Here is a 57,671-nt window from a genome sequence, read left to right as displayed (position 1 = left end):
GCTTGCCGCCCGCCCAGTCGGGGTCGCCGGGGATCGGTCCGGCGTCGCTCCAGGTGGTCTCGGTGGCGCCGCTGCGCGTCCGCCCGACCGCGAGCTCGATCGCCTGGCGCATGGTGAGGCGCTCGCCAGGCAGCAGTCGCTCGGCCTCGTCGTCACGACAGACCACTCGATTGCGGAGCCCTTCGGCGAGCGGCCGGGCGATGCGCGCCGAGATCGGCGTCACGAGGTGGATCCAGAGCGAGGAGAGGCGAGGGGTGAGCACCGGCACCGGCACGATCCGGCGACGCGGCAGTCCGAGCGCTGCGGCGGTGAGCTGCAGGATCTCGCGGTAGGAGAGGACTTCGGGGCCGCCGATGTCGAGCGTGCGGCCGGCGGTCTCCGGAACGCCGAGGCAGTCGACGAGGTAGCGCAGCACGTCGCGCACCGCGATCGGTTGGCACTCGGTCTCCACCCAGCGCGGCGTCACCATCCAGGGCAGGCGCTCGACGAGATAGCGCAGCGTCTCGAAGGAGGCCGAGCCCGAGCCGATGATCATCGCGGCACGAAAGACGGTGACCGGCACCGGGCCGTCGGCGAGCACGGCTTCGACCTCGCGTCGCGAGGCGAGGTGCTCGGAGAGCCCGGTTCCGGTCTCGCCGAGCCCCCCGAGGTAGACGAGTCGCTCGACACCGGCGGCGGCCGCGGCGTCGCGAAAGGTGGCGGCGAGCTCGCGGTCGCGTGCCGCGTACTCGCCGCCGGCCACCAGCATCGAGTGGACGAGGTAGTAGGCGGCGCGGCAGCCCGCCAGGGCGGCCGCCAGGGCGGCGCGATCGCCGGCGTCGCCGGCGGCCAGCTCCAGCCGCGGGTGGGACGCCCAGTCGCGCGCCGCCAGCTTGCGCGGATCGCGCGCCAGGCAGCGCACGGTGAAACCGCGTTCGAGCAGTCGCGGCACCAGGCGACCGCCGAGATAGCCGGTGGCCCCGGTGACCAGCACGGGGCCGTCGTCGGGTCCGAGAGGGCGAGTCATGCGTGGCACTCTACGCCCTTCCCTCCGGAGCGAGCCTCGACCGCTCAGACGAGGTGCAGCGGCCGGGTGGGGGAGTCGCTCGGCCCCTCCGTCGCACCGGCTCGCGGACGGGCGTCGCGGCGCGGCGCGGCGCTGCCGCCGAAACCGAGGAGTGCCAGCACCTCGGCGCGCTGCTCCCGATCGTGCGACAGCTCGCCGCGATGGGCGATGGTGGTCATCACCGGCCACTCCTTGCGCACGCCGCGCATCTTCATGCACATGTGCTCGGCCTCGACGACGACGAGGACGCCCCGTGGTGCGAGATGCTCCATCAGCGCGTCCGCCACCTGGGCGGTGAAGCGCTCCTGGAGCTGCGGGCGTCGGGCGTACACCTCGACCGTCCGCGCGAGCTTCGAAAGGCCGACGACGCGTCGGCCGGACGGCAAGTAGGCGATGTGGGCGCGGCCGAAGACCGGCAGCAGGTGGTGCTCGCAGAAGCTCGAGAACTCGATGTCGCGCAGGCTCACCAGGTCGTCGGACTCGGCGGCGAAGGTGCGGGCGAGGTGACGACCGGGCTCGTCGCGCAACCCGGCGAAGAGCTCCGACCAGGAGCGAGCGACGCGCGCCGGCGTATCGAGGAGCCCTTCGCGTTCGGGGTCTTCGCCGATGGCGAGCAGCATCTCGCGGACGGCGCGCTCGAGACGCGGCTGGTCGACTGGCCCCAGCGGTCGCGGCAGGTCGACGAGCGGAGCGGTGGAGGCGAGCATGATCCCAGGTCCTTTCTCGTCGGCGGCGGGACGGATGGCTTCCGCCGCCGGCGTGTCCATGCCATCCTTCGCGCCGGCGGAGCGGTTTGGATGAGCCTGCCGCTCCTTCTCTGGGGAGTCCTTTCATGAGTCTCGCCATCGGCAATCGCCTGCCCGACGCGCGCCTGCACCGTCTCGGCCCGGAGGGTGTCCGGCCGTTCTCCTTCGCCGAGTACCTTGCCGGCCGCAAGGTGGTCCTGTTCGCAGTGCCGGGAGCGTTCACCTCGACCTGTTCGAGCGTCCACCTGCCGGGCTACGTGCGGCTCGCCGGCGAGCTGCGGGCGCGGGGCGTGGCGGCGATCGCCTGCCTGGCCGCCAACGACCCGTTCGTCATGGCCGCCTGGGCCGCAGCCCACGGCGCCGCCGAGACCATCGACATGCTCGCCGACGGCAACGGCGAGCTGCTCGCCGCGCTCGGTTGTGCCGCGGATCTCTCGGGCATCGGGCTCGGCAGGCGCTACCGGCGTTTCGCCGCCGTCGTCGACGACGGGGTCGTCCGTGCCCTCGAGATCGAGCCCGAACGTGGCGTCACCTGCTCGTCGGCGGCGTCGATCCTCACCTTGCTCGACAGTCCCGGCTAAGCCGGAAAACCTCAGTTCGCTTCTGCTGCGACGCCGCATCTGGCCGCCCCGCCAGGCCTCCTCGCGGTTCGCCGCCTGCGGCGTATCGTCCGGATACGCCTCGGCGTCGATCCGCTGTGGGGGCCCGTCAGGACAGCTATCTGCGCCGTCTCGCGACGAACCGACCTGAGGTTTCCCGGCTGAGTCGACTTCCCTCAGGTCCGCGCTCGCGCGCGGCGTTCGCCGAGCCAGGCGAGGACGAAGTAGAGCGCGACCAGCGCCCAGAGCGTCGAGAGCTCGGGGCGAACGGCGGCGAGGTCGGCGCCCATCTGCTCGACCCGTAGCAGCGCCGGGATCGCCGAGCTGCTCGGCAGCAGCAGGAAGAGCGCTCGGATCGCCGGGGGCACGGCCTCGCTCGGCCAGGCGAATCCCGCCAGGAAGATGGCGGGCAGCGAGGTGAAGAGCAGCAGTTGCATCGCCGATTCGCGCCGTCGGAAGAGGCGGCCCGCGGTGAGCGCGAGGAAGATCGCCGCGAGCAGGAACGGCAGCGCGAGCGCCGCGACGTCCCCTGCCGCGCCGCGCTCGGGAAAGTCGAAGAGGCGACGCGCCAGCCCGAAGTAGAGGGTGGCGTGGAGCGCGTAGAGCGCGAGATAGGCGAGGGCACGGCCGAGCACGGTGGTGGCGGGACCGGCCGCCGCGCGTCGCGGGGGACGGGGCGCCGCGTCTTCGGCGCGCGTTCCGGCGAGCATGCCGACGCCGATGAGCAGCGTCTGCTGGAGGATCAGCACCAGCACCGCCGGCACGATGTAGCTCGCGTACCCTTCGACCGGGTTGTAGAGCGAGCGCACGACGAGCGGTATCGGATCCCGCCTCGCCCGCGCCTCGCTCGCACCGCTGCCCCCGGCGGCGAAACGGCGGAGCTCGATCCGCGCCGAGAAGACACGGACACTCTCGGCCAGTCCGGTGAGCGCCTGGCGATAGACCAGGAAGGTGCTGGCGTCGGCGAAGAGACCGACGGTCGCCGGCTCGCCGCGGGCGATCGTGCGCGCGAAGTCGGCGGGGATCTCGAGGACGCCGCCGGCCTCGCCGGCGAGGACCATGGCTCGCGCGATCGCCGGATCGGTCGTGCGCCTCGCCACGGCGACGAGCTCGTGGGCGTCGACCGTCCGGGCGAGCGCCCGCGACGCCGGCGTGTCGTCGCGATCGAGAACGACGACCGGCACGTCGCGCAGCACCTCGGGCAGGTAGGGCTGCGGATAGAAGACGGCGTAGACGAGGATCGCCCCGACCAGGACGAGGAGTGCCCCGACGTCGCGCGCGACGGTGCGCGCCTCGTCCCAGGCGACGGCGAGCAGATCGCTCACGACCTGCCCCAGGCGGCCGGGTTGCGCGCCAGGCGGGCGAGCCGCGGCAGGGCGAGCCAGGGCGCGACGAGGGCGAAGCCGCCGAGCACCGCGAGCTCGGCGAACGAATCGGCGGGCGGAGCTCCGCGCATCGCCTGCTCGAGCAGCAAGCGCAGGTAGTGGGTCAGCGGCAGCGCGGCACCCCACACCTGGGCGAGCGGCGGCATCGCCATCGTCGGGAAGGTCAACCCCACGAAAGCGAAGGCCGGCGTGGCGACGAACGCCGCGGCGCTCGTCGCCAGCCGCAGGTTGCCGAAGAGCGCGGCCAGCAGGGCGCCGAGTCCGAGGTAGGCGAGGACGAAGAGCGCAGACGCGACGAGCAACAGGGTGGCGGATCCACGACGTGGGACGCCGAGTGGACCGAAGAGCCCGGCGAGCATCGCCGCGGCGATGCCCAGGTAGCCCGTGGCGTAGGGCAGGAGCTTGCCGAAGAGCGCCACGCCGATGCGCCCCTGGCCCGCGTCCAGCCACTCGCCGGCACTTCCTTCGCGCAGCTCGCTGCCGACCGCCTGCACGCCGGCGACCAGGACGAAGATCTGCAGCATCGTCGGCAGCAGGCCGACGAGCAGGTAGTGGAGATAGTCGAGGCCGGGATTGAACAGGGCGTGGCGCTCGCCGTGGACCGGCTCGAAGCGCTCCCGGGCGAGCGCCGCGCCGCTGCCACGCGCCTCGAGGGTGCGGATCTCGACGCCGGCCGAGAGCGTGCCGACCGCCTCGGTGAGGTCGCGCCGGATGAGCGACGCCGGCAGCAGCCACTGGGAGTTGGTGGCGAGCAGCACCGGCGAGGGGCCGCCGCGCAGCACGTTGCGCTCGAAGCCCGCCGGCACGGTGAAGACGGCGTACGCGCGCCCTTCGAGCAGCCGCCGCTCGGCGAGCGCCGCGTCGGCCGTGCGCTCGGCGAGCCGCACCGACGGGGTCGCGTCGGCGAAGCGGGCGAGTCGACGGGACAGGGGCGTGTCGTCGAGATCGACGAGCACCACCGGAAGGTCGCGGGGGACGCGCGCCGAGAAGACCGCCGCGAGCAGGGCGAACGAGGCGAGCGGCAGGACGACCACCAGCAAGGCGACGAGCGGACCGCGCCGGGCACGTGCGAGCTCGCGGACGAGGACGGCGACGAGGGCGCCCCTCAAGGGTCGCCTCCCTCCACGGCGGCGTGAGCGGTCGCCATCATGGGGCGGGTGCGGCGGTCAGCCGTGACCAGTCGACGAGCACGCTCATGCCGGGACGCAGTCCTTCGACCGGGGCGGTCGGACGGGCGCGCACCTCGAAGCCTTTGAGGTCGAACGCGCCCGACTCGCCGGTGGCTCGCCAGTTGGCGAAGCTCCCCTGGGGGGCGACGAAATCGACCTCGAGCTCGATCTCGCGACCGCCGAGCGCCGGGATCGTCGCCGCGAAGCGACGGCCCATCGGCAGCGCGGCGAGGCGGTCCTCGCGCAGGTTGAACGTCGCCCAGACGTCGTCGAGATCGATCAGGGTGGCCACCGGTGCGCCGGGACCGACGAGCTCGCCGGGCTGGACGACGACGACGGCGATCTCGCCGGAGCGCGGAGCCGTGAGCTCGCCCTCGCGCTCGTAGCTCGCCACCTCGGCGACGACCCCGCCTGCCTGCTCGACGAGCGCAGCCGCCGCTTGCCGATCTTCGCGGCGTGCCCCGGCGAGTGCGAGGTCGTAGCTGGCGCGGGCCGCCGCGACGGCATCGGCCGCCGCTTTCCAGGCGGCCTCGGCCTCGTCGCGTCGCTGGGTGGGGACGACCGCGTCGCGCTGCAGGCGGTCGAGCCGCTCGAAGGTCAGGCGAGTGAGCTCTTCGGCGCGGGTGGCGCGCTGCCAGAGCGCCTCGGCGGCGCGGATCTCCTCGCGCCTCGCGCCGCTCTCGGCCTTGCGGCTCTGCGCCTCCGCTGCCCGGCGGGCGGCCTCGGCCTGATCGCGCTTGGCGCCGAGCTCCGGCGTCGCGAGGCGAGCGACCAGCTCGCCGGCGGAGACATGCTGGCCTTCGCGGACCCGCATCTCCAGCACGCGGCCGGGGACCTTCGCGGTGACGCGCACTTCGGTGGCGTCGATCTCGCCTTGGACGCGGTCGAGCGCCGGACGCGAGAGCAGGTGGTAGAGCCCGGCGATGGCGGCAGCCACGGCGAGCAGCACGGCCAGCGCGACGACGGTTCGCCGCCAGGGGGAAGGTGCGGTCGGGGTCTCGGACATCACGGCTCCTCGGCCGGCAGGGCCGCGAGGCGTGCCGGCAGCTCGTCGCTCGTGCCGCAAGCCTCGAGCAGCTCGGCCAGAGCGACGGCCCAGTCGTTGGCGGCGGCGAGGCGGCCGACCTCGACGCGGGTCAGGGTATTGCGAGCGTCCACCACGTCGAGGGAGGTGGCGAACCCCTCGGCGAAGGCATGCTCGCGGGCACGCAGCGCCTCGGCGGCGAGCTCGCGCACGGCAGCGAGCGCGGCGTGTTGGGTGCGCGCCTTCTCGGCGTTGCGGTAGGCGCGCTCGGTCGAGAGCGCGATGTCGTCGCCGGCCTGGGTGGTGAGCGCCTCGACCCGCTCGCCGAGTCGTTCGGCGGCGGCGATCTTGTGTCGCCGCCGGCCGCCGTCGAAGAGCGTCCAGCGCGCCCCGAGTCCGACGGCCCAGGCCGGGTCGAGCAGCGTCAGGTCCGGTTCGTAGAGCTCGCGCACGCCGAAGGCGTAGAGCTCGGGGAGAAGCTCGCCGCGTGCCGCTGCGCGCGCCTGTCGAGCCAGCTCGCGCTGGGCGGCCAGGCGCGCGAGGGCGGGGTGCGCCTCCCGTGCCTGGGCGACGAACGACGCGAGCGGAGCGAGCTCGATCGGCCGCGGGAGCGAGGTCGCCGGATCGGCCGCGCCGGGCAGGGCGAGGAGGCGCTCCAGCGCGGATCGCGCCAGCTCCAGGTCTTGCCGGGCGTTCTCCAGATCGCGCGTCGCCTCCGCCACCGCCACGTCGGCGCGTAGTCGCTCGGCGCGCGCGATCTGCCCCTCTTCCTCGAGACGGCGGGCCTGGCGGGCGTGGTCGCGCAGTCCGGCGAGCTCCTCCTCGCGCAGGGCGAGGACGCGCGCGGCAAGGCGCACGCCGAAGTAGCGGCGTGCCAGGTCGGTCGACAACCGCCCTTCGGTGGAGCGGCGTTCGGCAGCGGCCTCGGCGCTCTCGGCGGCGGCGGCGCGCTGCGCCGCGGGGATCCTCCCGGCGGTGAAGAGCGGCCAGGTCAGGCGGACGTCGCCGCGCAGGAAGCTCTCGTCCTGGACGTCGAGGGTGAAGGGCGGGACGAGCGCCGCCGGTACCGCCGGATGCAGGGCGAGGATGACCTGGCGGATCGGGGCGAGATCGATGACGATCGGTTCGTCGATGCGGGTGAAGCGCGCGCCGACCTCGACGGTGGGCCAGGCGAGGCCGCGGGCGGCGAGCTCGCCTTCGGCCCGTCGCGCCTCCTCGGCTCGTGCGGCGGCGAGGCCGGGGCTCGTGGCGAGCAGCCGGGTACGGGCGGCTGTGAAGGTCAGCGGGTCGGCCGCTGCCGCCCTCGTCAGCAGGACGGCTGCGGCGAGGTGTGCGAGCGCGGCGCGGAAGGCAGGACGTGTCACGAGGTCACCTCGCGAAGGTGCCGGAGCGGCGTTCCAGGCCGACGACGCAAGGACGGACCGACCGGCCCACGGGGCCCGGAGCGGGCAGGTGAGAGGGATCTGGCGAAGCGGAACGGCGCTCGGAGGCGCCGGGAGAGGCTCATCGATCGGGCGGAAGGCGGGGGCCTTCCTGCGTTCATTATCGGCCTCGCCGCGCTTGCGGTCAAAGCGGGATGCCCGCCGACCGTGTAGCATTCCGGGCCTGGAAACCAGGAGAGTGTCCGCATGAATCAGCGACCGATCGCCGCCCGCCCCGCCGTCACCGCTCTCCTCGCCGCGAGCCTGCTCGCCGGCCTCGTGCTCCTCGCCGCCCCCGGTTCGCCGGCCGCCGCCCAGTCCTGCGTCGCCTGTGGCCCGCGGCCGTACATCTGCGACGTCGACATCTCGGCGCAACGCCCCGGCGACCGCGGCCGCGGCATGGACGCGCGTCGCGGACTCTCGCTCTCCGGCGACGAGACGATCGAGCTGCGCGCCGAAGGGATCGACCAGTTCGGCCGCCGCTATCCGTCCGAGCGCGGTCTCTTCGTGCTCGAGACCGGCCGCGATTGCCGGTCGGGTGCGGTGCGCATCGACGATTCGGGAGACGGTCGCTTCCGCATCTCCGCCGGTTCGGGTCGCGGCGGGTGCGAGCTCTGGCTGCGCGTTCCGGGCAATCAGAATCTCGAGTGGCGGATTCCGGTCGAGATCCGCTCCGCGGCCGCGGGCGGCTACGACCGCATGCAATCGGAGTACATCGGCCGCCGGCTCTATCTGGCGCTTCTCGGTCGCGACGCCGACCGCGACGGTCTGAGCTCGGCGGTGGCGGAGATCCAGCGCGGCCGCCTCTCCGATCTCGTCGAGGCGATGCTGCGTAGCTCCGAGTACGTCTCGCAGCGCGCCGGTCTTTCGGCGTCGCAGCGACTCGAGGACATCTATCAGGGTCTGCTCGGCCGGGTTCCCGACAGCGGCGGCGTGCGCCGGTACCTCGGCGAGGTGGAGCGCGGGCGAGTCGCCAGCGTGGTCATCGACATCGTGCGCTCGGAGGAGTTCGAGGGCCGGATGCAGCGCGGCGGGCGATGAGTCGACGAAGCTTCGGGTGGATCGCGCGTCTGGCGCTCGTCGCGTTGGTCGACCTCTCGGCGTTCGCTGCCACATCCCCGGCAGCCGAGCGCAAGGTCGGCCTGCAGATCGGCGTCGAGCCCGCGCCGCTCGCCTCGACATTCACGCCGGCGGCCTTCGCGGGTTGGCCGGCGAAGGATTCCGGAGATCCGCTCGCTGCCGCGCCCGCGGGGGTAAGGATCACCTTCGACGGCGCCACGCTCGCCGCCGAGCTGCTCCCGGCCGAGGCGCAGCTGCTGATTCTCCCCGTGCCCTCCTACAAGAAGCTCCTCGATGGCGAGGCGCGCGACGGCCTCAAGAACCACCTCGAGCACCTGGAGAACCTGCTCGCCGGCAGCGGCCGGGTTTCGGGCTATCTCGAGCCGGTTCCGCGCCCCGCGGCGCGGCTGCGCTTCCGCGCCCGCGTCGAGATGCTCGACTTTCGCGGCGGCCGCGCCATGCGCTTCGTCGGCGGCTACGCGCGGACCGCGAAGATGCCGGCGCAGCTCGCCTACACCGCGCAGGGCCTGACCAAGGACGGCCTCTTCCTGGTCACCCTCTTCTGGCCGGTCACCGCGCGCGGTTTCACCCCTGCCGCCGAACCCGGCGAGAGCGGCGTCGCCCTCGACGCCCTTCCCGCCGACGCCTTCGAGCCGCCGCTCGCTACGCTCGATGGGCTCGTTGGGAGTCTTCGGGTCGCTCGGTAGCGTGCCCGAGGGACCGGCGCGCCGGCCGAGTAGCCTGGAGAATGCGGTCTAGGAGACGCCCACGATTCGGAGACGGCGCAACAGCCAGTTGCCGTCGACTGGCTTCATTACGGCGCAGTAGTAGACCGCGCTGAGCCCACCGCGGAAGACTCTGACGTCGTAGCTTCGCTCGGCTTCGTTCGCCTTGGGGCAGGCGTCGTATCGAGCAGGACCGCCATCCGGTGTCCTGGCTGACCACGCATCGATGAACAGGTGTGCGATTCCGTCCAGACCCGCTTCTTCGAAGAACGCCTCCCGTTCTTCCGGGGGAAGTGTGAGGGTCGGCCCTTCGCGCCCGCGCCACTCTAAGGCTTGGTCTTGCCACACGATCATGGCGGTGTGGTCCGGGCGGCGCCGGTCGATCAGTTGGAAGAGCTGCGCAAAGAGCGCGAGCCGCGCCTTCTCTTCGTCCGTCTGGGGAGCGGACTTGCGAGCGTTCGGGGCCGGGTCGACACCGTCGGCGAGTCCGTCGCCGTCCGTATCTGGCCGCGCAGGATCCAGCCGGAGTCTCTTCTCGACGAGGTCCGTGAGGCCGTCGCCATCCTGGTCGACTTTCAGGTCCGCAAGTGCCACCGTGAGCAGAGCGGAGCCGAGCGCATTGCGAATGCTGACTTGCGTCGCCGACCCGGCCAGCGAGATTCGCGGATCATCGTGTCGACCCGTGCCGAGCCGCCCACCGGTGAACCACGGTCCCTCGGCTAGCTGCCCCCCCGCGTCCACGACTGCGAGCCAGAAGTTGTCGGACCCTCCAACCGAGCCGTCGCGATAAACGACGATGCGGCGGTCGCCTTCGATGGAAAGCACGGCGGCCCCGCTCGCGGCACGCCAGAGCCCCCAGGTTCGGAAGTCGGCCTTGCATTCAGCACAGCCCGGTGTCGCCACCAGAGCTGGTTCGGGTGCACCGATGAGCGGCAGGAGCGGGAGGGGTGACGCCGGCTCGAGTGCCGACCGCTGTGTGACCCCCTCGGAGAGGAGGGCGCGAGCCGCGGAGATCGCTGGCGGCGAACCGATCGAGACGAGCGCCATGTACGCCTCGGCACGCACCTCTAGATTCAAGTTGGTGTCGCGCAGGACGCGGGCGAGGGACGGAACCTCCGCCACGCCGCCCAGCGAGCTCAGCGCTCGAAGCACCATGATCGGCGCCTTGGACTCGGGCCAACCGATTTCCTCCAGCTCGAGCGACATCGAGCCGAGTATTCGGCCCAAGGCGGCGGCTGCATCTGAACAGTGCTTTTCCTCGAGGAACCCGGCGGCGGCGGTCAAGCCGGTCGAGTCGAGGCGAGGAAGGAGGGCGACGACGGCAGGGCAGGCAGCTGGACCGAGGAGATCGAGCTCCGCCCGAATCTGCCAGATGCTGTCCAGATCCGAACGCTTCGACGATGGACCACCGGGCGGCAGGAGGAGTCGCTCGACCTCGGATCTCAGCGAGCGAGTTTCGTTCTCTGGCTTGGCGAAGCGTGCGAGCTCGTAGGCGTGGACTCCCGAGGGTTCGAGAGCGAGGAGAAGGTCGCCCACGGCCTCGAGTCTCCGAAGCTCGGGCGGAAGCCCGAAGGCGAGCTGGATCAGCTCTCCGCTGCCAGCATCGAGGAGAGCGAGAAGTTGGCGACCTGCATCGCGCCGGACTGCGACCGCGAGCCTGGAACCGAAAGGCACAATCCTGAAAGGCTGCCCGGGTAGGTCCGCATGCCAGGCGTCTCGAGATGTCGTCAACTCTTTGCGATAGAGGACCCCAACCCTGGACCCCGAGCCGCCGGCGTCGCCCGCTTCGTCAGCTCGTGCCTCGAAGCTGTACTCCCACGGGAGTCCGGAGAGGTACCACCGCCGGTCGAGATGGGGTGGCTGGGGCGCTCCGAGAGCCCCAGTCGCGGGCTCGATCGAGCGCAAAGTATCCCCGCCGCACGCCTCCTGGAAGGTCGCTATCCAGAGTCGGTCGGCGACGCGGACGAACTCCGATACCGCTCGCTCCGTGAAGGTCCAGAGCGGGGAGAGAGTGTGCGCGTCGTACCCCTCGAAGCGCGTGGAGAGGCTGTCGGCAGCTTCGTTCATGGCCACCATAGCCACGCCGTTTGCAAGCGCCAGGTCGCTCTCTTCCGCGGGAAGCACGCGCGTAGCACTCACCTTCGCCTGCTCGAGGTCGATCGAGAACAGCGAGTCGTTCTTGCCGCTCTCGTTCACGACTGCGACCAGCGGAGGACCCGCCATCGCGCTTATGTAGCCGGGGAGCTCGACTTGGCCTCGAGGCTCGCCCGTGGACGCGTCGAAGAAGAGGAGCGAGCCCTCGCGGTTGACGACGATACGATTCCCGACCACGATGAGCTCCTCTCCCCAGGAGCTTTCTCCCGACAGGTGGCTCGTCCAACGCACGTCGCCGGTTTCGGCGTCGAGTGCGGTGACAGCCTCGTCGTTCACGACGAACAGGCTCCCCGCCGAGAGGGCCATGGCGTCGGCATCTCCGCGCAGACTCCATCGTTCGACCAAGGAGGGCAAGGCCCGCGGGTTCAGCGCCTCGCTGGCGGCGGTCACGGTGGCCGGAGCGAGGACTAGCGCGGCAGCTAGGCTTCGGAGGGCGCTTCTCATGGGCCGAGAATACGCCGCCCCGTGTTCCTGAGTCAGCGCAAGGGGAGAGGAGCGCCGGCCGACGAGGAGGAAGACTTCAACGGCCGGCGTGCGAAGGCGGCTCACTCACATCCGCTGAACGCGTCGACGTCCGAGCGGGCGGGCGAGAGGAGGCCGAGGGGGTTGGAGTAGCTCTTCACGGCTCCGTTCTCCGTGTCGGTGACCTTGACGGTGTATTCGACGTCGGTGGCGGCGGCGAGGAAGACCCAGTGGCGGGCGTTGACGCCGCAGCCGTCGAGGACTTTGACGAGCAATTCGAGGTTCTCCGGGCCGAAGAACCAGAAGAGACCGGAATCGGCGCGCAGCGGCACGGACTGCGCGCTGCCGAGCGGGCCGCCGGCGGTGGTTCGGAAGGTTGCCTGGACCAGAAAGCGCTGGTTGTCGAGGCAGAGGCTGGTCGGCGCGTCGATGCAGGTGCCGAAGGCGAGGTCGTCGAAGTGGACGTCGAGGCTACCGCCAGCTTCGTTCTTCATGATGTTCATCACGACGAGGGCCGACACCGTTCCCGCCGGGGCGGTCGCCGAGCCGAAAACGGGAACCCAGCTCCCGGGGGTGGAGACCAGAAGGGAGGGCCCGAACGTGCGGGAACCGGTGCAGTTGGCGCCCGTGTAGAAGGAGAAGAACAGGTCCCCTCGTCCGGTGCGATCTTGGCCGGTCGGGATCAGCTGGCGACCGCCGAGGTAGTAGGTGCGACCGGCGACAGCTGGTACACAACGAGCCACGCCAGTACCGGCTCCGGCACCGGCGCCGGAGAAGCGAAGGCGCGCAGACCCCGATTCGGGATCGTCCGCAGCGTCGAGCGGGCTCCACGACAGGACGCCGGGAGAAGCATCCCAGGCGGAGGTGTCGGTGTCGAAGTCTCCGTCGGGGATCAGGTTCTGGGCCAAGACAGGGGTGGTCGCGAACAGGCAGCCGAGCAGAAGAAGGGAATGGGGGATGGCTCGCTTCGACATCAGGTCCTCCCGATCCGGAGTGTGTTTCCTCGGGACCGGCGACGCCCGACCGGGTCGGGGTGGAGGGGGCAACGCCAGGTCTCGGACCTCGACCGAGCTCCGCTGCACGACGCCGCGAGCTCGAGTCGAGTCGCGCTCAGGATCGCCGGCGAGGCGCGCAAGAAGAATGGCCGGATGCGACAAAGCCCTGTCCCAACGCGACGATCGGCCCAGCGGGTCGCACCGATCGGGGCGCGAAGCCGTCTTCCTTCCCTCTGATGCGCGGGAGGGTCTTGGTGCCGCTGCCCGTCGCGAGAGGTTGGACGCGGATTCGACCGGCGCGGAGAAGGCCTACTTGCCGCGGCGGAGGGCGAGCAGGCCCGAAAGGATGAAGAGGGGGCCCCAGAGATAGGTCGGGCTGCCGAAGGCCGCGAGGATGGCGCCGGCGATCAGGCAGAAGCCGGCGTACATCGTGCCGCGCATGCCGGCGAACGGGTTTTCCGGCGGGCGCGAGGTGGCCTGTTCGAGGGCGCGCAGGCCGGCGGTGATGAGCATCGGGACCTTGACCAGGGTGTCGAGGAACTCCGGCGCGCCGCGCAGGCTCTCGCGCGCCAGGCGTAGCGGATTGAGCTGGTAGTAGAGGACGCCGTTGAGGTGCTTCTGCGAGTAGTCGGTCACGTCGAGCCCGGGCAGCATCAACTGGCCGACCGACTCGAAGGTGACGATCGCCTTCACCATCAGGATGAGCTCGACGGGGAAGTACATCTTGTAGCGGGCGCCCTTGGCGACCGACTCGAGGATCAGCTGGCCGACCGACGTCCCCTGGCTCGCCACCTGGCGGCGCCAGCGGCGGGAGACGTCGGCCACGTCGCGCAGGAACCCCTGGGGATCGCTGCCGCGGCCCGCTCGCGCGATGCCGGTCAGGTAGCGGGCGGCGCTCTCGGCGTCGCCGACGACGAGGCTGTAGTAGTAGTAGAGGAGGTTCCGTCGCAGCTCCTCCTCGAACCGGCCGACCATCCCGAGGTCGATGAAGCCGAGCCGCGGGCCGGGCAGGATCAACAGGTTGCCGGGGTGCAGGTCGGCGTGGAAGTAGCCGTCGCGATAGAGCATCCGGATGATCGCCGCCGCGCCGAGGTCGACCAGCTTCTCGCGGTCGGGCTCGGGGAGCGCCAGCGCCTCGGTGCTGTTGGGCTTGACCCCGCGCAGGTACTCCATGCACAAGACGGTCGGGCCGCTGTACTGGCGGAAGATGCGTGGAAAGACGATGTCGGGCTGGTCGGAGAAGTTCGCCGCGAAGATCTCGGCGTTGTCGGCCTCGAGCTCGAGGTCGAGCTCGCGCATCGTGTAGTAGCAGAACTCGTCGATCGCGCGCTTCGGCTGGAAGCGCGGGATCAACATCTCGAGCAGGCGACCGAGCGTGCGCAGCAGCGCGAGGTCGCGTTTGAGGATTTCGCGGATCCCCGGCTTGACGACCTTGAGGATCACGGCGTGCCCGTCGCGGGTGCCGGCGCGGTGGACCTGGCCGATCGACGCCGAGCCCATCGGCTTGGCCTCGACGTAGGCGAAGATCTCGAACGGGTCGCGACCGAGATCGCGCTCGACGAGCTCGAGGAAGCGCTTGTAGGGCACCGCCGGCAGGCGATCGAGCAGGTTGGCGAGCTCGGTGGTGACGCGGTCGGGGAGCAGGTCGCGGCGCATCGCCAGGACCTGGCCGAGTTTGATGTAGGTCGGGCCGAGGATCTCGAGCCGCTTGCGGAGCTGGACCGGGAAGGGCAGGTCGCGCAGCTTGCGGTCGACGAAGGGGCGGGTGAAGAAGTTGATGAAACGCAGCCAGCGGTAGCGCAGGCCGCGTTGCCGCGGCGGCGGCAGCGCTCGCAGGTAGGCGATCAGGCCGCCGCCGAGCAGGCCGAGCGCGTGACGGTAGGTGGTGAGGAGGCGCCGCAGGAGGCTCGGCGCCTTCGACTCGACGAGAACCTCGAACTCCTCCGCCAGCTCGGGCGGAGGCAGGGGGCTCTCGGAGGCTTCGGGCCGCGAGGCCGATTCGTTCAGCATGGGGGGCGGGGCCTCGGCGCAATGCTAGCGGAAAGCCCTTCCGCGGTCATCCGCGACGCCTCGCGCGGCCGCCGGCGGCGCGATTGATGGTAGTTTCGTTCCTCCGTGTTCGATCGCCTCGTCGAGATCCCCGTCGTCGAACGTCTGCTCGAGCTGCCGCTGCTCGGCAGCGTCACCTTCTGGCAATACCTGAGCCTCCCGCTGGTGGCGGCGGTGGTCGGCTATCTGACCAACTGGATCGCCATCAAGATGACCTTTCATCCGCTGACCTTCTGGGGGATCCCGCCCTACCTGGGCTGGCAGGGGATCATCCCGAAGAAGGCGGAGAAGATGGCCTCCACCTTCGTCAACACGACGATGTACCGGCTGGGCTCCCTCCCCGAGCTCTTCCAGGAGATGGAGCCGGAGGTCATCGCCCGGCACATCGAGAGCGTCCTCGCACCGCGCGTCGCCCACTACGCCGACGACGTGATGACCTCGAGCCACGGGAGACTCTGGGAGTCGGCCCCGCAGATGATGCGGCGCCAGGTCTATGCCGCCGTGCGCGAGCGCATGCCGGTCCTGGTGCGCGAGGTGATCGCCGACGTCGGCAACCACGTCGAGGACCTGCTCGACTTCGAGCACATGGTGGTGACGCGGCTGAAGACCGACAAGGCGCTGCTCAACCGGCTCTTCATCGACAGCGGCAAGGCCGAGTTCAAGCTGTTGATCGACTGCGGCTACTACTTCGGCTTCCTCTTCGGCCTGCTGCAGCTCCTCTGGTGGATCCTCTACCCGGCGGCGTGGACCCTCGCCGCGGCCGGCCTCGTTCACGGCTGGCTGACGAACTACCTGGCGCTCAACCTGGTCTTCCGGCCCCTCCACCCGGTCCAGGTCGGGCCGTGGAAGGTCCAGGGGCTCTTCCTCAAGCGCCAGAAGGAGGTGGCGGCGATCTGGTGCCACCTGGTGACGCGCGAGATCCTCACCATCCGCGCGCTGATGCGGTCGATGCTCACCGGACCGCGCTCCGACCGGGCGCAGGAGCTCATCCGCCGGCACCTCAAGCCGCTGGTCGACGAGGCGGTCGAGGCGGTCGGCCCGATGGCCAAGATCGCCGTCGGTGCCGACGGGGTCGAGCGGATCCACGAGAAGCTCGGCAACAAGGCGCTCGCCATCTCCGCTGATCCGTTCGAGGACGAGCGCTTCAACGAAGGGCGCGCCGAGGTGGTCGAACGGATGCTGCGCGAGCGGATGGAGCGGATGCCGCCGGAGGAGTTCCAGGATCTGCTGCGTCCCTGCTTCAAGGAGGACGAGGTGACGCTGCTCGCCCTCGGCTCGGTGGTCGGCTTCGTCGTCGGCGTGCTGCAACACGCCATCTTCTTCGCGCTGTGACCGCGCCTGCGGCGTTTCGCGCGCTCCGCCATCGCAACTACCGCCTCTTCTTCGCGGGACAGTTCTTCTCGCTCGTCGGCACCTGGATGCAGTCGGTGGCCCAGTCCTGGCTGGTCTATCGGCTGACCGGATCGGCGGTACTGCTCGGGCTGGTCGGCTTCGCCGGGCAGATTCCGGTCTTCCTGGTGGCGCCGCTCGGCGGCGCGATCGCCGATCGCCACCGCCGGCACCGCATCCTGCTGACGACCCAGAGCGCCTCGATGGTGCTCGCCTTCGTCCTGGCCGGGCTCACCCTCTCCGGGCGGATCGCCGTCTGGGAGGTCTTCGTCCTCGCCTCGTCGCTCGGCCTGGTCAACGCGTTCGACATCCCGGCGCGCCAGGCCTTCGTGCCCGAGATGGTCGGACGCGAGGATCTTGGCAACGCCATCGCGCTGAACTCGTCGATGTTCAACGGCGCCCGCATCGTCGGACCGGCGATCGCCGGGGTGTTGGTGGCGGCGGTGGGGGAGGGCTGGTGCTTCCTCGGCAACGCCGTGAGCTACCTCGCGGTGCTCGCCGGGCTGCTGGCGATGCGGCTGGCGCCGTCGTCGCTGCGTCCCCCGACGACCTCGGCTCTGGCGAGCGTGCTCGAAGGCTTCGCCTTCGTCGCGCGCACGCCGCCGATCCGTGCGCTCCTGCTGATGCTCGGCATGGTCAGCCTCACCGGCATGCCGTATGCCGTGCTGATGCCGGTCTTCGCCGACCGCGTGTTGCACGGCGGCCCCGGCACGCTCGGCTTGCTCATGTCCTCCTCGGGCGTCGGGGCGCTCGCCGGCGCCTTGACGCTGGCGGCGCGCCGCGGCATGAAGGGGCTGAGCCTCGGCCTGGCAATCGCCGCCGCGGGCTTCGGCGCCAGCCTGGTGCTCTTCTCGTTCTCGCGTGCGGTGCCGCTGTCGATGCTGCTGCTGGTCCCGGTGGGTTTCTCGATGATGACCGCGATGGCCTCGTCGAACACGCTGATCCAATCGATGGTGCCCGACGCGATGCGGGGACGGGTGATGGCGGTCTACTCGATGATGTTCATGGGCATGGCACCGTTCGGCGCGCTCGTCGCCGGCGCTGCCGCCGACCGCATCGGTGCGCCGCTCACGGTCACCGTCTGCGGCGTGCTCTGCATGACCTGGGCAGCGTTCTTCGCCAGCCGCCTGCCGCGCCTGCGGCCCGAGATGAAGGCGATGATCCTGGCCCGGCGCGCCGAAGGGGCGGCCGAGGACGCCCTCGCCGCCAGCCTCGAGGACGTGGGGACAGGCACGGAAGCCCGCTAGGCACGAGTTGGTGGCTGTCCCGCTTTCTCCTCCCGCGTCCTCCCGAACGAGAGCGAGGAAGCTGGGTGGGCGGGCGGCGCGAGGTTCCTGGGTTCTACCGGCCACCCCCCGCCCGGGTCCCTCACTCTCGTTCGGGACGACGCAGGGGGGAAGGTCAGGTCTTGAAGTGTTTGTCCCGGCTTCCCCTCAGGCGCAGATCCAGGTGCCGGTCTTGCCCTCGAGCGCGTCGTGCAGCCGGTCGATGTGGGTGATCAGCACGCGACTGCCGCCCCCTTCGACGAAGCGACAGGCGGCCTCGATCTTCGGCCCCATCGAGCCGGCGGGGAACTGCCCCTCGGCCAGGTAGCGCCGGGCGTCGCGCACCGACACGGTGGCGAGCTCGCGAGCCTCGGGGGTGCCGTAGTCGAGCATCACGCGCTCGACCCCGGTCAGGATGAAGAGCTCCGGGGCGCCGACGGCCAGCGCCAGCACCGCCGAGGCGAGGTCCTTGTCGACGACCCCTTCGACGCCGAGGAGCTCGCCCGAGGCGTCGCGCGCCACCGGGATGCCGCCGCCGCCAGCGCTGATCACCAGCGTGCCGCCTTCGAGCAGCGCCCGGATCTCGCGGCTCTCGACGATGCCGATCGGCTCGGGCGAGGGGACGACGCGGCGGAAGCCGCGACCCGGATCCTCCTTGATGCGCCAGCCGTGCTCGCGCCGCAGCGCCTCGACCTCGTCGGCGCGGTAGAACGGCCCGACGTACTTCGTCGGCTCGCCGAGCGCGGGGTCCTCGGCGCTGACCTCGACCATCGCCAGCAGGCAGCAGACGCCCCAGCGCAGGCCGCGCCGGCGCAGCTTGCTGCGCAGCACGCGCTCGATCATGTAGCCGAGGCCGCCCTGCAGGTCGGCGACCATGACGTCGAGCGGCAGCATCGGCGCCTTCCCGCGCGAACACTCGACGCGGATCATCTGGTTGCCGACCTGGGGTCCGTTGCCGTGGGTCAGCAAGACCTCGTAGCCGCGCTCGAGCAGCTCGACGACCGACTCGAGGCTCGTCTCGAGGTTGGCGTAGTCCTGCTCGACCGTCCCCTCCTCCCCGGGACGGGTGATGGCGTTGCCGCCGAGCGCGACCACCGCGCGGCGGGCGTGGGCGAGGCGAGGCATCCGGACCTCCCGACCGTCACTCCGCCGGAGCGAAGCGCCCCTGGAAGAAACGCAGGGTCGGCGGCTCGTAGACGAACTTCAACCCGCCGATCGAGTCGCGCCGCTGGTAGAGCCGGACGATGCCGTCGGCGACGGCGCGCAGGTGGTCGTCGGAGTAGACACGGCGCGGGATGGTCAGCCGCACCAGCTCGAGCGCCGGGCGGTAGTTCTCGCCGGTCTCGGCGTTGCGGCCCTTGGAGACGTTGCCGCGCTCCATCGCCCGCACCCCGGTCTCGACGTAGAGCTCGGCGGCGAGGCGCTGCGCCGGGTAGAGGTCCTGGTCGACGTGCGGCAGGAAGCGCTTGACGTCGAGGAAGACCGCGTGCGTGCCGGTCGGCTCGACCACCGGGACGCCGGCGGCCTTGAGCCAGGTAGCGAGGCGTGCCGTCTGCTCGACGCGCGAGCGGATGTAGCGGTCGTCGACCATCTCCTCGAGGCCGCGTGCCATCGCCGCGAGGTCGCCGGCGGGCAGTCCGCCGTCGTGCACGCCGCCCTCGTAGATCCGCAGCTTGGCCTCGGCGGCGCGCGCCCAGGCGGCGTTGTCCTTGAAGGCGAGCAGGCCGCCGATGTTGATCAGGTAGTCCTTCTTGCCGGAGACCGTGCAGCCGTCGCCGTAGAGCATCATCTCGCGCAGGATGTCGCGCACCTTCGTCTGGTGGAAGCGCGGGTCGTGCTTCTGGATGAGGTAGGCGTTCTCCACCGCGCGAGTGGCGTCGAACATCACCGGGATGCCGCGCGAGCTGCACCAGGCGTAGACGGCGCGCAGGTTGTCCATCGACACCGGCTGGCCGCCGGCGAGGTTCACCGAGTGTTCGAAGGAGATGTAGGCGATCGCCGCGGCGCCGTGCTCGGCCACCACCTTCTCGAGCTTGGCGAGGTCGATGTCGCCCTTCCACGGATAGGGGCTCTGCGGGTCGTGCGCCTCGTCGACGATCACGTCGACGAACCGGCCGCCGGCGAGCTCCTGGTGCACCTTGGTGGTGGTGAAGTACATGTTGCCGGGGACGATCTGCCCGGGCTGGATCAGCACCTCGGAGAGGATCTGCTCGGCGGCGCGACCCTGGTGGGTCGGCAGCGGGAACTGGTAGCCGTAGATCTCGCGCACCGCCTCGACGAAGCGGTGGTACGCCTCGCTGGTCGCCGGGGTGGGCAGCGCCGCGTCGTAGGCGGCCCACTGCGTGGTGCTCATCGCCGTCGTGCCGGAGTCGGTGAGCAGATCGATGGCGACGTCGGCCGAGCGCAGCAGGAAGGTGTTCCAGCCCGCCTCGCGGATCGCCCGTTCGCGCTGGCCGCGATCGGTGCGGGCGATCGGCTCGAGGGTGTGGACGAGGTAGGGCGCGCAGTCGAAGGCGAAGACCTCGAGGTCGGCGAAGATCGAGCGGAAGCGCAGCTGGTCGTGCCACTCGCCGCCGGCCTCGAGCTCGAGCGGCGGGACGCGATCGCGCTGGCGGAAGAGGTGGACGACGGCGTCGGCGACCTGGTCGAGCTGGTCGTTGGTCATCGCCAGGCGCGGGATCTGCACGGCGAGCAGCTGGTCGCGGCCGACGAGGCCGTTGACGAGCGCGCGCACGCCGGAGGTCTGGTAGAGGGCGCTGGCGAGCGCGTGCTGCTGGTGCTCGGAAAGCTGCGGCAGGAAGGCGTCGGCCCGCACGTAGGCGCCGTCGCAGCCGCGCTCGAGCGGGATGCCGGCCTCGCGCAGGCGAGCGGTGAAGCGCTCGGTCTGCATCATCGCCCACTGCACCTCGGTCTCGTCGGTCATCTCGGCGAGGCCGCGGGCGAGCACCTCCATCGTGCGCCCCGCCATGCCGCCGTAGGTGTGGAGCCCCTCGTAGACGACGACCTCGTTGGCGAAGCCCTCGTGATCGGCCGGGTTGTCGGTGGCCAGCAGGCCGCCGGTGTTGCAGCGGGGATCCTGGGCGCCGTCGATCATCACGATGTGGGCGCTCTTGGCGATCAGCTTGGTGAGCTCGGCGACGGTGCGGTCGGCCATCCCGGGCTCGTGGCGCTGGATGTACCAGGCGTTCTCGATCACCCGCGACAGGTCGAGCACCAGGCGCAGCCCGTGGCGGTCGGCGAGGGCGCGCACCGCCTTCAGGTTGGCGAGGCTGAACGGATGCTGGCCGTCGGCGAAGCACTGCGCGCCGATGAAGGCGGGACGGGAGGCGAGGATCACCTGCTCGAGCCGGGCGAGGTCGAAGTTCCCGGTGAAGACGGGCTCGGCATGATCCCGGGCGTCGTGGATCTCGATACCGCGCGGCGCATGCAGGTCGACGCGCCCGCGTGCGTTGCTGGCGAGCGAGGAGCCGGCGGGGCAGAGCGTCTTGAGCAGGAGCTTCACGGCGCCCAGCGTGTTGTGGGTGGGGCAGACGTAGGTGTGGCCGAGCACGCGGTTGACGACGTGCTCGAGCGTCTCGAAGTTGCGGGCCCCGGCGTAGGCCTCGTCGCCGATCAGCTGGCCGGAGAGCTGTTCCTGCGACATCGCGCCGGTGCCGTAGGAGACCATGTCGAAGGTCACCTGCGTCGGCGTCAGCTCGAAGGTGTTGAAACGCGCCGCGGCGAGATTCCGCTTGCGCTCCTCGAGCGTCGGGAAGGCGATCGGGCGGACGGTCTTGATCTTGTGCGGCTCGTGGATCGGCGTCGGGACGGACATGGCGAGGGCTCCTCGGGTTCTCGAGGAGTCTACGAGGGGTGATTCGACCGATTGAAGAAGATTCGTTAGGCTGAATGGCGAAAGCGACGCTGAAAGCGAAAGAGAATCGCGACCATGGCCTCAGAAACTACGAAGCCCCCCGACGAGATCTCCTGGCGCATCCTCCGCGAGCTGCAGCTCGACGGGCGGGTGAGCTTCACCGAGCTCGGGCGGCGGGTCGGCCTGTCGACCCCGGCGGTTGCCGAGCGGGTGCGCAACCTCGAAGCGGCGGGCGTCATCCGTGGCTATCGTGCCGAGATCGATCTGGCGAAAGTCGGCTTGCCGATGCTGGCGGTCGTGCGGATGAGCGCCGTCGGCGACGTCCTGACCCGGATGACGCAGCTTTCACGCGAGCTCCCCGAGGTGCTCGAATGTCACCGTGCGACCGGTGCCGACTCGTTCATCATGAAGGTCGCCGTCTCCTCGGTCGAGCACCTCGAGCGGCTGATCGACCGGCTGACGCCGTTTGGGACGACGTCGACGTCGATCGTGCTCTCGTCGCCCGTGACCGGGCGGATCGTGGAAGCGCCGATCGCCGAGGGCGGTGCCCGGAAGCCCGCGGCCGCGCGCCCGGTCACACGAGCCCCGCGATCGGCGCGCTGACTCGTCCCCCCGTCTTCCCGAGCGAGAGCGAGGGATCTGGGTGGGCGGGCGGCGCAAGGGTCCCGGGTTCCACCTGCCACCCACCGCCCGGGTCCCTCACTCTCGTTCGGGACGACGGGGGGCGGGCACGGCCGAGGGAGTCAGCGAGAGGCGTTGAGCGAGGTCAACCCGCCAGCGCCTCGTCGATCGTCGTGATGTCGACGAGCCCTCGCGCCCCGAAGACGGCCGGCAGGAAGCGCTCCGGCGGATGCACCCGCCGCAGCGCCGCGACCTTCTCGGTGCCGGCGCGGTAGCAGGGCAGGTACATCCGGCCCATCAGCGGGTGCTTCGCCCAGGGCCCGGAGAGCTTCTGGGCGCGTTCTTCCGACACCAGGAAGTCGCGGCGCAGGGCCGAGGCGACCTCGGGCTGCGGTCGGCCCTCCTGGTAGGTGAGCCAGGCGGCCTGGTTCTTCGCGTCGTCCTGCAGCAGACCGAGGAGGGTGCCGATCCGCAGGTCGTCGTCGGGCAGCGCGTCGATCTCCTCGACGCCGTAGGCCATCAGGATGGCGTTGTTGGCGATGCCCTCGGAGAGCGTCGCGCCCTGCGTGTTCATCGTCTGCACCGTCGCCTCGAAGCCGAGCTCGCCGCGGTGGTAGAGGTGCTGCAGCAGGGCGAAGGTGGTGACGTGTCCGGGGACGACCTCGTGCGACACGAGCTGGACGAACTCCGGCACCGAGATCTCGAGCGACGCGTTGATCTCGTAGGTCGCCTCGTAGAGCGGCGTGCCGTCGGCGGTGCGCGCCCGACCGAGGTAGTTCATCGAGCCGGAGAACCAGGCGTCGGCGATCGGCAGGAATTCGATGTTGGCGCGCGGCACGCCGTGCAGCCGCGCCGGCAGATGCGGTACCAGATGGCGAACGCAGAGCGCGTCGAGCTGGGCGATGAAGGCGTCGGCGAGTTGGCGGATCGACCCCTTCGGCACGCCGCGGGTGGCGCGCCACGCCTCGGCAGCGGCGAGCGGTTCGCCGTGGTAGCCGGCGCGGGAAAGCAGCGCTCGCAGGCTCTCGACCTTCTCGCCGGGCGCGGAGGGCGACGGCGGCACGCCGCACGAGGCCGCGACGGCGCGCTCGAACGGCACCGCTGCGCCGCGCCCGAGCTGTTCGAGGGCGAGGTCCCACATCACGCCGCAGGAGCGGGCGAGGTTGGCAAGGTAGCGACCGCGCAGGCCCGCCGTGGCGGCGGCGCCGCTCTCGATCGCCGAGAGCGCCTCCGGGAGGTCGACGACCGCCAGGTAGGCGTCGATCGCGGCCAGGTCGGGAGCGGCGGCGGTGACACCGCCCGTGGCGCGCACCGCAACGGCGGTCGGGTGCGTGTGCGCGGCGGGAAGCGGCTCGTTGGAGAACCAGGAGTCGGCGATGAAGCGGCCGGTGCCCGAGGGGTTGGTGACGTCGCCGCCCCACAGGGTGTCGAGGCCGAGGATGGCGGTGGCGACCGCCGCCTCGAGTCGATCGAGCCGATCATTTCGCTCGTTCATCTCACGCCTCCTTGCGGGTCTTGAGGGCGCCGAACCAGACGTAGAGGCAGAGCGCGAGGAAGAGCGCCGCCGAGATCGTCTGGGACACCGGGACGTTGTCGAACCAGGGCAGGTGGATCCACGACTCCTTGAAGGAGGGGATGAGCCGCATCGCCGCGCCGAAGACGCCGCCGAGGGCGCCGCCGGCCATCAACCCCGAGGCGATGATGACGCCGCGCTCGCGAATCGATCGTCCGGCCTCGCCGCCGGTGGCCTGGGAGCGCTTGTCGATCCGGTGGGCCAGGAAGCCGCCGACGAGCGCCGGTGTGTTGAGCTCGAGCGGCAGGTACATCCCCAGGGCGAAGACCAGTGCCGGGGCGCCGAGCATCTCCATCACCACGGCGATCATCGCCCCGGCGCCGAAGAGGATGTAAGCGATCGGCTGCTGGCTCATGAACCCCTCGACGAGCGCCTTCATGATCGCCGCCTGGGGCGAGGCGAGCACCGGTCGCAGGTCGCCCGGCGTGGCCTCGCCGAACTGGAAGGTCCGGGCGAGGAGCACGATCGTCCCGGCCGCGGCAACCGCCGAGATCAGGATGCCGAGGAACTTGACGCGCTGCTGCACCGCCGGCGTCGAGCCGAGCCAGTAGCCGGTCTTGAGGTCGGTGATCATCTGCCCGGAGACCGAGAGCGCCGTGCAGACCATGCCGGCGATCGCCATGACGAAGAACATGCCGGTCGTCCCCGAGAGGCCGAACTTCAACAGCACGACCGAGGAGACGATGATCGTCAGCATCGTCATGCCGGAGACCGGGTTGCGCGCCGTGGTGGCGATCGCGTTGGCGGCCACCGAGGTGAAGAAGAAGGAGAAGAGGAGGGTCAGCAGCAGGCCGACGGCGACCACCGTGAGACCGGCGCCGAGGCTGGTGAAGAAGACGCCGGCGGCGAGCGCCGAAGCCACCACGCCGCCGAGGATCACCAGGATCGGCAGGTCGCGGTCGGTGCGCTCGACGCCGCTGGCTTCGCCGTGCTTGAACGCCTTGGCCGCGATGCCGAACGACCCGACGACGATGCGCAGCGACTTGAGGATGCCGAAGATGCCGGCGGTGGCGATCGCCCCGACGCCGACGAAGCGCACGTAGCCGCGGAAGATCTGGTTGGCGTCCATGTCGGCGATCGGGATCACCGCCGGGTAGACCGCTTCGGGCAGGTGGCGACCGATCATCCAGATGAGCGGCACGAGCACGAAGTTCGAGAGCGCGCCGCCGGCGCAGAGGATCATCGACGAGCGCAGCCCCATCACGTAGCCGAGGCCGAGGATGAACGAGATGGCGTCGAAGTTGACGACCACCTTCGCCTTCTCGGAGAGCGACCGCATGAACGGCAGGAACTGGAAGTCGACGAACTCGTGCCAGACCTGGAAGGTGGTGACCAGGAAGTCGTAGATGCCGGAGATCGCCGTCGCCTGGAGGAGGAGCTTGGCCTGCGATCCCCCCTTCTCGCCGGTCACCAGCACTTCGGTGATCGCGGTGCCCTCGGGGAAGGGGAACTGGCCGTGGGTCTCGCGGACGAAGTAGCGCCGCAGGGGGATGAGGAAGAGCACGCCGAGGGCGCCGCCGGCCAGGCAGATGAAGGCGGTCTGTACCGGATGCGGATCGAGCTTCAGGATGTAGAGCGCCGGCAGCGTGAAGACGGCGCCGGCGACCATCGAACCGGAGACGCCGCCGATGCCGGTGATGATCACGTTCTCGAGCAGCGTCGAGCGCCGCGAGTACATGCGTGCGAGGCCGATCGCCAGGATCGAGATCGGGATCGCCGCCTCCATCACCTGGCCGACCTTGAGCCCCGAGTAGGCGGAGGCGATGGTGAAGAGGGCGCAGAGGAAGAGACCCCAGCCCACCGAGCGGGCCGTGGCCTCCTCCGTCACGACACCCGCCGGGACGATCGGCTGGTACACCTCGCCGGCAACGAGGGGGCGGTAGGCGTTCTCGGGCAGCGACTTGCTCTCGGGCGCTTCCATTCGACCTCCAGGAGAAAGGCGTCTCGCGGCGGCGGGCCAGGCGACGGCGCGAGTCTAGCTCGCGAGGCGCCTCGCAGCGCCCTCGGCTGGCGAATCGCGCGCCGAGGGAACGCCGAGCGAGAGCGTGCTCGGTTGATCTGGACAACTCGCCAGGAGGCGTCCTCTCTCCTCCTTGGTCGCAAGCGCAGCAGGGGAAGTCGCGTGCGAAACGGTGCGAAAAGACGAGCAGAAGAGTCTGGACACTGATGGCGACCGGGGGTAGGCTCCCACCCGATCTGGAAGTCAGGGTTTCTCCTACGGCCGCCCACCACGTGGCCGGGGAACCGTGAACACTGGCAGTCCGGACTTGGCTCGCGAGGTGCCGCTCCGCGATGTTCGAGTGCCGCCGACGACCGGAGGTTTGTTCCCTTCTCGGGTACCTCGCTGATCGCTCGTCTTGCGGAGCTCGCTCCGAGCCCCGTCTCTCCCCCCGCTGCGTCCCTTCCGACGTCCGTCGCCGTTCGGCTATCAAGGAGAGTGCCCGATGAATCGTCCATCCCCGCGCCGCTCCGTCTCGTACCTGACTCTCGCGATTCCCATTGCCCTGGCCCTGGCGCTGCTCGGAGGTGCCTCGGTTCAGGGACAGATTCTCCCGAATGAGGAGCCCATCGCTTCGGCGCAGCCAGAGCAGTCGCTGATGGAGAACCCGAACCCTCTCGGGCGCATCGAGAAGCCGGAACCCTCGCGATGGCGGTTGCCCGAGGTTGCCATCGCTTGTGCAGGTGGCGGCGGACCGTGGAGCTCCGCGTCCACGTGGTCGCCGAGCAGCGTCCCCACGAGCGCCGATAGCGTCACCGTGACGAGCGGCTGTTCGGTGACGATCGATTCCGCAGCGAGCGCGCTCAGCGTGACGGTCCAGTCGGGCGGCTTGCTCGAGTTCGATTCCACGACAGCGCGAACTCTCACCGTCGCCCAAACGGTCACGATAGATGTGGGCGGGACCTTTCAGACAGCGTCCACCGGAGCGATCACTTCTCATCAGCTGAGCATCGGCGGCGATCTCGTCAACAACGGTACGCTCGACTTCAGCACCAATGGGAACACCGCGGGAGCTGGAATTGCCTTCACCGGCGCCGGAAACAGCACCTTCGGCGGCGCGGGCGCCACGACGGACATTCGGGCGCTGACCATCAACAAAGGTACCTCCTTCGCCAACATCCTCGAGCTCAACCCCTCGACCTTCTCGGTCCAAGGGACGACTTCGGACGGAGCTCCGATGGCGTTCCTGACGCTGACCAATGGAACCTTCAAGGTCTCCGGCACCTTCACGCTTGCCGGACGCGTCTTCACCGCTACGGCCTACACCATTCCGACGACCGGTGGCATCTGGCTCAACAACCCGAACTTCACGGTGTCGGGCCAAACCGCCTCGCCGACCAACAACGGCTTGCTGCGGTTGAGCAATGGCACCTACAACGTCGGTACCGCGAGCGGCAACTCGATGGGCGCCGGCACCGGCGCGTTCTTCATCATCGAGGGCGGAACGCTGAACGTGGCCGGTCGGTTGAACAGCGGCAACACCTTCATCACCTACACCCAGTCGGGTGGAACGGTCAACGTGAGCACGGTCGGCAACGCGGCGACCACGCCATCGTTCGGATTCACGGGCGGAACCGGCGTGGTGACCAACTTCTCCGGGGGCGCGATCAACCTGGTCCAGGCGAGCACCAACGGGACGCCGGTCGACTACAACCAGAGCGGCACGATGAACTTCACCGGTGGCACGCTCAATGTAGGGACCGGTGCCACGACGACCAACTTCGTCTTCCGCATTCAGGGCCAGATGCCCAACGTGGTGATCAACAACACCACGAACAACAAGACCGCGAGTTTGAGCAATCAGGCCAATGTCTGGGGCAACCTTACGGTAAACCCGGGCACGACTCTGAATCTCGCGAACACGGCCCCGGTGAGTGCGAACACTCTCTTGATGATCGGCCCGTCGCTCATCAACAACGGCGCGATCGTGGTCAACACGAATAACACCGGAACCGTCAACTTCGCCGCCGGCCTGCAACAGGTCGGGGTGCCGTATGCCCAGACCTATCTGGGCAGCGGGACATTCGGCACAGCGGCCGTGCGCGTCGGGGCGTTTTCCGTCCAGAGCCCGTTGGGTGTCACGCTCGACCCGGGAGTGTCGAACCTCAACATCTACCGGATCAACGCCTTCTACGGGGTGGTCACGAATTCCGCCAAGCTTGCGAACGGGGCAGGCGACACCGTGGCCCTGGTGATCCAGCGAGGTGCGACCGGCATCGCCTTTGCGGCGGGCGGCCTCGACGTGGCACCGACCTTCAACATTGGCTCGGGCGGCCTGACGCTGGTGTATGCCCAGTCCGCGGCGATGATGACCACGGGACCGGAGGTTCCGGTCTCGCGCAGCATCCTGAGCTTCCAGCTGTCCAATCCGACGGGTGTGACGGTCTCCGGCGGTGCCTTGACCTGCACGGGGGCTACGAACTGTCTTCTGCTCCAGGGTGGAACCCTAAACACCGACGCGACCAATCTGTTCACGGTGGGCAACACCACTGCGGCCGCGCTCTCTGGTGGGTCGGCGCTGACCTACGTCAACGGCCCGCTGGCGCGTACGCTCCCCGCCAGCCTCGCCGCCGCCGCGACCTACACCTTCCCGGTGGGCAAGAGCAGCTTCAAGATGCTCGAGCTGGTGAACCCGACGACGAACGCCGGTGGCACGGCGGTCGTGCAGGTCGAGGTCTTCGACGCCAACCCAGGCGGCACTGCGGGCACGGGTTTCACCAGCATAAATACCAACCGGTACTGGTCCGCGACCCTGACCGCGGGCGCGGCGAACTTCACCAACGCTACGGTGCGCCTGACGGAGCAGGGCACGCCGGCCGTCAACGCCATCGGCCAATCCGCCACCCTGGCCGGGGCCTACAACAGCATCGGCGGTGCGGTCACGGCCCCGACTATTGGCCCCAGCACCACCACCGTCACCGCGCTCGACTTCTTCGTCGTCGGCACCTTGACCGGATCCTCGACGCTGTGCGGGAACTTCACGGTCGGTAGCGGCGGTGCCTATCCGACCCTGACGGCGGCCGTGGCGGCGCTCAATAGCAGCCTCATGACGTGCGCGGTCACCTTCACGCTGACGGACAACACCTACGCCGCGGAGACCTACCCGATCCAGATCAACCCCAACGGCGGGGCCAGCGCGGCCAACACCCTGACCATCAAGCCGGGCGTGGGAGCGACTCCCACCTTCGTCGGCTCGGCGACCACCGCCCTGATCATCCTCAACGGCGCCGACTACGTGACGATCGACGGCTCGAACAGCGTGGGCGGCAGCAGCCGGAACATGAGCCTGCAGAACACGAACACCGGCACGTCGAGCGCCGTCATTTGGGGGCAGACGGTCGGGACCAACGATCCGGCGACCAACAACACGATCAAGAACCTGAACATCGCCGGCAATGCCCCGACGACGACGTTGGTGGGAATCGGCTTCGGCAGCAGCACCATCGGCAGCGCCAGCCTCGGCTCGCGCAATGACAACAATCGCGTCCAGAACAACGCGATTACGTCGCTGCAGTTCGGTGTGTATTCCCAGGGCGCGAGCAGCGCGACCAAGAACGTCGGCACGGTGATCACGGGCAACACGCTCGGCGGTGCGGGAGCGCTCGCACTGGGTCGGGCAGGAATCTACGTCGGCTTCGACGACGGCGTGCAGGTGACGAACAACACGGTCAACGGCGTCACGTCCAGCCTGTCGTCTTCCGACGTCTTCGGTATCGCGCTGGGTACCATCGCGATTTCCAACTCGGCATTCAGCACCAACGACGACGTCGCGAACGCTGTCGTGACGGGCAACATCGTCGGCTCGGTCACTCAGACCGCCACCTACTCGGCGGCCGGAATCTCGCTGGGCACGAACAACTACGGCACCAGCCTGATCGCGAACAATTCGGTCTACGGCGTGGTGAGCAACGGGACCACCGGCGACTTCTGCGTGGGCATCTACGTGGGGAATGCGGGGACCGCCTATGCCACGACACAGGTCTACTACAACTCCGTCTCGATGGTCGGCAACCGCGATACGGGTGGGGCGACCAACCAGCCGGCATTCGCACTGGCCGTCCTGGGTGCGAATCCCAAGGTCGACATCCGCAACAACGCGCTCTACAACATCTCGACGGCCGGCACCGGCGGCGCGGGCGGCAACGCGGGCAGCTACGCGATCGGCCTAAGCTCGACGGCCCCGTTCAACAACATCACGAGCAACTACAACGACCTCTTCACCAGCGGCGGATCGTCGCACTTCGCGATGGCCGGAAGCCTAAGCAGCATTGTTGTCGACGTAGCGACCCTCGCAGCCTGGCAGTCGACCGTGGGCAAGGACGCCAATTCGATCTCGGTCGATCCGCTGTTCAACTCGTCGACCGTCCTGCAGCCGCAGCTCGGCTCGCCGCTGCTCAACGCCGGAACCCCGGTTGCGGTGACGATCGACATCACTGGGGCGACCCGCAGCGTCACGGCGCCCACCCTCGGCGCGTACGAGGCAGCCGCGGACACGGCGCCGCCGGTGATCACCTACGCCACCCTCGGCAACACGACCAGTACGGCGAACCGGCTGCTGTCGATCCTGGTGACCGACAGCTCCGGCGTGCCCACCGCCGGTGCCGGGCTGCCGGTTCTCTACTTCCGCAAGGGCTTGTCTGGCGCCTACTCGGCCAGCCAGTGTGCCTTCGTGAGCGGAAGCTCCTACGACTGCACCTTCAACTACGCCCTGATCGGTGGTGTGGTGACGGGCGACACGGTTCAGTATTACGTGGCGGCGCAGGACACCCCGGCCAACGTAACGACGAACCCGCTGACCGGGGCTGCCGGATTCACGGCGAGCCCGCCGGCCGCGGCGACTCCGCCTACGACGCCGAACAGCTACCTGATCGCCGTGGCGCTCACCGGCAACAAGACGGTCTGTGCCTCGGGATGCGATTTCACCACGCTCACGGGTGCGACCGGCATCTTCAACGCGATCAACACGAACGTGGCCACCGGCAACATCACCATCGAGATCGGCGGTGACCTGATCGTCGGCGAGGACGGCTCGGTGGCGCTCAATGCGCTCGCCGAGGAGCCGGTCGGCAGCAACTTCACGGTCAAGATCTACCCGGTCGGAGCGCCGCGGGCGATCACCAGCACGACGGCACCGACCGGCGGGTTCATCCGTCTCAACGGCGCCGACCGGGTGACCCTCGACGGTTCGATCGGCGGCACCGGGACGGACCGCAGCCTGACCATCACCGAGTCCAACACCGGCTCGACCTCTGCGGTGATCTGGCTCCAGAGCAACGGCTCGGATGGTGCCACGAACAACACGATCAAGAACCTGAACGTGGTGGGAAATAGCAACACCACGACGGCGATCGGTATCGGTTCGGGTGGCTCGACCGTGGGCACTTCCAGCCTCGGCACCGGCAACAACAGCAACACGATCCAGAACAACAGCATCAGCAAGGTGCAGTACGGCATCTACTCGCAGGGCGCCAGCGCCGCGGCCAAGAACACCGGGACGGTGATCACCCAGAACGTGATGACCACGGTCTCACCCGACAACGTGAGCAAGGGCGGAATCTGGCTCGGGTTCGAAGACGGTGTGCAGGTGACGCGGAACGCGATCGATGGGATCACGCAGAGCAGCTCACCGGACGTCTTCGGAATTGCGCTGGGCTTGTCTTCGATCTCGACCACGAGTTTCACCGGCAACGAGGTCACGAATGCGACGGTGACGAAGAACGTGATCGGGAAGGTGACCAACACCGGCACGTTCTCCGCGGTGGGAATCAGCTTGGTGTCCGCCACTTCCGGCACGAGCTTGATCGCCAACAACTTCATCTACGGTGTTGGTGCGAACGGAACGTCAGGCGACTTCGGTGCGGGCATCTTCCTCGGAGGAGGTGCCGGATCCACCACTCGCGTCTACGCCAACTCGGTGTCGATGACCGGGACGCTCACGGGGGGCTCCTATCCGAACTATGGCCTGGCGATCGGAGGAACCGACCCGGTCGTCGACGTCCGGGACAACGTGTTCTACAACACCATGGCCAACGGCACGGGTGTCAGCTTCGCGATCGGCACTGCCTCGTCCACTTACGCGAACCTGACCTCCAACTACAACGACCTGTTCGTGACCGCCGGCGGTGGCACGTTCAAGGTGGGTAAGGTCGGCAGCCTCTCACAGGGAAGCGGCACGGAGCTGACGGCTCTCGGAGATTGGCAGACCACGACCGGGAAGGACGCGAACTCCCTGACCGTGGATCCGCTCTTCACCTCGCCCACCGATCTTCATCTCCAGCTGACGAGCCCGATGCTTCAGGCCGGTACGGCCCTCGCGTCGGTCACCGACGACATCGACGGCGACCCGCGTCCGGCGTCCGCGCCCGACATCGGTGCCGACGAAATCGTCCAGAACGCCGACCTGTCGATCACCAAGACCGACGGCGTGACCTCGGTGGTGCAGGGCGGCACGGCCACCTACACGATCACCGCTTCGAACGCCGGACCGAGCGCGGCTTCGGGCTCGTTGGTGACCGATACCTTCCCGGCGGCTTGTACCAGCGTGAACTGGACCTGCACGCCGTCCGGCGGGGCGACCTGCACGGCGTCCGGCAGCGGCAACATCAGTGACACGGTGAACATCCCCGTCGGCGACAGCGTCGTCTACACCGCGGCGTGCGCGGTGAGCCCGTCGGCAACCGGGTCGCTCGCCAACACCGCCACCGTGGCAGCTCCGGCCGGGATCACCGATCCCACGCCGGGCAACAACTCGGCGACCGACACGGACTCGATCGTCGTCCTCGCCGATCTCTCGATCACCAAGACGGACGGCGTCACCTCGGCGACGCCGGGTGGCTCGGTGACCTACACGATCACCGTGGGCAACGCCGGCCCGATCGCGGAACCGGCGGCGGCCGTGGCTGACACCTTCCCGGTGGCCTGTACGAGCGTGAGCTACACCAGCGCGGCGGCGGGTGGTGCGACGGGAAACACGGCGGCGGGCGCCGGCAACATCGCCGACACGCTGAACCTGCCGGTGGGGGCGAGCGTCACCTACACGGCAACCTGCAACATCAGCGGCAGTGCGAGCGGCTCGCTGTCGAACACGGCGACGGTCACCGGGAGCCTCTCGGATCCGAACCTCTCCGACAACTCGGCGACCGACATCGACGGACTCGGTGCGGTGGCCGACGTCAGCATCACCAAGACCGACGGCTCGGCGACGGAAGTGCCGGGAACGCCGGTGACGTACACCATCACGGCGACGAACGCCGGCCCGAGCCCGGCGCCGAGCGTGACGATCGCTGACACCTTCGCCGGGACGCTCTCGGGCTGTTCGACGACCTGCATCGGGTCCGGCGGAGCGACCTGCACCGCCGGTCCGGTGAGCGGCAACCTCAACGACTCGGCGAACCTGCCGTCGGGCGGCTCGGTGACCTACACCGCCACCTGCAACATCGCCAGCAGTGCCTCCGGCACCCTCGTCAACACGGCGACGGCGACGGTGGGCGGCTCGGTCACCGATCCGAACCCGGGCAACAACACGGCGACCGACACCGACACCCTGAACGGCTCGGCCGACGTGTCGATCACCAAGACGGACGGCTCGGCGACGGAGGTCCCCGGCACGCCGGTGACCTACACGATCGTCGCGTCGAACGCCGGTCCGAGCGCAGCCTCGAGCGTGACGGTGGCGGACACCTTCGCCGGAACGCTCTCGGGCTGCTCGACGACCTGCATCGGGTCCGGCGGAGCAACCTGCGCCGCCGGTCCGGTGAGCGGCAACCTCAACGACACCGCCAACCTCCCGGTCGGCGGTTCGGCGACCTACACCGCGACCTGCAACATCGCGTCGAACGCCACCGGCACGTTGGCCAACACGGCGACGGCGACGGTGGGCGGTGGCGCCACCGACCCGACGCCGGGCAACAACTCGGCGACGGACACCGACACCCTGAACGCTTCGGCGGACGTCTCGATCACCAAGACGGACGGCTCGGCGAGCGAGGTGCCGGGCACGCCGGTGACGTACACGATCACGGTGAGCAACGCCGGTCCGAGCGCGGCCTCGAGCGTCACGGTGGCGGATACCTTCGCCGCGACGCTGTCGGGTTGCTCGACGACCTGCGTGGCGTCGGGTGGTGCGAGCTGTGCAGCCGGCCCGGTGAGCGGCAACCTCAACGACGCCGCCAGCGTTCCGGTCGGCGGCTCGGCGGTCTACACCGCCACCTGTAACATCGCGGCGAATGCCACCGGCACGTTGGCCAACACGGCGACGGCGACGGTGGGTGGCGGCGCGACCGACCCGACGCCGGGGAACAACTCGGCGACCGACACCGACACCCTCGGCGCTTCGGCGAACCTGGGGATCACCAAGACGGACGGGGTGACCACGGCGACGGCGGGCGGCTCGGTGACCTACACGATCGTCGCGAGCAACGCCGGGCCCAGCAACGCGCCGAGCTCGGTGGTTACCGACACGTTCCCGTCGAGTCTCACCTGCTCGACGACCTGCAGTGGCTCCGGCGGCGGCACCTGCACCGCCGGACCGTTCAGCACCAACATCAACGACACGGTCAACCTGCCGTCGGGCGCGAGCGTGACCTACACCTCGGTCTGCACGGTCGCCGTCAACGCCACGGGCTCGATCCGCAACACGGCGACGGTGGCGACGGGCAGCGGAGTGACGGATCCGACGCCGAGCAACAACAGCGCGACGGACGAGGACGTGATTCCGGGGACGGCGCTCTTCTCGGACGGCTTCGAGACGGGCAACACCTCGCGGTGGGGCGGGGCGCAGACGCTCTTCCACGCCTACCAGGTGCTGAGTGTCAGCGGCAGCACGATCGAGGCCGGGTATGACCTCGCCGGACTGCCGGGCTTCGCGTTCGAATCGAGCGCGATCGCCGAGGTGGCCGGTGAGGGCGGTCAGGCGATGTTCCGCCTGGTCGCTCGTCGCACGGACGCCAACGCGGCGGTCGAGCTGAGTCTCGAAGTGGTGGGCGGTGGCTCGTCGGCGTGGGTGGCCGCGAGCGGCAGCCAGCTCCGCTTCGACTGGACCGCCGGCAGCGCAGGGCACGTCGCCCTCGCCATCGACGGACGCCTCGCCCTGTGGGTCGACGGCTTCGCGACCAGCGCGACGCCGGCGACCCTCGAGCTGCGGCGCAGCGAGTAACCTGCCTCAACCGGCCGCCGGTGCAACGCCGGCGGCCGGAATCGCTCGAGTCTCGACGACGGCCCGGTCTGCGGATCGGGCCGTTTCGCTGAGCACGCGGGCGAGCTGGTCACGAGTCAGGTTCTCAGGTTCGCGCCATTACCTCGCAAGCGGGATAGGTCTCTGCCGGCTCGTGGCGACAGTTCTGCCGACTGGCCGTTGGTCCGTCGCGGAGGCTCTCGCTTGGGTCAGGGCGGCGGCGGGCCGGGCCCACTTGCGAGCGAGGGAGTGGCGATGCTGGCACACCCCGAATGGACCTTCACACTACAGAAGTCGGAATTCCACAACACGGCGACGATCGGTGCCGTATAAGTATTTAGTGAATCCGAGTGGCATGCGAAGACATGAACGCGAGGAGCTGCGATCCGATTCCTGAACCGCTAGTAGTACCTACGGGGAGAAGGTGAGCGGTGGAGGAGGAGCCAGGAATGAAGCCTTGGCTGCACAGGACGCGTGTAGTTGCTAGGCGCAGGATTCCGACCCGGGAAGGGAGATGCCATGGAAGCGGTGCGACCCCGTATTGCCAAGCTGAAGTTGGGATTCCGAAGCACTCGAAGACTGTTCGTCGTCTTGGTCCTCGCGGGTTTCGAGGTGTGTTCGGAAGCGAAAGCGCAGCTGTGCACGACCAACCTCGGCTGGCTCCCTGGGGAGAACGGTCCGAACCTAACGGGTAACTGTGCCGTGTTCCGATGCTATGCACCCAATACTGGCGCTCCTACAGTTACGGTGGATCCCCCCAGCTGCGACCCGAACGTATCGGTTTGCGCTGTCACCGCGACTCTCCCGGTAGTGTTCCCGGGAGTTCACGCTTGTCAGGGGGGCGGCTGTTGGCAGCCTTCAGTTCCTGCCGATATCTTCGTCGATGACCTTACTGGAGGGGTTCAGGTCGGAATGTGCGGGAGCGGTGGTGTGCAGCTGACCGCCAGCAACGGTGTCGCCAAGTGGAGCTTTAGCGGCAGCTGTTCCAGCCCCCCGCACATCTTCAGGGTCACAGTTGGCCAGTGCGACACCCCTCCTGGGTGGACAGGGTCATGTCCATCCTGCGGTCTCTGCTACAAGCAGAGTTTCCAAGTTGCCCTCCATCCAGCGGCGACTGGACTCTGTCGCGAGCCGCCGCCTCCTCCCTGCAAGGATAACTGCAGGGCTTGCATCGCCGCGGCTGGGGGAGGGGCTCCGCCGCCAACCGATGCCGGAGCTCCCGGCAAGGGTGGTGGAGGTGGGTGTGGCGCTTCAGTCGGTGGCGGCGGAGCGAGTGTCTGTCCAGGAGCCGGACCTGGAGCATCACTCCGGTACTTTGCGGGAGGAGTCGGGCATCCCGGTTTCCCGGGTTCTGACGTGTGGCCGATCACACTCGGCCGCTACTGGTCGCACGAGTGGGCCGAGCGAATCGTGCAGGACCCGGGCGTCACACACGTCTGGCTGCTCACGCGCGAAGGCGGCTATGAAGAGTTCACCGACACCGTGCCGGGCGGGGACGGGCTGTACGAGCTCGCCGCGCCGAGTGACGAGTATCGCCAACTGTTCAAGACCGCTGGAGGCTGGGAACTGCGGTGGCTCGATGGGACCGTTCAGGCGTTCGGACCGACGGGCGTCTGGCTCTCGACGACTGACCGCTTCGGCAACGCAACCGTCGCGACGTACAACTCACTCGGCCAACTCCAGACCGTGTCTTTTCCGGATGGTCGGGCGGACACCTTCACCTACATCGAGGGAGGAAAGCTGCGAACGATCCGCAGGCGGGCTGTAGACGGAACGCTCGAGGCCCCATGGACGTACGATTGGAGTTCGCAACAGTCACCGACACTTCTCGGATCTGGCCCGGATCTGATTCGGGTGACGCGCCCCGACGGAACTAAGCTCGAGTTCTCGTACGCCGACGCGAGATTCCCCGGCTATATGACACTGATGGAGCTGGTGACTGCTGCCGGCGCTCGGCGCGTGCTGGCTGGATACGAGTACGACGCGAGCGGCAACGTCGTCACGACCTGGGCTGGAGACACGACGGTAGCGGGCGACGGGAGGCATCTCCCGGGTCCGGCGGCGGTGTCGACCTACCACCTCGCATTCGACAACGCGGCCAATCCGACGGTCACCACAGTGACGGACCCACTTCTCGGAACGTCGGTCTACTCGCTCGGCCGCGACCCGCAGAGCCGCAAGCCACGGATCAGCTCGATCCAGGGCGCATGTCCAACCTGCGGCTCGGCGCCGAACTCGACGTTCCAGTACGACCCGGCGCACCCGATGCGGGTCTCGATGGAAACGAATCCGCGAGGGGTGCGAACCGACTTCACGTACGACTCGCACGGTCAGCTGGTGACCAAGGTTGAAGCGGCGACGGAATCGGGCCACCCACATTTGCCAAGGGAGACGACCTGGACCTGGGATTCGACTTATCCCGCTTTGCTCCAGTCGAAGACGGGTCCAGTTCGTGTGGGAGAGACGACTCCACGTGTTCAGACCTGGCTGTACAACAGCGGCCGCCTGGAGGAGTCGATTCGAGAGGGAGTGGAGTCGCCGAACGGGCCGTTCTCTTTGTCGACTCTCTACACGGGGTACAACGCTGCCGGTCGCCCCGGAGCGATCGATCCCCCAGGATTCGGCACTGGAGATCAGACTACCTTCACGTACGACGTGCCGGGACCTGACCGGCACGGGCTCCTGGTTCGCACGGAGTCGAACGCCGCCCAGGGAACGACGACGTACGGCTACGACGTTTTCAACCGACGGACCTCGGTCACCGACCCGAACGGGGCCATCACTGAGACGAGCTACGACACGCTGAACCGAGTGATGAGCGTCATCCAGCGTGGTGACCCAGGGACGGCCACCGACGATCGCACGACGACGTACACCTACAACGCCTTCGGCGACCTCTATTGCGTGAAGAGCCCCTCCGGTGGCGGGACCGAGTACCTCTATGATGTCGCCGGCCGGCTCCAGGAGACGCGCCGTGGCACGGCCGTACCATCGCCGACTGCCACGTCATGCTTGTCGATTTCCTCTGCGAGCAAGGCCGAGCGCCAGTTCTACGTCCTGGACGCGGCAGGTCATCGCACGAGCGAGTCGCTCGAACGCGGATCTTCGCCGACGACCTGGGAAGTTCACGCGAGCACCAGCTTCGACTACGGGAGCATGTGCCACCTCGACAAGGTGACACGAGGCCCCGGGAGCATCAACTCCGTCACCGAGTACGCGTACGACTGTGCCGGGAACCTGAGCAAAGTCTGGGATCCGAACCACCCTCGCGCGAGCTATCCGGCGCAGCCATCGATCGTCTACGACTACGATCCGCTCAACCGCCTCCTTCGTACTGCTGAGCCATGGTCTGGTTCGGGAGGTGGGGAGGTCGAAGTCGGCTACACCTACGATGTTCAGGATCATCTCGTCGCGGTTCGGGACCAGCAGGGGAGTGAGACTCAGTTCGAGTACTCCGATCGAGACCTGATGACTGCGCAGAGCTCGCCAGTCACCAACGGCACGACCTATTCCTACAACGAGCACGGTGATCTGCTGACCGAGACGAACGCGTTGGGCGTCGAGGTGACCCACTCGTACGATGCGGCTGGCAGACCCAGTGGCGTCGGCTACCCCAACAGCGCGCTGAATGCCTCCTTCACGTATGGGAGTGCGCCTGGGTTGTTCAACCTCGGGCGGCTGACGAGCGTTGCCCGCGGCACCAGAACGGTGGCATACACCTACAACGCCTTCGGACAGGTTCGCCAGGACGGCGATCTCGAGTTCAGTTACGACACGGGAGGCAACCTCTGGAAGGTAACCTACCCGGGAGGCGATCTGGTCGCTTCCTATGCGAGAGATGTTCTCGGTCGGGAGACGTCGTTGACGATTCAGGAGTCCGGTGGGCCAGCGAAGACGATCGTCGCGAGCTCTCCGGGGGCGACCTACCGAGCCTACGGGCCGCTCGAGAGCCTAGTCTTCGGCACCACCCCGTCCAGGACCGAGACGAGGTCCTACGACGCTCGCTATTCCCCGATGACGATCGCGGTGTCCGGCGATCTGTTCGATTGGACGTACGCTTCGGACGCGAACGGAGATGTGACCTCGATCAATGACGGGACCCCAGCGAACCAGGACCGGCTCTTCGAGTACCTGCCATGGCAGAGATTCTTATCGCGAGCACAGGGGCCCTGGGGCGATCTCTCGTGGGAGTACGACCGGATGGGCGACCGAGTCCTGGAGTCGGAGGCGGGATCTGGCGACCATGTCAGCTATTCCTATTCGGACCCTACTCCCGTCCTCCAGCAGGTCCAGCCCTTCCCGAACACGGAAGATCTGTCGAACTACGACTTCGACCATGCGGGCTTTCTCGTCGGGATCCAAAGACCCCTGAGCTCCATCCCTGCGACCGAGTTCACGTTCGACGATGCAGGCCTTCTTCAGAGTCTGGATGGAGCGATGAAAGGAAGCCTCGATTTTGAGTACGATGGGAGGGGCTTTCTAGCGCAAGCGAGACTCTCCAGCTCTGGCGATTCCGTAATCACGACGACGTACGATTCCCAGGGGCGCCTCTTCGCCAAGAACGAACGGGGCCTCCGACAGAACGTTCTGTACTTCGCGGGGTGGCCGGTCGCTCAGTGGTCCAAGCTTGGGGCGACTCCAGCGACCGTGACGTACCTTGTAACCGATCATCTGGGAACGCCTGCGATGGCTCTCAACGCTGACTCAAGTGTCCGCTGGAGCGGCGGCTTTGATCCTTTCGGCAGGGACTGGCAGCGCTACACATCGCAGAGTGCGCTCGGAAACGGGTTGTTCCTCCGACTTCCTGGGCAGTGGGACGACACCTATCTCCATCGACAGCCCGATACCTCTACTGGCACGGTCGCGGTCCCGCTGGAAGGGAAGGAAGAGCCGATGGTGTACTACAACGTCCACCGCTGGTATGAGCCGGGGACGGGGAGGTATGTGAGCGCGGATCCAGCCTCCCGAGGAGGCTTCCCGCTCTTCACCTACGCGCTGGATAACCCAATCGCATACTCCGACTCGCTTGGCCTTCTGCCGGCGACCTACAGCGAGGATCAGCAGTGCCTCATTTGTGCGGTCTTCGCAGAGGGCGGGATTCTTGGGCGGGGTTGCCAGCGGGCAATCGCCTCAGTGATCATGAATCGGTCGAGTTCGCGGACTGGCATGGGGTGCACAACGTCGATATGCGACGTCGTGACGGCTCGCAATGCCAATGGTGGCTATCAGTTCGATGGGGCCGGTTCTTCGAACTACAAGCGCTGTCGCGATTGCGTGGACCCGTCCGGTGTGGGTGGGGGCCTCCCAAGGACCATCGAGTCCATCGAGGGGTTCACCGATGGAAGCGCGGCCCCAACCACTTCGGCAACCTATTTCGCAAACGACACACCAGGACAACGGAGGGGCAGAGATTCGAGCCGGCTGGTTCCCGTTGATGTCCCCGAGTGCCCCCAGATGGTCTTCCACCGCCGCGAACCGTTCTGGGCGCCAAATCGAAACGACTTCGCACGCACCCCATGTCGATGATGGCTATCTGGTCGACTGCTTTGCTGATGGCCGTCACAGTTTCTGGCGGTGGGGCCACCAGCGTGACTTCTGACCTAGAGCTAGTCAGATCTGTTCTTGCGAACAGCCGGTGGGGTGACCTTATTCAGTTGCCTGCACCGGCCTCGGTCGGGGATCTGGTGTACACCAGCCACCTGGAGCTTGGACTGGGCAAGGGGCTCTCTCTTGTGGTTATCAATGAGCCGCGACGTTCCCACCTGATCCTCTTCGGTCTGCCGTCGGGCAGGCTTCTTCGGAAGGAAAGAATGCCTGAGGTGGTGTCCGTAGCTTTGGCTGACTTGGATGCCGACGGAGTTTGGGAGGTACTGATCGACACGGTCGATGAGTGGGGCACAGGGGTTCTGTCGCGGAGGTTCCATCTTCTACGATTCACCACTGCTGGTTGGAAGGAACTGTGGAGCGGAGTCAGCCACTTCTACGATGGTGGGAGCTCCACCGAAGGTTCAGTGCTTCTCGGCAGCCCGACCTTTAGATCTCTGGTCTATTCAATCGCGACGAAAGGTGCAGGGAAGGAGGTACGGACCTCGACCTGCCTGATGCTCGAAGGGGAGAAGATGGAGTTGTGCCCTGGAATTAGTGACTGACTTCGGCGGCCCCGTGTGCGGGGGGAGCCGTTGGGACCTCAGCCCGGGGATGAGGTGCCACCGTACACCGTATGCGGGCAGAGCGAAGTAGCCCGGGCTCCGAGCGCTGAGCAGCCTCCTTCCGTCCTCCCGACCGAAAGCGAGGGAACTGGTGGGCGGGAGGCTGGAGGTCCCCGGGTCTCAGGTCCCGCCCCCCGCCCGGGTCCCTCACTCTCGTTCGGGACGACGGAGGGGAGAGCGAAGCAGCAACGACGTGGCGCCCGGGAGTGCGGGCCGTGGGCTCAGGGGTTGAGCGTCCATTCCGTCACTGTTCCACCCTCGAACCCTTCGAAGAACACCTCGTCGTGCACGATCGCGAAGTGGTCGCGTTCGATCCCGGTGACGTCGAGGTAGCGGGCGAGGAGTTGGTTGCCGGTGATGTCGAGGACGAGGGAGCCGGCGTTGGGGAGGCTGCGGGCCATGGCGGGGTGGTCGAGGGGGCCGCTGCCGCCGAAGGCGACGGCGCCGGCGACGGCGTAGACGGTGCCGCCGCTGGCGCGGCGAGCGCGGAGGTAGGCGCCGTCTCCTGAAGGGTCGCCGTCTCCGGCGTCGAGCATCATCGTCGGCGAGAAGGTCGTCGAGTCGCCGAAGTGGCCGGCGAGCAGGAACGAGCGCTCGTAGGCGTGGCTGTGACCGGAGAGCACGAGGGCGACGCCGAAGCATTCGAGGATCGGTAGCACCTGCGTGCGCACCGCGATCATCCGCCCTTCGGAGTCGGCCGGGTTGTCCGAGTCGTGGCTGCCCTTGGTGTACGGCGGGTGGTGGAAGAAGGCGACGACCCACGGCTTGGTGTTGCGGGTCAGATCGGCGATGAGCCAGGTGAGCATCGCGCCGCCCGGCGTGAGGTCGCTGTCGGCGGTGTCGAGCGCGACGAAGTGCGCCTCCCCGAGATCGAACGCGTAGTACGCCTCGGTGCCGCTCGGCACGCCGCCCGATTCGCCGAGGCGGGGGAGCGAGAAGCTGTCGAAGAACGGGCCGGTCTGCGTCGCCGAGTCGGAGGAGACCGCGTCGTGGTTGCCGAGCACGGGCCAGAGGGCGGTCCGCGCCAGCGGCGCGGCGAACGGGGTGAAGAGTCCCGCCTGCAGCTCGGCGTCGGTGCCGGTCGTGTAGCCGTTGTCGCCGAGCAGCAGCCAGGCGTCGGTCGACTCGTTGCCGGGGTCGGCGAGATAGGCGTCGCGCACGGCGAGCGCCTGCTCGGTCGGCAGTCCGCCGTCACCGAAGGCCCAGAGGCGCAGCGAACGCGTCGATCCCGCACCCGGCGCGTTGCGGAAGGCGTGTGCGGCGTCGCCGCCGGCGAGCACGCCGGTGCTCGAGCCGATCGAGTAGTAGTAGAGGTGGTCGGGGAGCAGGCCGGAGAGCGCGACGCGATGCTCGGTCGTCGCGCCGGGAAGCGTGGCGACGGAGACGAGCGTGCCGGGGGAGTCGCCGAGCGCGACGACGGCGTCGCTCGCGCTCGCCGTGCGCCAGCGCACGATGATCGAGGTCGGCGAGGCGCGTTGGAGATAGGGGCCGCGCGTCACCTCGCTCCCGACCTGAGCACCGGCGTTGGTTGCCAGCCCGAGGCAGCACGCGAGCACCGTGAGGCGCGCGACCGACGGGGGTCGCACCGCAGCGATCGAGGAACGAAGGGTGGTCAGCGCCAGGAGCACGGCGGGATCCTACCCTCGTGCCTTGCCACCTGCCGCGGCGCCCGCCACCACCACGACCGGGGAACCCGGGACCGCACGGCCGAGGTGTCGACTCGCGGCGTTCAGGTCGCGCCGCGAGTTGCCGGAGGGAGAGCCGCGATCAGCCGAGACCCGTTCGGCGCTCGACGCCGCCGCAAGAAGGGAGGACGACCGGCGACACACTCGCAACGGCGGATGGCGCCTTCGCTCGCCAGGAGGGATGTCGCCGGACCTCGAGAGCGGCGCTGGGATCAGCCTGCGTTCGCGTCTGTGCCTGCGACTGCGTCTGAGTGGGCGTTGGCGTGGGCGCGGCGCCGGGCGAGCAGGGCGCGGACCATGATCGCGACGACGGCGAGGTTGATCAGCAGGAAGAGGGCTCCGTGCCACGTCGCCTTGCGCACCAGCGCGAAGAGCTCGAACGGGACGTAGACGAGGCCGCTCGCCGCCGCCAGCACCTCGGCCCAGGCGCGCTCGAAATAGAGGCCGTACGCCTCGACGAAGCGCACGGCCGAGTAGGCGAAGGCGCCGACCGCCAGAAGGACGAGGTGCGAGTCCTGAAGCCGTGAGGCAGCGTCGAGGAAGATCTGCGGATAGCGCGCGGCCGGGTCGAGGTGCGCGTGCTCGAGCAGGGCCGAGGCGACCGCGTAGAGATCCTGGTGCAGGAGCGAGACCAGACCGGTGGCGGTGAGCAGAACGACCAGACCCTTCGCCGCCTCGATCCAGGCGATCAGGCGGATCGGACTCACCCGTCGCCAGGACGCCGCCCGGGGACGGAGAGGTCGAGCGAGAGGCGGCGTCGTCATCGCTGCGAGCCGTGGCGCGGAAGCCGGGCCGTGCACCTCGCAGGGCCGCCGAGGTGGAGCTCCGGCCGACCGGGCCCTCCCGGCGCGACCGTGGCGCGCACGGTGCAGGCGATCCGGGACCGCGTCGCGAGTCCCCGCGTCATCCCGGTGCCTGCTCCAAGTCGGTGGATGGCGATGCGACGGCGGCGCGCGACGCGTGGCGGAGGGCAAGGCCGGTGGCAAGGCCGAGCAGCGGGCCGCCGGCGGCCGCGAGCATGAGGTAGAGAAGCGCCCCGGCGAGGCCGTGCAGCAGCGAGAGGTGGCGCAGCGAATCGGCGAGGGCGACGGAGGCGGTGGCGAGCGACCAGCCGAGAGTGCTGGCGAGGGACCAGAGGAGCGGTCGGACCCCGGCGGAACGGAGCGCCAGGGCCTGGAGCAGACCGGCGAGGAGGCCGCCGACCGGAACGGCGACGTAGAGCGAGTCGGGAACCATGATCCCGGCGAGCCGTGCGAGATCGATGGCGGCGAAGGGCAGCGAGAGACCAGCGAAGGTGGCCCAGAACCAGGAGCTCGAGCGAGCGCCGCGAGCTCGCAGCGCCCCGAGCTGAACGAGGCCGAGAGCCAGCCCCATGCCGAGGCCGATCGGGCTTTGCAGGCCCTCGACGTCGCCGGCTTCGGCGAGGACGGAGAGGAGAACGACCAGCGGCACGCCGAGCGCCCAGCCGAGCGCGGTCGCGCGCGTCCACCGCGCCAGGGACGGGAGCGTCTCGGGTCTCGGCATCAAGCGAAGTCTGCCCTCTTTCGGCCCGACGCGAACAGCCCCCCGCGTGGGTCGCCGACCCATCCGTCGCAACGCCTGGCGCTTCGCCTACAGGGAACGGGTCGTCGGCCTCCGCGAACCGCTCGGGCGAGGCCCGCCGGACGCGAGAACGGCGCGCCCTGTGACAGGTCAACTCGACGTCGGGGAGACGATCTCCTAGGCTAGGCGCGAGTCCCTGCCGGAACCGGGAGGCAGCCATGGAAGCAAATCCTCTCGCGGGTTTTCCGTCGACCATGGAGATCCGCGTCGCCTGGGGGGAGATGGACGCCCTCGGCCACGTCAACAACACCGTCTACTTCCGCTGGTTCGAAAGCGCCCGGGTGGCCTTCTTCGAGCGCCTCGGCTGGATGGAGATCGCGGCGCGCACGGGAGTCGGCCCGATCCTCCATTCGACGTCGATCCGCTACCGGCTTCCGGTGACCTATCCCGACACGCTCGTCATCGGCCTGCGGGCGCGCGAGCTCGCGTTCGACCGCTTCCTCACCGAGTACCTCGTCTGGAGCACGGCGCAGCGTGCGGTCGTGGCCGAGGGCAACGGGGTCGTCGTCTCCTTCGACTACCGCACGCAGCGCAAGACCGCCCTTCCCGAAGCCGTGCGGCAGTCGATCCTCGACCAGGATCCCGAGGCCGCCGGCGCCTGACACGCCGGCCGCCTCGGGCGATCGCTCCGGTGCCTGCCGCTTCAGGGCAGGCGCACGGCGAACCCCGCTCGGACCTGGAGCAGGTCGTCGCGCTCGCGCCGTTCGAGCGGACCGGTGCCGATGTGTCGCTCGACCGAGAGCGGCGCAACGTGCGCGGCGAGGTCGAGGCGGGCCCGCTCGCCGACGGGAACGGCGAGCCCCACCGCCGCCGTGGTGATCCAGCTCTTGTTGGTCAGGTGCGTCGTGTCCTGGAAGCCGACATAGGTGGCGTCGACGTGAAAGGTGCCGTCGAAGCGATGGCTGCCCGCCGCGAGCGTGAGCTCCGGTGAGGTGGAGCGGGTCCCGAGGCGCCACCCGAACGCCGCGGTGAGCCCCACGGTGTCGAACCGTTGCTCGTCGTGCGACGGCTCGTCGCAACCGTACGGGTTGGCGATCGGGTCGTCTCCTGCCGCGGCCGCCGCTGCCGGGCAGGTGAAGTCGCCGCGGACCGTGGCGTGCGCGGCCGCGGCACGCAGCGCGACGCGGCCACGATCGCCGAAGCGGAACGATCGGCCGAGCGACAGCGTCAGCACGTTGGCCTTCGCCCCGTCGAGCTCGATCGGCGGGATCCAGCCCGCCGTCACGATCCACCCGCCGGGCAGGCCGAGGCTCACCTCCGGACGGGCGGCGAGCGGCGTCCGATTGAGATCCTCCGTCTTCGTGCCGTCGAAGCCGACCGTTCTCTGGCGCGCCGAGAGATGGGGGATCTCGAGCGCCTCGACGCCGAGCTCGAAGTTGCCCGGTGCGAGCGTCGCCGGACCGCCGGCGCCGCTCTCGACGAGTGCGGCGGCGAACCAGCGCATCGCCCAGGCCTCGGGGCTCGACGCGGTCACCCTCTCGACGTGGCCGGCGTGGGCCAGGAGCGGCGCGGCGACGAGCCCGGCGACGAGGCTCGCCAGGGTGAGACGGAAGCTGTCGCTCACGAGCAGCCTCCGAACGCGCCGGTGTCACCGACGGTGAGCGGGAAGGCGCCGAGCGGGTTGGTGTACGGCTTGCTGATCCCGGTGTGCGTGTCGGTGACCGTCAAGGTGAATCCCGTGTTGGTCGCCGCGGCGAAGAAGACCCAGAACTTGTTGTTGACGCCGCAGCCGTTGAGCACCTTGACCAGCACCTCGAGATTGCTGTCGTCGACGAAGTAGAAGAAGCCGCTGTCGGAGCGGAACGTGAGCGCCTTGGCGTCGCGCGTCACGCTCTGGAAGTCGGTCCAGCGCATGCGCACGCGGAAGCGCCCTTCGTTGAGACAGAGCGTCGTGGCGTCGGCGACGCAGGGGCCGATCGCGTCGTTGTCGTTGATCGTCACCGTCGCGCTCGCCGGCGAACCGAGCGCTGCACCGCCGCTCGGTGCCGAAAGCGCGACGCTGAAGCTCTCGCTCGACTCCTCGGTGGTGTCGTCGGCGATCGTCACCTGGATCGACTTCGGTCCGGTCTCGCCGTCGCCGAAGCTGACGCTGCCGTTGGCCGCGGTGAAGTCCGCGCCGGCGGTCGCCGTGCCGTTGGCGGTGGCCCAGTTGACCGAGACCGCTCCCGACGAGCCGCCGGTGCGCTCGAGCGACAGGGTGACGCTCCCGGCGTTCTCCGCCACGTTCGCCGACGCGGCGGTGAATCGGATCGAGCCCGAGCTCGACGGCGTGTCGTTGCTCGACACCGCGACGCTGGCGGTGGCCGGAGAGCCGAGCGACGCGCCGCCCGACGGCGAGGCGAGCGAGACGGTGAAGGTCTCGCTGCCTTCGACTTCGGCGTCGTCGAGGATGGCGACCTGGAAGGTCTTGTCCGAGCTGTCGCCGTCGGCCCAGTTGAGCGTGCCGCTCGTCGCGGTGAAGTCGGAGCCGGCGACGGCGGTGCCATCCGCAGTCGAGTAGTCGACCGAGACGGCGCCCTGCGAGCCGTCGGTCCGCTTCACCGTGATCGTCACCGCGCCGCCGCCCTCGCCGCCGGAGTAGCCCGCGCCGGAGAACGCCAAGGTCCCAGGGCTGCCGACCGCAAGCACGGTGACGGTGCCCGACATGCCGACGCCGCCAGCAGCGCCATGGGCGGCGCAGTGGTATGCGATGGTCCCGGCGCTGGAGAACGTGCGCGAGAAACTCCAGTTGGCGCTCGACAGGTCGCCGTTTCCGCCCTGATCGTCACAGCCGTTGGCGCAGCGGAAGCTGTTGTCGTCGGCGACGACGTTGTGCGTGCCGCCGTTGTTCGTCCAGGTGACCGATTCGCCGGCGTTGATCGTCACGTTGCGAGGAGAGAAGTTGACGCCCGACAACGAGACGTTCTGGTTCGCGGCACGAGCGGGATCGGCGAGGCCCGTGAACGCGAAGAGCGCGGCGAGCAGGGCGACGAAGTGCGGACGGCGTGAGCTGGATCGGTGCATGAAGCCTCCTCGGTACGTTGGCGCGGCATGGTCCCGCCGAAGAATGGACAGGAAGCTAGCACCGAATGGAACAAAGGACCGGTGCGCTCCGAGAGCGCGCCGCACCGAGGAATACCGACTGCCGTGACCTGGAATCGAACGCGTTCGCGCGACGGCGCGATCAGCCGCGCATCCGCCAACGCTCGACCACGTCGGCGAGTGCGGCGAGCGCGACGCCGCCCACGGCGAAGAGCGCCGAGCGCACGAGCGAAGAGGAGCCCGTCACGAGGCCGGTGAAGTCGGCGGGCGAGAGCCCACTGCTCGCCGCGTAGCCGAGGGGCAGATAAGAGCCGAGCAGGAGACGTCCGCTGCTGGAGAGCCGCGCCGCGCCGACGGCGAAGGTGGCGAGGAAGAGCAGCCCGAGGAGCGCGGCGAGCAGAGCGGCCAGCGAGGCAAATGCCGCACGAAGCGCGAGCGGGGCGATGGCGAGTAGCGCCACCGCGAAGGCGGCTCCGCCCTTCCACAGCGAGACGACGGCGGGGATCGCCGGCAGCGGCCGGACGAGCTCGAGCGTGCCGGCGATGCGCTCGCGTGCCCCGACCTCGGCGAGCGCGACGGCGAGAGCGAGCAGTGCGATCGCTGCGGCCACCTGTGCCGCCGCCGGCGCGAGCAGCGAGCCGACGAGCGAGGCGACGAAGGCGAAGGCCAACGGCAACCTCGCCGACCGCGCGACAAGGAGCGCTTCGGCGACGATCGCGAGCCGGGATCCTGGCCGGGCGGCCCCCGCGGGGAGCGACGTGTACGGACGATGCGTCGCCGTCGACGGCTCGACGGGAGCCGTCGGATCGACCGCACCTCGCGCCGCGGAGGGGCGTCGCGCCGGACGCCGTGGCGCGAAGCGGTCGAAGCGCAGGATCGCCCAGAGGAGGATCGGCGCTGACCAGAGCGTCATCGCCAAGCGGCGCAGAGCGAGCGCCGCGTCCCAGGCGATGCCCGACCAGGGGACACGCCGTGGCGGCGTCGAGTGGATGATGTGGCCGGTGGCGAGCGAATGGACGCCGGCGGGGAGCGAGCGGACGAGGAGCTGCTCGACCGTGGCGAGACCGGCGGGATCGAACGCCGGCAGCGCGCGGCCAGCCTGCTGGCGAGCCTCCGGGTCGAGGCTGCCGCTCGACTGCATCGGCACCACCGCGAGCAGGATCGAGAGGGCGAAGAAGGCGGCGACGAGGCCGCCGCGACCGCGCAGCCCGGGAGTCGTCTCGAAGGCGAGGGCGAGCGCGGCGACGAACGGGATGGCCGGCGCGGGAAAGAGGAGCAGCGGCAGCAACAGCGCGCCGGCGTCGAAGGCACCGACGCCATGCTGCGCGAAGTGGAAGAGAACGAGCGGCGCGGCGCAGGCGACGAGCAGCGAGAGATAGGCGCAGTGGCCGAGCCACTTGCCGAGCACGTAGGCGCTCTTGCCCATCGGCGTCGAGGCGAGCAGGGCGCCGAGCCCCGACTCGCGATCGCGGCGAATCGCGCCGGCGACGAGGTAGAAGGCCGGGATCATCAGCAGGAAGCCGCCGAGGAAGGCGCCGGCCACGCCGAGGGCGCTCGCGCCGGTCTCCGGCGTCTGGAGCTCGCCCGTCGCGTCCTTCCAGGAGAGCGACACGGCGCGACCGTCCGGCGCCGGGATCCACCACCAGCCGAGCGCGAGCACCAGCAGCAGGGCGATCGCCGTGGCCGGCGAGCGCAGACGCAGCCGCAGCTCGACGCTCGCCTGGGCGAGCATCTGCGCGGCAGGGTGGGGCGCCGCGCTCATGCGGCGCTCCGCGTGCCCGAAGCGGTCGCGGAGCGGCCGCGCAGCAGCAGATACGCATCCTCGAGGGTGGGCTCGACGACCTCGGCCCCGGAGACGCCGGCGGCCGCCGCGTCGTCGGTGACGTAGCGCAACGTCACCGAGTCGGCACGGCGCACCAGCCCGGAGACCGCCAGGCGGGCGGCGAGCGCCGGCAGCTCCTGTGGCGTGACGGAGGCCCGGAAGACGTGTCTCGCCGCGCGGCGGAGCAGCTCGTCCGGGCTCTCGCAAGCGAGGAGACGTCCGGCGATGAGGATGGCGATCTGCGTCGCCACCGCCTCGACGTCGGAGACGATGTGCGTCGACAGCAGCACGACGCGATCGCGCGCCACTTCGGCGAGCAGGTTGCGGAAGCGCACGCGCTCCTCCGGGTCGAGGCCGACGGTGGGCTCGTCGACGATCAGGAGGCGCGGGTCGGCGAGCAGCGCCTGGGCGATGCCGACGCGCTGGCGCATGCCGCCGGAGAAGGTGCCGAGCCGGCGCGTCGCCGCGCCCCGCAGGTTGACGAGCTCGAGCATCTCGTCGACGCGCCCCGCGAGGAGCGCCCCCGAGAGACCCTTGAGCCGGCCGACGTAGCGCAGGAACTCACGCGCTGTCAGATGGTCGTAGAGTCCGAAGTCCTGGGGCAGGTAGCCGAGGTCGCGCCGCACCGCCTGCGGATCGGCGAGGCCATCGACGTCGCGCCAGCGGAAGGTGCCGCTGCTCGGTCGCTGGACCGTGGCGAGGATGGAGAGCAGCGTCGTCTTGCCGGCGCCGTTCGGCCCGAGCAGGCCGAGCACACCCGCGTGCATCGACAGGTCGATCCGGTCGAGCGCCAACGGTCCTCCGCGGTACTGTTTGCTGAGCCCCACCAGTTCGAGCATGCCCATCTCCTCCTGCCGCCGGTGGTACGCAGGCGCGACGCCGCGAGTTTCGCGCCATCCGCGAGGCGACGCGGTTCAACGGAGATCGAGGCGGTAGACGAAGGCCTCGTGCGGCCTCCCGTGGATCATCAGGCGTGCGGCGACGGGGCCGGTGTCGACCGCGCCGAGCTTCGCGGCGACGCGCCGGCTGGCGTGGTTGCCGGAAGCACAGACGATCTCGAGCTGGCGCAGGTCGGTGGAGTTGCGGGCCAGCTCCACCAGCAGGCGCGCTGCGCCGGTGGCGATGCCGCGTCCGGCGAGCGAGCTGCGCACCCAGTAGCCGAGGTTGGCGATGCCTTCCGCCGGACGGATCAGATTGACGGCGCAGCCTCCGGCGTATCGCTCGACGCCGTCGTCGAGCGTGACGAAGACGGCATGCTCGTACTCCGAGCCCTGGCGGAAGAGACGCGGGCGTTCGGCGAGCCAGCGGGCGGCGTCGTCGAGCGAGTAGCCGGGGTGGGCCCAGTCCATCCAGCGGTAGAGCTCGGGCTGCGATTCGGCCACCGCGGCGGCCAGCTCGCAGGCGTCCTCCGGTTCGTAGGGGCGAATGCGAAGGCGCATGGCGACGGGCTCGGGCGGGCGTCGTTCGATGGGCCGAAGGTGCTTCTCACCGACGCATCTTCGCGGCGGCGAGATGCAGCACGGCCGGGAGGTCCGCGAGGGCGACGACGGGCAGGCGGAGGCCGCGGCCCTCGGCATAGCGGGGTGCCGCGTCGAGGAGCGCCAGCACCGGGGCCGGCAGCTCGCGACCGGCGGCGGCGACCGCCTTCTCGCCGAGCGCCATGCCGACCAGGAACCGGCCCGCCTGGGGCGTCAGGTAGAGCACGACCCGCTTCTTCTGCTTGAGCCGGAGCGACCAGCCGAAGGACGGCCCGGCGAAGCTCCAGACCTCTTCGAGCGGACCGTGGTCGCGCGTCGTCGCGGCGACGAGCTCATGCCAGGCCGAAGCGGCCGGACCGAGGACGCGCGTCAGCTCCGCTGGGTCGGGTGGACAGGCCTTGTCGTCGAAGACACTGAGCGCCATCGGCTTCTCCTTCGCGGTCGTGATCCCGCTGCGCCCCTCGAGCTCAGCGCAGCTCGCGCCGCACGACCAGCTTGAGGCCCGACCAGACCTCGTCGACGGCGCAGACCTTGACGTCGACGAAGCCGAGCGGCAGTGCGAGCTCGCGGATCGTCTCCTCCGTCACCTCGCTCGGTAGCTTCGAGCTCTTCTTCGGCCAGGAGATCCAGAGCACCGCGGTGGGGGCGAGGACCTGGCGGGCGTGGCGCAGCGCCGCGTCGAGCTCGGCGCGGCCGGCGGTGAAGAGGTGGGCGAGGTCGACCGCCGCGTCGAGCTGCGCGACGAACTGCACGCCGGGCGGCAGCGGGGCGAGCCAGTCGCGATACGCCGCGGGTGCGTTCCCCGTCCAGAGGCGGCAACCCTCGCGGACCCCCAGCTTGCGGGCGAGCGGCGTGCCGGAGTAGCCGGCGCTCGGCGCCGCGCTCATCGCGCCTCCTGCAACAGGTCGACGTAGGCGCGCTCGACGAGAGCGGTGCGCTCGATGCCGAGACGCTCGAGCAGGGCGTGGGCTTCGGCGACGCCGTCGCCCGTCGCCTCGTCGTCGCGCAGCACCACTTCGAGCTCGAGGAAGTCGCCCAGCCCTTCGACCTCGTCGAGGTGCACCCGTGTGCGACCGACGAGATAGAGCGTGCGCCGCTTGCGCACCCTGCCGGTGACGCCGCAGGCGTGCGCGAGGGTGTCGCGCAGGCGGTCGGGCGAGGTCGTCGGCGTGAGGACGAAGAACGACTCCGTCGGCCCCGCAGCGTCCGCGCGGCGATAGAAGATCAACTGCCCGTCGTCGTGCGCGAAGGCGCGGAGCTTCAAGCGGCCGTGGGGGCAGGCGAAGAATGTATCGTCCTGGACGATCTCCTGCGGCCCGTCGGTGGCGATTGCCGCGACTCGGGCGGTCAGCGCGGCGATGTCGCCGATCCGGGCCTTGATCTCGACGTTGCGGGGCATGACGCGGGAGACCATATCCGAGATGCGCCTCGGGGGTCGCGGCGCTCTCCCTGGGGCCGTGCCGCTCCGGATGGCGAGGGCCGAGCGGTCGGCGCAAGACGAAGACGCCGCCGGGTGGGAGCCCGGCGGCGTCAGGGTGGCAGACGGCTGGCGCGACGGCGGTCAGTCGGCGAGCGTCGAGAGGTCGCCCGGGTCCTCGCCGAGCTCCTGGGACTTGAGGTAGCGGCGCACGATCTTGCCGGAGCGGGTCTTCGGCAGGCTCGGGCGAATCTCGATGTCGGAGGGTTGGGCGATCGGCCCGAGGTCCTGGCGGACATGGTCCTTCAGGCTGCCGATGAGGCCGGGCCCTTCGGACTGGCCGGGCTTGAGGACGACGAAGGCCTTGATCCGCTCGCCCTTGACCGGGTCGGGCAGGCCGATGACCGCACTCTCGGCGACCGACGGGTGGCGCAGCAGCGAGCTCTCCACCTCGGCGGTGCCGATGCGGTGGCCGGCGACGTTCATCACGTCGTCGGCTCTCCCGAGCACGGCGAAGTAGCCGTCGCGATCGCGCACCGCGATGTCGCCGGCGGCGTAGCAGCCTGGCACCTGGCGCCAGTACTGCTGGTAGCGATCGTCGTCGCCCCAGACGGTGCGCAACATGTAGGGGAGCGGCTGGCGGATCACCAGGAGCCCGCCGTGCCCGTCCGGCAGCGACTTGCCGTCGCGATCGACGACGTCGGCGACCACGCCGGGGAGCGGCTTGCCGGCCTTGCCGGGCCGCACCTCGAAGGTCGGGAGCGTGCCGAGCACCGGGCCGGCGACTTCGGTCTGCCAGAAGTTGTCGACCACCAGGCCGTTGCCCTGGCCGACGAGGTGCTTCTGGGCCCAGAGGTGCGCCTCCGGGTTGAGCGGCTCGCCGGCGCAGGCGAGCAGGCGCAGGCGCGAGAGGTCGAAGCGCTTCGGTGCCTCCTCGCCGTGGCTCATCCACATGCGCAGAGCGGTCGGCGCGGTGAACATAAGGTTGATGCCGAAGCGCTCGACGAGCTCCCAGGTCACCTCGGGCGACGGGTAGTCCGGCACCCCCTCGCGGCAGAAGACGGTGGCGCCGACCGAGAGCGGCCCGTAGACGATGAACGAGTGGCCGACGATCCAGCCGATGTCCGAGGTGCTCCAGTAGATGTCGCGCTCGGTGATCTGGTAGAAGGCGCGCGCCAGATAGGTCACGCCGACCATGTAGCCGCCGGTGGTGTGCACGACACCCTTGGGCTTGCCGGTGGTCCCCGAGGTGTAGAGGATGAAGAGCGGGTCCTCGGCGTCCATCGGCTCGGGGTGGCAGTGGATCTCGCGCGCCTGCTGGATGTCGTAGAAGTCGCACTCGCGCTCGCTGTCGAACGCCACCGGCGCGTCGCCCGGCCGCGAGCCGCGGCGGTGGACGATGACGTGCTCGACGAAGGTCAGGTCGCGCACCGCCTCGTCGATCGTCGGCTTGAGCGCGATCTTCTTGCCGCGACGGAAGGTGAAGTCGCTGGCGACGATCACCTTGGCGCCCGAGTCGACGATGCGCGAACGCAGCGCCTGCGTGCCCATGCCGGCGAAGACCACCGAGTGGATGGCGCCGATGCGCGCGCAGGCGAGCATGGTGACGATCCCCTCGGGCACCAGCGGCATGTAGATGATCACCCGGTCGCCCTTGACCACGCCGAGGCGCTTCAGCGCGTTGCCGAAGCGGTTCACCTCGCGGTAGAGGCGGTTGTAGGTGTAGGCGTGCTCTTCGCCGTCCTCGCCGACCCAGAGGAGCGCGGCCTTGTTGCGGCGGTCGGAGTAGACGTGGCGGTCGAGGCAGTTCACCGTGGCGTTCAGCTTGCCGCCGAGGAACCACTGGTGGTGCGGCGGGTCGAACTGGCAGACGGTGTGGAACGGCTCCATCCACTCGATGGCGCGGGCACGTTCGGCCCAGAAGACGTCCGGGTCGGCGAGCGCTGCGGCACGCTCGATCTCGTCGTTGGCGAGGTAGGCCTCGCGCGCCAGGCGGATCGGCGGCTTGATGACGATCTCGTCGTTCGCCAGCTTGGCGATCGCAGCCTGCTGCGTTTCGCTGAGCTGCAGGTCAGGGACGGGCTCTTGGGACGGATCCTCGGCCATCGGCGTCTCCTCGAGTGGAATGAATTTGCGGCACCGTAGCATCCGCCGGAGACGGAGGGAACTGCGCGAAAGGGTGGCTTTTCCGCCGCGCCGCGGCGAAGGGAGAGCTCGAGCGCGTGCGCCGGAGGCGCCGGGGGAGAGCCAGCGACACGGAGCGTCCAGGGAACGCGCTCCTCGCGTAGGAAGGTGGAAGCGGGAAACTGCGGCGTCGTTGCCGCATCTCAAGCACGAGCCCCGGCTGGCGGGGCCTCGGACCGGCAGGAGGTCGTCGTGGCTCGATTCGCAGGGAAGGCCGTTCTCGCATTGCTCGTCGTCACGCTCGCCAGCCCGGCGGCGTTCGCAGTCTCCGCCAAGGCCACGTTCGCCGGCGGTTGCTTCTGGTGCATGGAGCCGCCGTTCGAGAAGCTCGACGGCGTGCTTTCGGTGACGTCCGGCTACACCGGCGGGACGAAGACGAACCCGACCTACGAGGAGGTTTCTTCGGGCGGCACCGGCCACCTCGAATCGGTCGAGATCCTCTTCGATCCGGCCAAGGTGAGCTACGAGCAGTTGCTGGAGGTCTTCTGGCGGAACGTCGACCCGACCGACGGGGGCGGGCAGTTCTGCGATCGCGGCGAGCAGTATCGGACGGCCATCTTCGTCCACGACGCGGCGCAACGCTCCGCCGCCGAGGCGTCGAAGGCCGCGCTCGACGCCGCGAAGCGGCTGCCCGGACCGGTGGTCACGCCGATCCTCGCGGCCTCGGCCTTCTATCCGGCCGAGGAGTACCACCAGGACTACTGGAAGAAGAATCCGCTGCGCTACCGCTACTACCGCGGCGGCTGCGGGCGCGACGAGCGCCTGAAGGAGCTCTGGGGCAGCGAAGCAGGCAGCAGCCTTCACTAGCGAGCGATCGAGCTCCAGCGGTCGGCATGCTTCCGGCCGCTGGGCAATCGATCGAAGGGACGAATCGGAGCTTCGCGCCAGGGCGAGCGCCCCCGCCGCGGGTCCTGTCCGGCCGGTTTCCCATCTCCGTGCTCGCCCGGAAGGACCCTGGTGGGTGGGTCACGTCGTTCGCCGATCCGGGCTCCGCGCGGGGATGGGAGCCCTCCGTCCGACCACCCGCGGCCCCCCACCCGGCAGATCGGGGCGGTGCTCAGCTCCAGGGCTTGCCCTGCGACAGCGTTTCGACCGCCTTTTCGAGCGACTTGCGATTGACCTCGTCCGGCGCCTGCTTGAGGGCGATCCGGGCGTGGACGAGCGCCTGCTTCAGGTCGCCGACGGCGGAGTAGCCGCGGGCGAGGCCGACCTGCACCGGCCACTCGTCCGGATGGCGCTTGGCGTTGAGCTGGAAGACGGCCAGCGCCTCCTTCGGCTTGCCGTCACGCATCAGGCGACGCCCGTAGCTGTGGATGTCGAAGGGGCCGGCGGTGGTGCTGGCGATTGCCTCGGCCATCGTCTTCGTGGCCGCGTCGCCCTTGCCGTTGGCGCTCTGCAGGTCGGCGAGGAGCGTGAGGGCTTCGAACGTCCGCCGGCCGACGAAGGCGTCGCGCACCGCCTGCTCCGCCCAGGTCTCGGCCTCGGGGAGGTTGACCTTGCGCTCGAGGCAGAAACGAGCGGCGTTGAGCCAGGCGGCGTGGGTGAAGGCCGATCCGGTCCGCAGCTCGCGACGGAGATTGGCGACGTAGAGGTCGATCATGTCGGGGACGCGAATCTCGAACGGCAGCGCGAGGTCCTCCCACTGCAATTCGACCGTGGCCCGATCGAGCTGGCGATCGGTGAACTCGTAGCTCAGCCACTCGCGATAGGGGTTCTTGTGCGGCTTGGCCGGCACGCGCAGCGCGTCCTCCTTCGGGTCGTAGAAGAAGCTCCCCCAGTCGGTCGAGCGCTTGGAGAAGATCACCGTCCACTCCTCGGGGCCCGGGATGAAGTGAAGTCCGTAGCGTCCGGCGGGGAGCTTCTTGCCCTGGATCTCGACGTCGTGGTCGACGGCGAAGACCGTGTTCTCGTTGGCGCCGCCGCGCCAGGGACACTCCTTGCCGCAGGGGCCGTAGCCCAAGTCGGCGAGGCCGAAGGGAACGAGGTCGCCCCAGATCTTGCCGTGACGGTCGCTGCCGTCCGGAGCATGGACATCGGGGCTCGAATACTCGATCGAGACCTCGACCAGACCCATCTGCTGGACGACCTTGGCGCGCTGGTTGTCGCCCGACGGGGGCAGGGTGACCCCCGACGCCTGGGCGAGGGCCGGGGTGGTGGCAAGGGCGGCGACCGCGAGAGCGGCCGCGGCGAACGGAAGAACGGGGCGACGCATGGTTTCCTCCTCGACTTGGGGGAGAGCGGTGAGCGGCTCGACTGTCGAGGAGGTACGCGGGGGCGTCGCGAAAGTTCACGCTCCGGACGGGACGTCCGGTGAGCGATCCGCTTGACAAAGCGCGGGCACGGCGCTCTTCTTCGCCAGATACGCCGTGTCGGCGAGGGAGGGCTCGATGGATCGAGGGCTGTCGCGGAGCCGGGAGATCGAGCTCGATCGCACCGGCCCGCTCCTGCGCTGGGGTGTCCCCGGGCTGGTCGCCGTCTTCCACCTCGCAACCTCGTCCGGTTACGGGATCTTCCGCGACGAGCTCTACTACCTGGCCTGCGGCGAGCATCCTGCCTGGGGCTACGTCGATCACCCGCCGCTCGCGCCGCTGCTGGCGGCAGCGGTGCGCGCGACGCTCGGCACGTCGACGCTGGCGCTGCGACTGCTTCCGGCGCTCGCCGCCGCTCTCTTCGTCGCGCTCGCCGGCTCGCTCGCCGTCGGCCTCGGGGGGCGCCGCCCGGCGCGGCTGCTCGCCCAGCTCGGCGCGGCGACCGCCCCGGTCTTCCTCTCGCTCTTCGGCATTTTCTCGATGAACGCCTTCGACCTGCTCTTCTGGGCCTCGGCGTTGCGCCTTCTGGTCGAGTTGCTCGACGACGGTCCCCCCGAGCTCTGGCTGGCCTTCGGGCTCGTTGCCGGAGTCGGCTTGCAGAACAAGGTGAGCATGTTGTTCCTGGGGTTCGGCACCGTCGTCGGGTTGCTGCTCGGCGGACGCCGCGACCTCCTGGCGACTCGCTGGCCCTGGCTCGGTGGCGGCATCGCCGCGCTCGTCTTCCTGCCGCACCTGCTCTGGCAGCGGGCACACGGCTGGCCGACGCTGGAGTTCATGGAGAACGCCCGGCGGCTGAAGAACGTGGCGCTCGACCCGCTGACCTTCCTCGCCGAGCAGTTCCGCATCATGGGGCCGGCGACCGCCGTGCTCTGGGTCTCCGGTCTCGTCTACCTGCTCTCCGGCCTTCAGATGCGACGTTTCCGACCGCTCGGCTGGGGCTACCTCGCGGTGCTCGGCGTGATGCTGGTCACCGCGGCGAAGCCGTACTACCTTGCTGCGGCTTACGCGCCGTTGATCGCCGCCGGGGCGGTCGGCGTCGAGCACCTGAGCCTCTACTTCGGGCGACGGATCCTGCGCTTCGCGGTGGCGCTGGTCGTCGTCGGCGCCAACCTCGCGCTGGCGCCGTTTGCCAAGGCCATCCTGCCGGTCGAGAGCTTTGTGCGCTATTCGACGGCGCTCGGGGTCCGGCCCGGGACCGACGAGCGCCACGAGATCGGTCGTCTGCCGCAGTTCTTCGCC

Annotated in this window: 38 protein-coding genes (2 of these 38 running past the window's edge); 12 read left to right on the top strand and 26 right to left on the bottom strand. The window is 69.4% G+C overall.

Features of this window, described 5'->3' with window-relative positions; translation table 11 throughout:
* Positions 1 to 1,006, bottom strand: the 5' portion of a protein-coding gene (locus IPJ17_16475; GenBank protein QQR73064.1) for an SDR family oxidoreductase. It extends 494 nt beyond the left edge of the window; 1,006 of the gene's 1,500 nt are visible here — the first part of the coding sequence; the start codon lies at positions 1,004 to 1,006; the stop codon falls past the left edge of the window.
* Positions 1,007 to 1,050: 44 nt separating this feature from the next.
* Complete coding sequence (folE, locus tag IPJ17_16470; GenBank protein QQR73063.1) at positions 1,051 to 1,752, bottom strand: GTP cyclohydrolase I FolE; 702 nt, start codon at positions 1,750 to 1,752, stop codon at positions 1,051 to 1,053.
* A gap of 125 nt (positions 1,753 to 1,877) precedes the next feature.
* Between folE and IPJ17_16465 the strand changes: the two genes are divergently transcribed.
* Positions 1,878 to 2,372, top strand: coding sequence for a peroxiredoxin (locus IPJ17_16465; protein QQR73062.1), 495 nt, complete (start codon positions 1,878 to 1,880; stop codon positions 2,370 to 2,372).
* A gap of 194 nt (positions 2,373 to 2,566) precedes the next feature.
* On the opposite strand, the gene IPJ17_16460 is transcribed toward IPJ17_16465, so the two are convergent.
* Genes IPJ17_16460 through IPJ17_16445 form a run of 4 tightly spaced genes read right to left on the bottom strand, consistent with a single transcriptional unit; the run spans position 2,567 to position 7,332 of the window.
* On the bottom strand, positions 2,567 to 3,715 hold the full coding sequence (locus IPJ17_16460; GenBank protein QQR73061.1) for an ABC transporter permease: 1,149 nt from the start codon (positions 3,713 to 3,715) through the stop codon (positions 2,567 to 2,569).
* Positions 3,712 to 4,884, bottom strand: coding sequence for an ABC transporter permease (locus tag IPJ17_16455; protein ID QQR73060.1), 1,173 nt, complete (start codon positions 4,882 to 4,884; stop codon positions 3,712 to 3,714). The genes IPJ17_16460 and IPJ17_16455 overlap by 4 nt, the downstream gene beginning before the upstream one ends.
* A 37-nt stretch (positions 4,885 to 4,921) precedes the next feature.
* Positions 4,922 to 5,950: an efflux RND transporter periplasmic adaptor subunit gene (locus IPJ17_16450; GenBank protein ID QQR73059.1), complete on the bottom strand. Its 1,029-nt coding sequence runs from the start codon at positions 5,948 to 5,950 to the stop codon at positions 4,922 to 4,924.
* Complete coding sequence (locus IPJ17_16445; GenBank protein ID QQR73058.1) at positions 5,950 to 7,332, bottom strand: TolC family protein; 1,383 nt, start codon at positions 7,330 to 7,332, stop codon at positions 5,950 to 5,952. The genes IPJ17_16450 and IPJ17_16445 overlap by 1 nt, the downstream gene beginning before the upstream one ends.
* A 264-nt stretch (positions 7,333 to 7,596) precedes the next feature.
* Here IPJ17_16445 and IPJ17_16440 point away from each other — a divergent pair, with 264 nt between their 5' ends.
* The gene (locus tag IPJ17_16440) at positions 7,597 to 8,430 is read left to right on the top strand and encodes a DUF4214 domain-containing protein (GenBank protein QQR73057.1); all 834 of its coding nucleotides are present in this window, start codon (positions 7,597 to 7,599) and stop codon (positions 8,428 to 8,430) included.
* A complete protein-coding gene (locus IPJ17_16435; protein ID QQR73056.1) occupies positions 8,427 to 9,155 on the top strand; it encodes a hypothetical protein in 729 nt (242 codons plus the stop codon). The genes IPJ17_16440 and IPJ17_16435 overlap by 4 nt, the downstream gene beginning before the upstream one ends.
* A 48-nt stretch (positions 9,156 to 9,203) precedes the next feature.
* Here the strand turns inward: IPJ17_16435 and IPJ17_16430 are convergent, their stop codons facing one another.
* The 3 genes from IPJ17_16430 to IPJ17_16420 all read right to left on the bottom strand — a co-directional run bounded on the left by IPJ17_16430 (position 9,204) and on the right by IPJ17_16420 (position 14,794).
* Positions 9,204 to 11,771, bottom strand: a complete 2,568-nt coding sequence (locus IPJ17_16430) for a PQQ-binding-like beta-propeller repeat protein (protein QQR73055.1) — start codon at positions 11,769 to 11,771, stop codon at positions 9,204 to 9,206.
* A 101-nt stretch (positions 11,772 to 11,872) separates the two neighbouring features.
* Complete coding sequence (locus IPJ17_16425) at positions 11,873 to 12,763, bottom strand: hypothetical protein (GenBank protein ID QQR73054.1); 891 nt, start codon at positions 12,761 to 12,763, stop codon at positions 11,873 to 11,875.
* 330 nt (positions 12,764 to 13,093) lie between these two features.
* Positions 13,094 to 14,794, bottom strand: coding sequence for an AarF/ABC1/UbiB kinase family protein (locus IPJ17_16420; GenBank protein QQR73053.1), 1,701 nt, complete (start codon positions 14,792 to 14,794; stop codon positions 13,094 to 13,096).
* Between the two features lie 249 nt (positions 14,795 to 15,043).
* Here IPJ17_16420 and IPJ17_16415 point away from each other — a divergent pair, with 249 nt between their 5' ends.
* Positions 15,044 to 16,165 (top strand): hypothetical protein, encoded by a 1,122-nt coding sequence (locus IPJ17_16415; GenBank protein QQR76204.1) that lies wholly within the window; start codon positions 15,044 to 15,046, stop codon positions 16,163 to 16,165.
* On the top strand, positions 16,162 to 17,469 hold the full coding sequence (locus IPJ17_16410; GenBank protein ID QQR73052.1) for an MFS transporter: 1,308 nt from the start codon (positions 16,162 to 16,164) through the stop codon (positions 17,467 to 17,469). Before IPJ17_16415 ends, IPJ17_16410 begins: the two co-directional genes overlap by 4 nt.
* Positions 17,470 to 17,655: 186 nt before the next feature.
* On the opposite strand, the gene IPJ17_16405 is transcribed toward IPJ17_16410, so the two are convergent.
* Together IPJ17_16405 and IPJ17_16400 are read right to left on the bottom strand one after the other, a co-directional pair.
* Positions 17,656 to 18,612, bottom strand: a complete 957-nt coding sequence (locus tag IPJ17_16405; protein ID QQR73051.1) for a carbamate kinase — start codon at positions 18,610 to 18,612, stop codon at positions 17,656 to 17,658.
* Between the two features lie 16 nt (positions 18,613 to 18,628).
* Positions 18,629 to 21,301 (bottom strand): tryptophanase, encoded by a 2,673-nt coding sequence (locus IPJ17_16400; protein ID QQR73050.1) that lies wholly within the window; start codon positions 21,299 to 21,301, stop codon positions 18,629 to 18,631.
* Between the two features lie 114 nt (positions 21,302 to 21,415).
* Between IPJ17_16400 and IPJ17_16395 the strand changes: the two genes are divergently transcribed.
* Positions 21,416 to 21,943: an Lrp/AsnC family transcriptional regulator gene (locus IPJ17_16395; protein QQR73049.1), complete on the top strand. Its 528-nt coding sequence runs from the start codon at positions 21,416 to 21,418 to the stop codon at positions 21,941 to 21,943.
* Between the two features lie 163 nt (positions 21,944 to 22,106).
* Here IPJ17_16395 and IPJ17_16390 read toward each other — a convergent pair whose 3' ends face one another.
* Positions 22,107 to 23,456: a hypothetical protein gene (locus IPJ17_16390; protein ID QQR73048.1), complete on the bottom strand. Its 1,350-nt coding sequence runs from the start codon at positions 23,454 to 23,456 to the stop codon at positions 22,107 to 22,109.
* 1 nt (position 23,457) lies between these two features.
* A complete protein-coding gene (locus IPJ17_16385) occupies positions 23,458 to 25,455 on the bottom strand; it encodes an oligopeptide transporter, OPT family (GenBank protein ID QQR73047.1) in 1,998 nt (665 codons plus the stop codon).
* 523 nt (positions 25,456 to 25,978) lie between these two features.
* On the opposite strand from IPJ17_16385, the gene IPJ17_16380 reads away from it, so the two are divergent.
* The 3 genes from IPJ17_16380 to IPJ17_16370 all read left to right on the top strand — a co-directional run bounded on the left by IPJ17_16380 (position 25,979) and on the right by IPJ17_16370 (position 40,854).
* Entirely contained in the window at positions 25,979 to 34,687 is an 8,709-nt protein-coding gene (locus IPJ17_16380; protein ID QQR73046.1) for a DUF11 domain-containing protein, read from the top strand.
* Positions 34,688 to 36,115: 1,428 nt separating this feature from the next.
* The gene (locus IPJ17_16375; GenBank protein ID QQR73045.1) at positions 36,116 to 40,231 is read left to right on the top strand and encodes a hypothetical protein; all 4,116 of its coding nucleotides are present in this window, start codon (positions 36,116 to 36,118) and stop codon (positions 40,229 to 40,231) included.
* A complete protein-coding gene (locus tag IPJ17_16370; GenBank protein QQR73044.1) occupies positions 40,222 to 40,854 on the top strand; it encodes a hypothetical protein in 633 nt (210 codons plus the stop codon). The genes IPJ17_16375 and IPJ17_16370 overlap by 10 nt, the downstream gene beginning before the upstream one ends.
* A 281-nt stretch (positions 40,855 to 41,135) precedes the next feature.
* Here the strand turns inward: IPJ17_16370 and IPJ17_16365 are convergent, their stop codons facing one another.
* The 3 genes from IPJ17_16365 to IPJ17_16355 form a co-directional block, all read right to left on the bottom strand.
* Positions 41,136 to 42,542 carry a metallophosphoesterase family protein gene (locus IPJ17_16365; protein QQR73043.1) on the bottom strand — a complete coding sequence of 469 codons (1,407 nt, stop codon included), beginning with the start codon at positions 42,540 to 42,542 and terminating at the stop codon, positions 41,136 to 41,138.
* Positions 42,543 to 42,811: 269 nt separating this feature from the next.
* Positions 42,812 to 43,363, bottom strand: a complete 552-nt coding sequence (locus IPJ17_16360; GenBank protein QQR73042.1) for a DUF2127 domain-containing protein — start codon at positions 43,361 to 43,363, stop codon at positions 42,812 to 42,814.
* A gap of 139 nt (positions 43,364 to 43,502) precedes the next feature.
* Entirely contained in the window at positions 43,503 to 44,123 is a 621-nt protein-coding gene (locus IPJ17_16355) for a hypothetical protein (GenBank protein QQR73041.1), read from the bottom strand.
* A gap of 236 nt (positions 44,124 to 44,359) precedes the next feature.
* Here IPJ17_16355 and IPJ17_16350 point away from each other — a divergent pair, with 236 nt between their 5' ends.
* On the top strand, positions 44,360 to 44,803 hold the full coding sequence (locus tag IPJ17_16350) for an acyl-CoA thioesterase (GenBank protein QQR73040.1): 444 nt from the start codon (positions 44,360 to 44,362) through the stop codon (positions 44,801 to 44,803).
* A gap of 41 nt (positions 44,804 to 44,844) precedes the next feature.
* Here the strand turns inward: IPJ17_16350 and IPJ17_16345 are convergent, their stop codons facing one another.
* The 9 genes from IPJ17_16345 to acs all read right to left on the bottom strand — a co-directional run bounded on the left by IPJ17_16345 (position 44,845) and on the right by acs (position 54,045).
* Positions 44,845 to 45,765: a hypothetical protein gene (locus IPJ17_16345; GenBank protein ID QQR73039.1), complete on the bottom strand. Its 921-nt coding sequence runs from the start codon at positions 45,763 to 45,765 to the stop codon at positions 44,845 to 44,847.
* A complete protein-coding gene (locus tag IPJ17_16340; protein QQR73038.1) occupies positions 45,762 to 47,204 on the bottom strand; it encodes a hypothetical protein in 1,443 nt (480 codons plus the stop codon). The genes IPJ17_16345 and IPJ17_16340 overlap by 4 nt, the downstream gene beginning before the upstream one ends.
* A gap of 160 nt (positions 47,205 to 47,364) precedes the next feature.
* Complete coding sequence (locus tag IPJ17_16335; GenBank protein QQR73037.1) at positions 47,365 to 48,984, bottom strand: ABC transporter permease; 1,620 nt, start codon at positions 48,982 to 48,984, stop codon at positions 47,365 to 47,367.
* Complete coding sequence (locus tag IPJ17_16330; GenBank protein QQR73036.1) at positions 48,981 to 49,883, bottom strand: ABC transporter ATP-binding protein; 903 nt, start codon at positions 49,881 to 49,883, stop codon at positions 48,981 to 48,983. Before IPJ17_16330 ends, IPJ17_16335 begins: the two co-directional genes overlap by 4 nt.
* A gap of 75 nt (positions 49,884 to 49,958) precedes the next feature.
* Positions 49,959 to 50,483 (bottom strand): GNAT family N-acetyltransferase, encoded by a 525-nt coding sequence (locus IPJ17_16325; GenBank protein QQR73035.1) that lies wholly within the window; start codon positions 50,481 to 50,483, stop codon positions 49,959 to 49,961.
* Between the two features lie 46 nt (positions 50,484 to 50,529).
* Positions 50,530 to 50,946 carry a DUF3788 family protein gene (locus IPJ17_16320; protein ID QQR73034.1) on the bottom strand — a complete coding sequence of 139 codons (417 nt, stop codon included), beginning with the start codon at positions 50,944 to 50,946 and terminating at the stop codon, positions 50,530 to 50,532.
* A 43-nt stretch (positions 50,947 to 50,989) separates the two neighbouring features.
* Positions 50,990 to 51,409, bottom strand: coding sequence for a DUF3052 family protein (locus IPJ17_16315; GenBank protein ID QQR73033.1), 420 nt, complete (start codon positions 51,407 to 51,409; stop codon positions 50,990 to 50,992).
* Positions 51,406 to 51,921 carry a class IV adenylate cyclase gene (locus tag IPJ17_16310; protein ID QQR73032.1) on the bottom strand — a complete coding sequence of 172 codons (516 nt, stop codon included), beginning with the start codon at positions 51,919 to 51,921 and terminating at the stop codon, positions 51,406 to 51,408. The genes IPJ17_16315 and IPJ17_16310 overlap by 4 nt, the downstream gene beginning before the upstream one ends.
* 162 nt (positions 51,922 to 52,083) lie before the next feature.
* Positions 52,084 to 54,045, bottom strand: coding sequence for an acetate--CoA ligase (gene acs / locus IPJ17_16305; GenBank protein ID QQR73031.1), 1,962 nt, complete (start codon positions 54,043 to 54,045; stop codon positions 52,084 to 52,086).
* A 270-nt stretch (positions 54,046 to 54,315) separates the two neighbouring features.
* Here acs and msrA point away from each other — a divergent pair, with 270 nt between their 5' ends.
* Positions 54,316 to 54,930, top strand: coding sequence for a peptide-methionine (S)-S-oxide reductase MsrA (gene msrA, locus IPJ17_16300; protein ID QQR73030.1), 615 nt, complete (start codon positions 54,316 to 54,318; stop codon positions 54,928 to 54,930).
* A gap of 250 nt (positions 54,931 to 55,180) precedes the next feature.
* Here the strand turns inward: msrA and IPJ17_16295 are convergent, their stop codons facing one another.
* A complete protein-coding gene (locus tag IPJ17_16295) occupies positions 55,181 to 56,335 on the bottom strand; it encodes a DUF2911 domain-containing protein (GenBank protein ID QQR73029.1) in 1,155 nt (384 codons plus the stop codon).
* A gap of 175 nt (positions 56,336 to 56,510) precedes the next feature.
* Between IPJ17_16295 and IPJ17_16290 the strand changes: the two genes are divergently transcribed.
* A protein-coding gene (locus tag IPJ17_16290; protein ID QQR73028.1) for a glycosyltransferase family 39 protein crosses the window boundary here: on the top strand, positions 56,511 to 57,671 show its 5' portion. It continues 393 nt past the right edge of the window; 1,161 of the gene's 1,554 nt are visible here — the first part of the coding sequence; it begins with the start codon at positions 56,511 to 56,513; its stop codon lies off the right edge, out of view.

Source organism: Holophagales bacterium (assembly GCA_016699405.1).
In the GTDB taxonomy this organism is placed as follows: Bacteria; Acidobacteriota; Thermoanaerobaculia; order Multivoradales; family JAGPDF01; genus JAAYLR01.
The sequence above is the reverse complement of the archived record's forward strand: the minus strand, read 5'-3'. Positions and strand labels throughout refer to the sequence as shown.

Bases quoted from the DNA above. Each gene is read 5' to 3' on its own strand.
- IPJ17_16440 (QQR73057.1), top strand. From the start codon at position 7,597: ATGAATCAGCGACCGATCGCCGCCCGCCCCGCCGTCACCGCTCTCCTC.
- IPJ17_16335 (QQR73037.1), bottom strand. From the start codon at position 48,984: ATGAGCGCGGCGCCCCACCCTGCCGCGCAGATGCTCGCCCAGGCGAGC.
- IPJ17_16350 (QQR73040.1), top strand. From the start codon at position 44,360: ATGGAAGCAAATCCTCTCGCGGGTTTTCCGTCGACCATGGAGATCCGC.
- IPJ17_16385 (QQR73047.1), bottom strand. From the start codon at position 25,455: ATGGAAGCGCCCGAGAGCAAGTCGCTGCCCGAGAACGCCTACCGCCCC.
- IPJ17_16355 (QQR73041.1), bottom strand. From the start codon at position 44,123: ATGCCGAGACCCGAGACGCTCCCGTCCCTGGCGCGGTGGACGCGCGCG.
- IPJ17_16320 (QQR73034.1), bottom strand. From the start codon at position 50,946: ATGGCGCTCAGTGTCTTCGACGACAAGGCCTGTCCACCCGACCCAGCG.
- IPJ17_16420 (QQR73053.1), bottom strand. From the start codon at position 14,794: ATGCTGAACGAATCGGCCTCGCGGCCCGAAGCCTCCGAGAGCCCCCTG.
- IPJ17_16315 (QQR73033.1), bottom strand. From the start codon at position 51,409: ATGAGCGCGGCGCCGAGCGCCGGCTACTCCGGCACGCCGCTCGCCCGC.
- IPJ17_16465 (QQR73062.1), top strand. From the start codon at position 1,878: ATGAGTCTCGCCATCGGCAATCGCCTGCCCGACGCGCGCCTGCACCGT.
- IPJ17_16435 (QQR73056.1), top strand. From the start codon at position 8,427: ATGAGTCGACGAAGCTTCGGGTGGATCGCGCGTCTGGCGCTCGTCGCG.
- IPJ17_16430 (QQR73055.1), bottom strand. From the start codon at position 11,771: ATGAGAAGCGCCCTCCGAAGCCTAGCTGCCGCGCTAGTCCTCGCTCCG.
- IPJ17_16380 (QQR73046.1), top strand. From the start codon at position 25,979: ATGAATCGTCCATCCCCGCGCCGCTCCGTCTCGTACCTGACTCTCGCG.
- IPJ17_16400 (QQR73050.1), bottom strand. From the start codon at position 21,301: ATGTCCGTCCCGACGCCGATCCACGAGCCGCACAAGATCAAGACCGTC.
- IPJ17_16330 (QQR73036.1), bottom strand. From the start codon at position 49,883: ATGCTCGAACTGGTGGGGCTCAGCAAACAGTACCGCGGAGGACCGTTG.
- IPJ17_16450 (QQR73059.1), bottom strand. From the start codon at position 5,950: ATGTCCGAGACCCCGACCGCACCTTCCCCCTGGCGGCGAACCGTCGTC.
- folE (QQR73063.1), bottom strand. From the start codon at position 1,752: ATGCTCGCCTCCACCGCTCCGCTCGTCGACCTGCCGCGACCGCTGGGG.
- IPJ17_16360 (QQR73042.1), bottom strand. From the start codon at position 43,363: ATGACGACGCCGCCTCTCGCTCGACCTCTCCGTCCCCGGGCGGCGTCC.
- IPJ17_16395 (QQR73049.1), top strand. From the start codon at position 21,416: ATGGCCTCAGAAACTACGAAGCCCCCCGACGAGATCTCCTGGCGCATC.
- IPJ17_16295 (QQR73029.1), bottom strand. From the start codon at position 56,335: ATGCGTCGCCCCGTTCTTCCGTTCGCCGCGGCCGCTCTCGCGGTCGCC.
- IPJ17_16325 (QQR73035.1), bottom strand. From the start codon at position 50,483: ATGCGCCTTCGCATTCGCCCCTACGAACCGGAGGACGCCTGCGAGCTG.
- acs (QQR73031.1), bottom strand. From the start codon at position 54,045: ATGGCCGAGGATCCGTCCCAAGAGCCCGTCCCTGACCTGCAGCTCAGC.
- IPJ17_16340 (QQR73038.1), bottom strand. From the start codon at position 47,204: ATGCACCGATCCAGCTCACGCCGTCCGCACTTCGTCGCCCTGCTCGCC.
- IPJ17_16390 (QQR73048.1), bottom strand. From the start codon at position 23,456: ATGAACGAGCGAAATGATCGGCTCGATCGACTCGAGGCGGCGGTCGCC.
- IPJ17_16415 (QQR76204.1), top strand. From the start codon at position 15,044: ATGACCTTTCATCCGCTGACCTTCTGGGGGATCCCGCCCTACCTGGGC.
- IPJ17_16405 (QQR73051.1), bottom strand. From the start codon at position 18,612: ATGCCTCGCCTCGCCCACGCCCGCCGCGCGGTGGTCGCGCTCGGCGGC.
- IPJ17_16310 (QQR73032.1), bottom strand. From the start codon at position 51,921: ATGCCCCGCAACGTCGAGATCAAGGCCCGGATCGGCGACATCGCCGCG.
- IPJ17_16425 (QQR73054.1), bottom strand. From the start codon at position 12,763: ATGTCGAAGCGAGCCATCCCCCATTCCCTTCTTCTGCTCGGCTGCCTG.
- IPJ17_16370 (QQR73044.1), top strand. From the start codon at position 40,222: ATGTCGATGATGGCTATCTGGTCGACTGCTTTGCTGATGGCCGTCACA.